Genomic DNA, 57,671 nt, shown 5'->3' with positions numbered 1-57,671 from the left:
CGCCCAATTTGAGACAATCCACCCCTTCACCGACGGCAACGGTCGAACCGGGCGAGCCCTCATCTCCGCGCTCCTGCTCGCCCGCGGCGTCACCCGCCACGTGATTCTGCCCGTCTCCTCCGGCCTGTTGCACGATACCGAAGGGTACGTTCAGGCGCTCACCGACTACCGTGCAGGCGACGCCGAACCCATCATCGAGCTCTTCATCGACGCCACGCAGAAGGCAATCACCAACGCAGAAATCCTGGCGCAAGACATTGAAATCTTGCGCGATGAGGTGCTGTCCATTGCCCAGCGCAAAACCCCTCTCCTGCGTTCCCTCGCCGACCTGTGCTGCACCGAGCCCGCCTTCACCGCGCGCATGGTGGAGGAGCACACGCAGGGGTCGAAAGCCAGCGTGTACCGCCTCCTCAACCGCATGGTGGAGCTGCAGATTCTGCGTGAAGAACGCGTCAAAATTCAGGGGCAAAAAGTGTGGACTGTCCCCGCTCTCAACCGCGCCCTCGACGACTTTGCAGCACGAGCGGGACGGCGCGGATAGATGCGCCTCCGGGTTCGATAACCCACGCGAAAATTCTGCGGCTGTAGGCGGGTTCCCATGCACGGAACTGTGACGATTTATGTCTCCGCATGAACACACATGACGAACATTAGAGTCAAAAAGGACGTATTAAGCCACGAACAGAAATCTACTAGACAGCCCTCAACCACGGGTCTAAGGTGAATCCATAACAAACCGGAAGGCCCCTTCCGGAACAACCCTTCAACCCTTAGCCGAGGAGAAAATCATGGCACTTTACCTGGTAGAACTGACCCCCGCACAGCCGTCCAAGGACGAAGCAACCGCACTCATCGAGACCGTCAACTCGTCCCTGACCAACGGCGCCGAGCTCATCGAAACCCAGGTCTCCGCAGACCACAAGATCGTCTTCGTCATCGTCGAATCCGAGAACACCGCATTCGGCCCCGACCTCGCCGCAGCAATCGGTGAGCGCGCAGCCGTCGCAGGCCCCGACGCAGTCCGCCTGGTCGGCGCAGAGCTCGAAGACATCAAGAAGCTCAAGAAGGACGCAGACTACCTGGTTGAGTGGGACATCCCCGCAGAGATCACTATGGAACAGTACCTGACCCGCAAGAAGGCAAACGCCCCCAAGTACGCTGAAGTACCCGAGGTTTCCTTCCTGCGCACCTACGTTCGCGAAGACACCGCCAAGTGCCTCTGCTTCTACGACGCACCCGACGAAGAAGCTGTTGTTCGCGCCCGTAAGGCCGTCAGCACCCCCATTGACCGACTGTTCAAGCTGCACGCATAGACGCGATGCTCCCCTCTTAGGAGAAACCCCATGTCTGAGTTCACTCTCGAACCCCTCTACGACTACCCCCAGCGCGAGCAGGTGCTCGCACTCGCCCAAACCCACGCTAACGCGGTTGACCGTGGCGAGCGTTCCCCCTTCGAAAACCTGCGCGAAATCGCTAAGGACGGCCTGATTACCCTGGGCCGCGACGGCGGCTCCCTGGTCCCCCAGGTTTCGGTAGCGTTCGACCTTGCCACTGAGGATGCCTCGACGGCGTTCTCCCTGTGGGCTCACCGCTCCACCATCGCGTTCTTTGACGCTGTGGGTCGCGAACTGCCCGAGGGCCTGTCGGATGCGACCGTCAGCGGCACCACCGCAATGGCGGCGGCCTACAAGGAAGCTTCGGGCCTGGCACCGATCAAGGTTGAGGGCACCCTCGTTGAGGGCGGCTTGAAGCTGAACGGTTCCGTGTCGTGGGCGTCGAACCTGTATCCGGGCGGCGTGATTGTTCTTCCGGTGGCTGTGCAGAACGCCCCGGAGAGCCACCCGAACCGCTACATCGTGACGGTTCGCCAGGATGTTGAGGGTCTGAGCATTGACTACCACCGCAACCTGCTGGCGCTGAACGGCACCGAGTCCGGCACCCTGAAGTTCGAGGACGTTTTCGTTCCGAGCGAGGACATTCTGAGCGACAACATTGAGGCGTTCCTGCACGATGTGACCGCGCCGTTCCTGCTGGTTCAGTCGTCGTTCTGCCTGGGTCTTGCCGCTGGCGCCCTGCAGGAGGCTGCTAAGCACCTGGACGTCTCTCAGGGCGTATTCCGTCCTGAGTTCCCGCTGATTCTGACCGAGTACCAGAGCCTGCGTGAGGAACTGATTCGTCTGGCGTCTGAGCCGGAGCGTGCTGAGCGTCGTGACCTGCTGAGCCTGCGCCTGGGTGTTTCGCACTTTGCAACCATTGCTACTCACTTTGAGCTGCAGGTTGTTGGAGGCGCCGGTTACGTGGCTGATTCCCCGACGGCTCGCCGCCTGCGTGAGGCGACGTTCCTGCCGGTTCAGTCCCCGACCGAGGGTCACCTGCGTTACGAACTGGCGCGTTACGATCACTTGGAGAACCTGCGTGACGCTCTCTAAGCCACTGAGCTAGCTGTAGCGAGTGTTTTTATTCGCTCTTTGCATCAATACCCTGTATATGCGATTTATTGCATATACAGGGTATTGATGCTTTCTGGGTTATATACGCGACATAGAGCCCACGATAAGAGAATATATGCACCACTCAACGTATCCCTGCTCATATTTACAGCCGTTTAGCTGTGACCCACGCTTGTATACGCGTAGAATGATGTGGAATTTTATACACCACCACATTCACCTCAGGAGCTCCCTTTGAGCATCTCTAAGCTTCTCGGCTTTGACTGGTCGATCCACGGCGACGGCCGCAGCATCAAGCCCGGTTCCTTCGTTGCCCCGAACGAGCGCCTCGCATGGCCGATTACCATCGGTATCGGCGCGCAGCACGTGGTCGCAATGTTCGGCGCGACCTTCCTCGTGCCGATTATTACCGGCTTCCCGCCGGCAACCACCCTGTTCTTCTCGGGTATCGGTACGGTCCTGTTCCTGCTGATTACCCGCGGACGCGTCCCCTCCTACCTGGGTTCCTCGTTCGCATTCATTGCACCCCTGGCGGCTGCTATGAACTCGCACGGCCCGGCCGGTGCCCTAGGCGGTATCGTCATGGCGGGTGCGGCGCTGTTCCTGGTCGGCCTAATCGTTCAGTTCGCTGGCACCGGCTGGCTCACCAAGCTCATGCCCCCGGTCGTGACCGGTTCGATTGTGGCGCTGATTGGCTTCAACCTGGCAAAGAGCGCTAAGGACAACTTCATGGTGGCACCGGTGACCGCGCTGGTGACCCTGTGCTCCATCATCCTGATTTCGGTGCTCTTCAAGGGCATCATTGGCCGCCTGTCCATCCTGCTGGGTGTGGGTATCGGCTACATCACCGCCGTGATTCGCGGTGAGGTAGACTTCTCCAAGATTGACAAGGCTGTGCAGACCCAGGGCATCATTGGCCTACCGCAGTTCCAGACCCCCGAGTTCCACTGGGAGCTCGCAGGCCTGTTCATCCCCGTGATTCTGGTGCTCGTGGCTGAGAACATCGGTCACGTGAAGTCGGTGGCTCAGATGAGCGGCGAAAACCTGGACGACTACTCCGGCCGCGCCCTCATGGCGGACGGCCTGGCAACCACCATCGCAGGCATGGGTGGCGGTTCGGGTACCACCACCTACGCTGAGAACATCGGTGTTATGGCTGCAACCAAGGTGTACTCCACCGCGGCGTACTGGGTGGCTGCTATCTTCGCGATTGTTCTGTCGCTCTTCCCGGGCTTCGGCGCGGCTATTGCGTCTGTTCCTGCGGGTGTTCTGGGCGGTGCCGCAACCGTGCTGTACGGCATGATCGGTATGCTCGGTGTTCGTATTTGGAGCGAGAACCGCGTGAATTTCTCGAACCAGATTAACCTGACCACCGCCGCTGTGGCGCTGATTGTGGGTATCGCGGACTACACCTGGACCTTCGATGGGATGACCTTCGCCGGTATTGCTCTGGGTACCGCTGCGACCCTGATTATCTTCCACCTGATGACCTTCATTGCGAAGTACACGAAGGCTGCTGGCGACCCGCTGGAGCCCTTCGACCCTGAGAAGAGCACTGAGGGACACTAAGTTCTTCACCGCCCGTTGGAGTAATTCTCCTGAGGCGTAGGCTGTAGAAAAGCGGCCCGGATGGATTGGTTTCCATCCGGGCCGCTTTTGCATGTTAGCCCGATATTCGGTTAGGCCAGGCGGTATGTCGTATTGCGGTTACCTCGACCACCTTCACGCACGATTACGCCCTCTTGAAGGAGCTTCGTGAGGACGTACCGGACCTGCGGCTTCTGCAGCTCAGCAAAAGGCTCAGGTAGCACAGCCATGATGTCCTCGATACCGGCGGGGTAACGCAGCGAGCGCAGGGCGAGGAGCACCGCCTCCTGACGGTTACTAGGAACCGTAGGCGACGATTGGCGCGGGTCTACTTCCGACTTCTGCTGCGGTGAACCAACATCGGCGGCACAAGCACCAGCCAGAGGCTCCCTGCTAATAATCGCAGTAAAACGAATGACCCCATCAACGAATTGGATGGGTTTCAGCCCTGCCTGACGCACCGCCTCCTGGGCAGTGTAGATGCCGCTACCTTCACCTTCGATGACGCGGTATCCGTCTTCAGGGGTTGTTACATGCGTGCAGATGTCATACAGGCGGTCATTCACGCGGGAGCGTTCGCCGTACTCTTGCAGACGCTGGAGAGTGATTCCGTATAGACCACCAGGGTTCTCTACAGAGATTCGGTCGGGGAAAATCCTGACGCGCACCTCTTCGGTATCTGCTTTGGGGTTGAGGCTGCGGTGTACGAGTGCATTCGACAGGATCTCGCGAAGGGCAATATCGGGTACTTCCTGCCCGTTGATGAGGTGCCCGTTGGACAGTTCGACAACCGGGTGTGCCAGGTTCCGCTTGACCCATGCCAGAGTCTCTTCGAGCATCGCGGGGATGGGGCCATCCGCCTCGAATTTGTCGAGGTTGCGGGCTTTACCGCTTGGGTCGATGACGACTCCGGTGACTTTGAGCGAGGGCCTGAACTCCTGAGGGTAAGAACCCAAGGCGTACAAGCCCGCAAGGGAAAGATTATTGGTTCCGAGGGCAATAATTCCCTTACGGCGGAGGACTTCTTCATCGGAGCTTCCGGCGAGGCGGCGTGATTTAGCACGGACGTCTCGCAGATAAGCAGTTTTGAGGCCTTCGTCTAGGTCAGCCAGGGAGGTGTATTCTACCGGCTCCTCATCGAATCCGGTGCGTGTCCGCTGAGCTACCATCAGGTCGGTTTCGTGGCGGCTCATTTCGTGGTCACCGTCGCCGGAACGCACGTACGCTTTACCGCCAATGTAGGCGGGGCGTTCATAGGGAGGCAGCGGAGGGATTGCGGCGACAAAGATTTTGGCGTCTTCGTAGAGGATGGTGCCGGATTCCATGGTGTTCGGCGGCTTGAGGCCCCTGCGGAGCTTGTTGCCGAGGGTTTTTTCTAGGTCTGCAGGGTCGTATACGCCTACAGGTGCAAAGTCATTATTCTCGTCGAGGCCGCAGATAATGATTCCGCCCGTGGAACTATTGGAGAAGCTACTCAGGGTTGCGTCTAGGCTTCCGGGGTAGCCTCCGTGGGCTTTTTTAACCTCGATAAACTGCGTATCGCTGCCGTGAGTGCACAGTAGTTTGATGGTTTCAGCAAGCCATTCGGGGGTCCATTCCACGTTGTTCATACAAAAAATTTTAGTCTAGACACAAATTAGATGTAAATCAGACACAAAAATTTGAGTCTAGACATAAATTTTTATGTCTAGACTCAAATTTTTTATGTCTAGACATAAAAGTTTATGTCTGAGTTATGTCTGCGGAGGCTCACCTAGCCGCTCGTGCTGGATAGCTAGTGTCGGCTGGCTAGTGCTAGGCGGCTAGGACCGTTCGGCGAGCATCGCCTCAATCGTCTGTGCCACACCGTCCTCGTGGAAGGGCGGGCAGGTACGTCCCACCTTCGCAATGAGTGCCGGCTGACCCGACGCCATGGCGAAGCCCTCCCCCGCCCAGCAAAGCATCTCAGCGTCATTCGGCATGTCACCAAACGCCATCACCTCGTGCGCCTCAATGCCGTGGCGTGCCGCGAACTTCTCCAAGATCCGCCCCTTATTCACAGTCTTAGAACCCATCTCAACGAGCGGTTCACCAACTACGCCGCGGGTCACCGACACCAGCGAACCTACCGCCTGATGCACGCGCGCCTGCAGAATATCCGGGTCCATGCCGGGCACACGGATCAGGTACTTAATGACCGGGGTTGAGCCAATTCGTTCCAGGGAATCAGCAATACTCGACTCAATAACGCGGGCGCCCTCAAGCACCTCACCGCCGTCGTGAGGCCCCTGAATATAGACGGTGTCTACGGTTTCCAGGGTGTAGGTGGCGTCGGGGAACATGGGTTCTAGGAGTTCGTGGGTGCGGGCAATCACCGCGGGATCTGCGCCGTTGATCTCTTCTACCTCGTTCGCGCCCAGGTGGTACACCACGGCACCGTTAGAGCAGATGGCGTAGGAGTCAAAGTCGGTCTGCTCGCGCAGGGGCGTGAGCCAGCGGCTCGGGCGGCCGGTAACGAAGACGATATCGATCCCGGCGGCGCGGGCAGCCTCAAGGGCGCGCAGGGTCCGCGGACGGAACCGGAAATCGTGCCCGATGAGGGTGCCGTCCAGGTCGCTGGCGATGAGTTTAATCATGCAGTGTTTGCCTTCAGTGGTGGGGTGTATCGGTGCTGGATAAAGCGCGGGGCTCGTTAGACTGTGCCAGCGAGCCGGTGTGCCGCTATGCCGCCGGTTCCGCGTAGGTGACGGTCAAGAACGCGCGACCCAGACCGTGGCCGAGCAGGTTAAAGTTCACGACGGCGGGGCTGGCGTTCTCGTCAATATCGAGCTTCTCCACATCCACGGCGGTGACGCAGAAGATGTATCGGTGCGGGCCGTGACCAGCCGGAGGGGCAGCACCCAGGAAGCCCGCCACACCGGCGTCGTTGCGGTGCGTCAGAGCGCCGGCGGGTGCATCCGCGCCAGTGTCAATGCTGGTCACGTTGGCGGGAATGTTGGAGACAGTCCAGTGCCAGAAGCCGCTGGGGACCGGCGCATCCGGGTCGAAGCAGGTCAGCACGAAGGACTTGGTGCCCTCGGGGAAGCCGCTCCAGGACAGCTGCGGGGAGCGGTCCTGACCGCCCGCCACGCCGAAAAGGGCGGAGAGCATCCATTCGGGGGCGGTGCCGCCGTCCTGAATGTCGGTGGAGGTCAGGGTGAATTCGGGCAGGTCGGGCAGGCCCGCGTAGGGTTCGCGGGGCAGGGGTGCGGTGCCGATGTTGGTCATGATGTTCCTCAATGGTGGGGTTCGGGTGGATATGGCGACGCCGGCGGACAGAGTGAGCTATCCGCCGGCGAGGCGTGAATTTTTTAGCCGTTGAGTACGGCGTCGAGTTCTTCGCGGGTGGGCGGGTTAGCGCCCGCGCGGGAGACGGTGATACCGGCTGCGGTTGCGGAGAAGCGCAGCAGGTCGGCAATGTCTTCTGCGGTCAGTGCGGCAACCTTGGCACGCGCCTCAGCACCGGCAATGCCGCGGTCGAGCAGACCTGCGATAAGTGCCGCCATGAGGGAGTCGCCAGCACCGACGGTGTCCGCAACCTCAACGCGGTGTGCGGGCTGGCTGATGCCCTCGGGGTACTTCTTGGTGAAGGCGATGGGGCCATCTTCGCCGCGGGTGATGACCATCAGCTCTGCGCCGAGGTCAAGCCATGCGCGGGCGGTGTCGTCGAGGGAGCGCTCGGGGTAGAGCCACTGCAGGTCCTCGTCGGATGCCTTCACGACGGTGGAGAGGGAGACGAACTTTTCAGCCCATGCGCGGCCCTCGTCAACGTTGTGGATGAGGGTGGGGCGGCAGTTCGGGTCGTAGCTGAGCAGGGCGCTGTCGCGGGCGGCTTCAAAGGCTGCGGCGACCACGTGCGCGCCGGGTTCAAGCATGGCGGCGATGGAGCCGGTGTGTACTGCATCGGAGGTGCGTGCCAGTTCGGTGAGCTTCTCGGCGACGGAGTCGAGGGACCAGGTGATGTCGAATTCGTACTCTGCCGCGCCGTCGGCGCCGATGGTTGCCTGGGCGACGGAGGTGCGCTCGGCACTGTGCTCGAAGGGCAGGGTCACCTGGGATGCTTCCAGGTGTGCGTCAATGCTCTTGCCGTAGGCGTCGGGGCCGTAGTGGCCGACGAAGTTGGTGGAGTGGCCGAGGCGGCGTGCGCCGACGGCTACGTTCATGGGCGATCCGCCGGGGTAGGCGCGGGTTTCTCCGTCGTGCTGGTGGACGACGTCTACGAGTGCTTCACCGATTACAGTCAACATGGTTTCAATTCTACTCATGTTTGCGCCCTCGTGGCGTGTGTTTTTGTGGGTATTTAAAGTGGTTTTGCTTTCCCTTCTGAGGGCTTGTGTTGGCTTGCCGTGTGGGTTCACAAACTGCCTTCTGTCTCTTCTGACTTTTAGCCTCAATATCGCTAATTTTGAGGGTCTGGAGGGGTTCACACGGGTTAGACTTAAACCGACGCCGGGTCTTAACGCCCGGCACGGTATTGACGCGACAGCATCGTCGCGCCTACCCTCCAACGACGAAGTTAGGAAGAAGGTCATACGTGACGACTGCAACCGCTACCTGGGTTAACCGTGAGGCTACCGCAGAGGAGCTGATCCCCCTCATCGGTAAGCTGCACCGCGAGAACGGCGTGGTGCTGAGCATTCACGGCCGCAGCCTGGTCAACAAGTCTGTCATTGAGCTGCTGAAGCTGCACGATTTCGTATCCCACATTGATGGTGCGCCCCTGAACCCCGCGCACTCCCTCGAGCTGGTTCGTGCTCTGACTGAGCTGAACCTGGGCGCTTGCTCGATTAACATTGCTGCCCTGCACAAGGCACACCACGAGGCGGGCTCCCCCGAGCTGTCCATGTGGCTGCCCGAGCAGCTGGGTTCCTCCGTGAACCACCAGGGTGACCAGCCGAAGGAGCAGGACGTTGTGCTGTACGGCTTTGGTCGTATTGGTCGCCTGCTGGCTCGTATTCTGCTGGAGCGTTCCTCCTCGCCGCTGGGTTCTGGCCTGAACCTGCGCGCTGTTGTGGTGCGTAAGAACGGCGATAAGGACCTGGTCAAGCGCGCATCCCTGCTGGAGCGCGACTCTGTTCACGGCCCGTTCAAGGGCGTTATTGAGGTAGACGAAGAGAACAGCACCATCATCGCTAACGGTGTTCCGGTTCGCTTCATTTACTCCTCTGACCCGACCACCGTCGACTACACCGAGTACGGCATCAAGGACGCTCTGCTGGTGGACAACACCGGCCGCTGGCGCGACGTTCCGGGCCTCGAGCAGCACCTGAACTGCCCCGGTATTTCTCGTGTTCTGCTGACCGCTCCCGGTAAGGGCGACATGAAGAACATCGTGTTCGGTGTGAACGACAACGTCATCACCGATGAGGACAAGATCCTCTCCGCAGCATCCTGCACCACCAACGCGATCACCCCGGCACTGAAGGTTCTGGATGACGCATACGGTGTTGAGCGCGGCCACGTTGAGACCGTTCACGCATTCACCAACGATCAGAACCTGATCGACAACTTCCACAAGGGTGACCGCCGCGGTCGCTCCGCTGTGCTGAACATGGTCATCACCGAGACCGGTGCAGCAAAGGCTGTTTCTAAGGCTCTGCCGCAGCTGGAAGGCAAACTGACCGGTAACGCTATCCGCGTTCCCACCCCGGACGTCTCCATGGCAATCCTGAACGTGAAGCTGACCAAGCCCGCAGGTTCCGCTGAGGAACTGAACGAGCTGTTCCGCCGCGAGTCCATCGACGGCGAACTGCGCCGCCAGGTGGGCTACTCGGATTCCCCCGAGGCTGTTTCCACCGACTTCGTGGGTTCCCGCACCGCAGGTGTTGTGGACTCGCTGGCTACCGTGGTGACCGATGACTCCGCAATTGTCTACGTCTGGTACGACAACGAGTTCGGTTACTCCTGCCAGGTGATTCGCGTTCTGGAGCGCATGGGCGGCTACGAAGTGCCCTCCTACCCCGCTAAGTAAGCTACCCCAGCTCATCTAGCACACATATAACAAACCCACCGGTACATATAGCCAATTGGCTATATTGCCGGTGGGTTTGTTTATGAGGTTATATGCGCAAATAAGAGGTGCCACGCAGAAGCTCAGAAGAGCTACGCGAGCGGTGAATTACGCCTTACGGCGGTACACCACACCCTGATGCGCCCGTAGCGTGAAGCTCGAGGGCACCGGGCGGTTTGCCGCATCCACCAAGCCGGACGGGACCTTCACGATCACATCCTTCGAGCCGGTGTTCAGGGCAGCCCAGCCGCGCGTAAAGGCACGAGTCTGAGCGGTCTTCTGAGCAATAATGCCGCCGACCGGATCCCCCAGGTCATAGGAAAGCTCCGGGGCGTGCGGGATCTCGTCGTAGGCGTCGTGGTGGGTTGCGCTGATGCCGGTGAAGGCGCCTCCACCGAACACCCAGAAGCCCGCCAAACCGTACAGGAAGTTCTCATCCGTACCGGTAATAGCAGCCTTGCGGTCGCTAAGCGGGGTACGCAGAATCGTCACCTTCTTCTGCGAGGCGGCGCTACGGCCACCCAGACCCGCAAAAGTAGTACCCAGGTTCACGTCGCCCGCCGAGCCGTTCGCAATCTCACGACCCTGCATCACGGCGTACGGCGAAGACAGGTAGTCGTTCGGACCCCAGCCAAGCCACACCTCCTCAAAGCCGCCACCGTAGGCGCTGTGACGCTCCCACTTGCCGTAACGCAGACGAGACTCAGCAATATTGGGCACCAGAATCTTGCCGATTTTATTCAGCTCAATACCGGCGTACGCGACCAGAAAATCCAGGTGCTCACGAATCTTCGTCATAGACTCCACACCCTGGATGGGCAGGTTCAGGTCGTAGTAGTCGTTCTCGATGTCGTTATCCGCCATGACCCCGTCGAAGGGTGAGTTGCGCATTTCGCGCACCACAGCGTCCACCCACTGCCAACGGTAGTCGGCGTTCCACACCTGCATCTGGAAGTGCTTGGGGTAGCCCTTCCACTCGATACGGTCACCGTTGAGGCGGTGGGCGAAGAAATCCTTACCGGAGTTCGCCATCGACTGCGCCAGCGGGTAAGACACACCCGAAGAATAGATCGGGCCGGGCTCATAAGAGCGGGTGGAGGACAGGCACTTGTACGCCAGCACCACCATTTGAGGTGCACGCTTCTTCAGGTAGCGTGCCGCGTCCAGTTCCCAGGGCTGCAGGATTGCGACAGAGTAGTTCTTGACCGCAAAATCGAGCTGCTGCTGGGTAATGGGCTTACCGCCGTAGCGGACCCAGGCACCAAACTTGCCGGGTCCGCCCAAGCGGGTGAGTTTATTCGCCATCGTACTCCGGGTCGAATTCGGGGGCGCGAGGGGGCAACTTGCCCAGCTCGCGGTAGATCGTGTTGTAGCGGTCCATGACCAGTCGCAGCTGGAAGAAGCTGACGATACGGTCGTAGGCGTTCACACAGTAGCGTTCGTAGATGCTGGGCTCCTCCATGAGGGTGCGCAGCGCCGCCGCAAAGCCGTGAATATCGCCGGGGATGGTCAAGATACCGCAGTTACCGATTTCGTGGCCGTCGGGGGCGACCAGCACATCGTCGATGAGCTGGGACATACCGCCCACGTCGGTGCTGACCAGCGGGATGGACGCAGCCATCGCCTCGAGCGCCACAATCGGCTGCCCCTCATTGTAGCTGGGCATGAGCAGCAGGTCGAAGCGGTCGAGCATCGCACGCACGTTCACGGTGCCGTGGAAGGTGATGTACTCACCCATGTTGAGCTCTTCGATGGTGCGCAAGCACAGCTCGTAATACTCGGGCAGGTGATCCTTGGGGCCGAGCACGTCCAGGTGGAAGTTCACCAGACCCTGATCGCGCAGCACCGCGAGGGAGCGAATCAGGTCGGTCAGGCCCTTAATAGGCACCACGCGGGCGATGAACACGAAGCGCCACACGTGGCCGCGGCCCTCAGCGAGGATGCGGGCACGCGCCGACTGGCGGGCGTAGTAGGCTTCCGCCACGGACTCGATGAGCATACCGTTAGGCAGAATGATTGCGCGGTCCTTCTCGCCCGCGTTCATCTGGTCGATGGGCGCGCCAATACCGCGTGCCTCTTCCAGTGCCTTGGGGTACAGGTAGGTTGCCATGTCGGCGCTGGGGTAGCAGAAGCGTCCCATTTCGACGAACCAGACGGACCAGGCACGCTCGTCGAGGGTGACCGGGCCCAGGCCGGGGTGCTCACGCTCCTCGTTGAGGAAGGCGTAGTCGGTGGTGACGGGCTTCGCCATGTTGCGTTCGAGCTTGGTGTTCACGGTGTCGCGAATGTACAGGTTGTGCTCGGTCAGCAGGAAGCTGGTGCCGTGGTCACGTGCGGCTGCGGCGGCGATGAGTGCCGCGTAGCCGGTGGTGTGGGCGTGGTAGACGCGGGCGTGCGGCATCCGCTCGTGCAGGATCGCGAAGAGGATGGAGACGAAGTCGCGCACCTTCCAGAAGAGCTCACCGAAGGGCACCTCGGAGAAGAAGCCCAGACCCGCAATCGCCTGCATGAACTCGCGGGTTCCGAAGAGGCCGAAGAGGTTGTAGCTGCGGGTTGCGGGGTTGATGCCCTCGTCGTAGAGCTTCCAGAGGGGGTTCACGTCGCCGGCGATGAGGGCGCTGAAGCCGTCCATGAGGCGGTTGGTGAGCGCCTGACGCTCCGCAAAGTTCATGCGCAGTGCGGAGGGGTCGCAGGCTTCCGCGAAGGCCTCGCGGTTGACTTCCAGGCTCAGGTACAGCACCTTGACCCACTTGACGTTCTCGGGCATGCCGTAGAGGTCTTCGTGGGGGGAGTTCTTATCCCAGGCGATGTGAATAATGCCGTAGGTCAGATCCGGGTTTTCGCAGACGATATCGTGCACCACCGCGGACACACCACCCTTGAGGTAGGGGTAGGTGGATTCCATGATGATGGCGACGTCAACGTCCGGGTATTCGGGGTTGCTGTAGTGGGGGCCGGGAGCCGGAAGCTGCAGCGGCGCGTAGTGGTTTCGGTACATCTGTTCAGTCATTGTCGTATGTATCTTTCGCGGACCGTGCGGTTCTTACCAGGCGAGGGCTCGACGCCAGAAGAGGGAGTACTCGGGGGCTGCCCACGCCTGACGGTAGACGCGGTAGCAGGCGAAGGCGAGCACTGCCTCGCCCGCGATGATGGGCAGGTAGCCGGTCTCGTTGGGCAGGATCATGAAGGAGATGAAGAGCAGCACCAGGTGCGCTGCGGAGAGCAGCTGCACGGTGACGTACATGGTCATGTACTCGATCTGGTAGATCAGCAGTGCCACTGCAACGAAGAGGAACGCCACGACCAGGCCGGAGAGCGCCAGCGGGTAGGACTGCGGCAGGAAGATGAACATCAGGATGCCGGTGACGATAGCGCTGGCGATGTAAATCAGCAGGGAGTTGCGGATAGCGTGGTTGGAGGTGCGCAGAGCCTTGGAGGACTCCTCCTGAACGCCCTTGTAGGGCAGGCGGTCGAAGATGGTCCACAGGTGCTGGATGCTTGCGTTGACGCGGTCTGCTTCCACCACGAAGAAGTAGTTGTAGGCGATAACGCAGGGGATCAGGCTCAGGTAGATTGCCACGACATTGATTTCACCGCCGGTGACCAGGAAGAGCATGTACTTATCGGCCCAGATGATGGAGCCGGTGAAGAAGCCACGCAGGGCGTCGAGCGCAATGTCCTTGAGCGGGATGCGCGCGAAGTGCAGCAGGTGCACCAGGTCCTTGCCGAGGCTCACCAACAGAATGAGCGAACCAACCAGCGGCGGCAGGAACCATTCCTTCGGGAAGAAGAACAGGGCAAGAGTGTAGCCAAGCCACGCGATGAACCAGATGATGCGGTTCTTCGCGAGGTTCGGGATGACCAGCAGCTGCGCGAACGCAATGTTGAGAACGCCCAGGACGAAGAACGCACCGAATGCAGTCGGGCTCCAGTGAAGGACGAGGGCGACCGGAATTGCGAAGAGCAGCACCAGCGGCATGGTCATGAAGAAGAGATAGAGCCAGTTACGGGTGAACGCGGTCAGGTCGGTAATGTCTTGGAACTGCGGCTCGGACATGCGTGCGCGTACGGCTCGTGCTTCGGCACGCTTGAGCTGGTGCTCAAGGGTTTCAGCGTGAATACGCAGGCCTTCGCGGGCGTCCGCAATCTTCTTGTGCTCCATCTGGATAGCACGGTAAAGGGGCAGGCAGGCTGCCTGGCTGAGCCAGGGAACGGTAATGGATGCTGCCAGGATCACCTGAATCAGGGGTACACCATCGAGGTTGTACCGGTTAATGGTCGGGGTGACGATGGGGAAGATGGTGGTCAGCAGTGCGACCGGAGAGACGTAAAGCAGAAAGTTAATGAGGAGGCGCCATGCGCTGTTGCTTTTTTCCTCAGTACCGTGGTTGGTAGACAATCTTGCAGACTTTCAGTCGATAATCGTAAAGATTAGGGGCAGTGTGTTTTAACAGCACCGTGTGACGTGCCAGGGGAAAGAGTCGTCGTACCGAGAAGTGCCGGGTCCCCATGGTTTGCGCTGATGCCGCCGTGAATCAATATACGGCATATATCAACTAAAACCTTTGGTTTCCTTAACCCTCTACTTGATATTTGAAGGGATTTAGGACACACCCCCATAATGTGCATCACGCCAAAACGCAAAACACCTAGTGAGAGCAGTGTTCTGCGCAATATGTGTAGGGTGCAACAACCCTGAGAAGGGTATTCCCAAGCGATACGCCCACACGCAGGGCGTCAATATGCAGGATGTCACTATGCAGAGTGTCCCCACCCAACATGCTCCTGCGCAAAAGCATCCCGGCCCCTCCGACCGGGAGGGAACCGGGATGCTCTAAGCGGCGACCCTAACGGGTCTTATTTACTTAGGATGCGCTAGCGAGGGTGCGCAGTGCTACGGACACTACAGCCAGTCGCGGGTGACCGGTTGCATCCGGAGCTGCCTCAGCAATCTCCTCGAGGATGCGGTCGATGTTACCCACGCGGGTCGGGTGCTCCTCAATCCAGGTTGCCAGCGCCTGCTGTGCACCATCCACGGTGGAGAAGTCGCCCTTCGCGCCCTCAGCCACGGACAGTGCGAGGCTTGCAGCAGTCTCGTAGAGGCTGCCGCGCATTGCCTGGCGTGCCAGGATCTCCCAGCGGTCGCTGCGGGGCAGGTCGGAGATGAGGCCGAGCAGTTCGTCCACCTTGAAGCGGTCGTAGGTTGCGAAGTAGACCGGTGCCAGCGAGGTTGCCTCGAAGTCGTGATCGGCGGCCGAACGAATCACGTCCAGCAGGGCGTAGCCCTCGAAGCCGCGAATCCAGATGACGATGAGCTCCTCGGGCAGGCCCCATGCCTCGCCTGCGTCACGCTTTGCACGGACGCGAGCACGGGAGGTGCCGGAGAGGTACTCGGGCAGGTTGTGGCGCATTTCGACGACGGATCCGAAGATCTCCAGCAGCTCGGAGATGCTGGTGCCAGCAACGACGCCGCGCTCGGTGATGAACCAGCGGACTGCACGGTCCAGAACGCGCTGGTTGTCGCGCAGAACGGTGAACCATGCATCCAGCGGGGTCTTCGGGGGCAGTTCGCGGTGCAGCTTAGCAGCGGTGCCCAGCTCGAAGAGCTCACGAGCGACGATGAAGGCGCGTGCGACGGAATCAATACCGACGTTGAACTCCTCCATCACACGGTATGCGAAAGTGATACCGCCGATGTTGACCAGCTCGTTAGCGACGCGGGTGCAGATAATTTCCTTACGCAGCGGGTGCGAGTCCAGGTGCTGGCCGAAACGCTCAACCAGTGCTGCCGGGAAGTAGCTGCGCAGAACGCCTTCCAGGTAGGGGTCGTCCGCGAAGTCGGTCTGCTCCAGTGCGTGGGTGAGGTAAATCTTCACGTACGCAGCCAGGACGGACAGCTCGGGGCGGGTCAGACGCTCGCCGGTGTTCTCCAGGCGTGCATCCAGCTCCTCGTCGGTGGGCAGGAACTCGACGGCGCGGTTCAGGCCGGCGTGCTCTTCCAGGTCGTGCATGAGGCGCTTGTACAGGTTGGTGCCCAGGAAGGAGCCGTGGAACTCACCCTGCAGCAGAACGTTCTGCTCAACGTTGGTCTCGAGGACCTTGCCGCCGACCTCGTCCTGCAGGGACTCGATGAAGGAAGCACGCTCTTCGCTGGACAGCTCGCCGTGTGCCACGAGGCGGTCCACCAGAATCTTGATGTTGACCTCGCGGTCACTGGTTTCCACACCTGCGGAGTTGTCGATTGCGTCGGTGTTGAGGATGACGCCGTTGAGCGCAGCCTCAATACGACCCAGCTGGGTGAAGCCGAGGTTACCGCCCTCGCCAACAATCTTGGCGCGCAGGTCCTTACCGTTGACGCGCAGTGCATCGTTAGCCTTGTCGCCAACCTGTGCGTTGGTCTCGGTGGATGCCTTCACGTAGGTACCGATACCGCCGTTGTAAATCAGGTCGACCGGTGCCTTGAGGATTGCGGAAATCAGCTCGGTCGGTGCCAGCTCGGTAACGGACTCATCCAGGCCCAGAACCTCGCGCACCTCGGGGGTAATCTCGATGGACTTCAGACCGCGAGAGTACACGCCACCACCGGCGGAAATCAGGTCGCGGTTGTAGTCCTGCCAGGAGGAACGGGGCAGGTTGTACAGGCGCTGACGCTCGTCGAAGGACACTGCCGCGTTCGGGTTCGGGTCCAGGAAGATGTCGCGGTGGTCGAATGCTGCGACCAGGCGGGTTGCCTTGGAGCGGAGCAGACCGTTACCGAACACGTCACCGGACATGTCGCCAATGCCGACTGCGGTGAACTCTTCGGTCTGAGCGTCGTGGCCGAGCTCAGCGAAGTGACGCTTGACGGACTCCCATGCACCACGTGCGGTGATGCCCATAGCCTTGTGGTCGTAACCGACGGAGCCGCCGGATGCGAAGGCGTCGCCCAGCCAGAAGCCGCGCTCCAGACTGATTGCGTTTGCGGTGTCGGAGAATGCTGCGGTGCCCTTATCCGCTGCAACCACCAGGTAGTAGTCGTCAGCGTCGCGTGCTACAACACCTTCGGGGCGGACAACGGTCTCGGAGCCGTCGGTGCCCACTGCGAGGTTGTCGGTGACATCCAGCAGGGAGCCGATGAAGACCTTGTAGGACTCGCGGCCCTCGGTGATCCATGCGTCACGATCCACTGCGGGGTCGGGCAGCTGCTTGGGGTAGAAGCCACCCTTCGCGCCGGTGGGGATAATGACGGCGTTCTTCACCATCTGGGCCTTGACCAGGCCGAGCACCTCGGTGCGGAAGTCGTCACGGCGATCCGACCAGCGCAGGCCACCACGTGCAACGCTACCGAAGCGCAGGTGAACACCCTCAACGCGCGGGGAGTAGACGAAAATCTCGAACTTGGGGCGGGGCAGGGGTGCGAAGTCAATCTCCTGCGGTGCCACCTTGAACGCGAGTGCGGGGCGGTCAGCAAGGTATGCGTTGGTGCGCAGGATAGCGCGGATGACCTTGCCGAGGGAACGCAGGTAGCGGTCAGCGTCCAGGGTGGGGATCTGGTTCAGTTCCTCAACCAGGGCTGCTTCGATTTCGTCACGGCGTGCGTTGCGCTGCTCATCGTTGAGACCGTTGTTCGGGTCGAAGCTGACCTCGAAGAACTCGACCAGGTGCTTGGTGATGGCCGGGTTTGCGAGCAGGGTGTTCGACATGAAGGACGGGGTGTAGCCCAGGCCCAGCTGAATCAGGTAGTGGTTCAGGGCACGGAACAGACGTACTTCCTGCCAGGTCAGGCCCTCAGCCAGGATCAGGCGGTCCAGGGTATCGGACTCGCGCTCACCGAGCAGGTAGGCGTTCAGGGCGTCCTCGTAAAGGGAAGCCACAGCGTTTGCATCCACGCCCTCGGGGAACTGAACCCCAAAGTCGTAGAGGTAGCCGTAGTCTTCGCCGTCCTCAGGCTTGAACTCGTAGGGCTTCTGATCAACAACGACCAGACCCATATTCTGCATAACCGGCAGAAGCTCGGTGAGGGTGTGAGGTGCGGACAGGTAGGTCTTCAGTCGGGTGGTGTTGGCTTCGCCGGCTTCAACCTTGATTGCGGCGGGCTTCTGGCCCGAGAGAGATTCAAGAATCACGATATCCTCGATTGCTTGTTCTACTGTGTAATCGGCTCGGTAGGCTGCACTAGTCGCATCTGCCCAGGCTGATGCGAGTCGGCGGCCTGCCGCTCCGGGTTTCCATGCCTCAATAGCAGCTGCGGTTGCTTCCACCCAGGAGCGGGCGGCTTCTTGCAGTCGCTTTTCGAGAGCTTGATGATCCGTCTTCGGCACATCATTGGGGTTGGTGAGCCGAATGCGGAAAAATAGACGCGCCAGCGATGAGGAGGACAGGTACACCTCATGGTCGATGGCACTAAAATCAAATTCTTGTTGGAACACCCGCTGAATACGGGAGCACACGTTCGTGTTGTAACGATCCCGAGGCAGGTACACCACGGCGGAAATAAACCGGTTGAACTGGTCGGCGCGCAGGAACAGGCGGGTCTTGCGGCGCTCCTCCAGGCCCATGATGCCGCCGAACGTATCGGTCAGGTCATTAGCGGAAGCGTGCAACAGCTCCAGGCGCGGGTAATCTTCCAAGGCACCCAGAAGCGCCTTGTCAGAGTAAGAACCGGGGTGGTAGCCGAGGCGGCGGCGCACCATCGCGATACGCTCACGCACCAGCGGAGTCTCAATAGCGGGCAGTGCGTACGACTGACGGGTGAACAGACCCAGAATGACGTACTCACCAATCACGCGGCCGTTCAGGTCGAAGCGGCGCACACCAATGTAGTCCAGGTAGTCGTTCCGTGCTACGGTGGAGCGGGAATTCGCCTTCGTGATGTACAGGGGGCGCGGGAACAGGGCACGCTCCAGGGTCTCGCCCGAAAGGGGGATGCGGCTCTTACCCTCCGTGGTGCGCAGAATACCGAGCGCCGAACCGGGGCGGTCCACCAGAGAAATAGCGCCGGAGGTGCCGTCCAGCACGCGCTCCTTAACGCCCATAAACACGAAGTTGCCGCGGGTCAGCCAGCGCAGGAAGTCCTGTGCCACCTCCACACGGGAGGCAGGCTCCACACCGCGCGGGTTAGCGGCGTAGGATTCCTCGCCGTGACCCAGGGTTGCGCCGCGCAGGTCGTACATGGACTGCGCCAGGTCGAAAACGCGGGCGACCATGGCATCCAGGTCGGTGTGGCAGGCGCGAACATCAGCGAGGACGCGCTCAACTTCCTTCTCGCAGCGGCGCTGCTCTTCCTCAGTGAGGTAGCGGGTCAGGCGAACCGCAATCCAGGCTTCAATAGCGACAGTGGTACCCGCCGGGGCGTTCTCGCTGAGCTTGAGGGAGGGCACGCCAAGAGTGGCGGTATCGCCACTGGCGAGGTTGCCGCGCATGCCGGTGCCGCGCAGGCTCAGGAGGGTACCGTCCGGGCCGCGTTCAGCGAGGAAGGTGGGGTGAAGAATGGTGACGAAACCACCAAAGTGCGCGGCAAGGCATGCGGTCAGGGAGCTGACGATGTGCGGCATGTCGTCGGTCGCGACGTACAGGGTGGTGTTGTACTCGTCGTTGCGTGCGGCAACGACAGGGGTCTTGGGCAGGCGGATTTGAGCCAGCGCACGGTGGGTGCGAGCCAAATCCTCTAACTCTGCCGGGGTGAACTCTTCACGCTCATCTTCGGGGCTGTTCAGGAAATACTGCTCGACCCATGCATCGGCGCCAGCGAAGTGTGCCATAGCCTTGTCAGTCATTGACAATCTATCCTCCGAATATCGGTATCACTTCACTGTGACGGTGTCTGTGTGGTCTCATGTGCGCGCCGTGGCGCGCGAGCACTTATACCAAGCTTATACCTTCGAGGTGTTTCTGTCAGACATATCGCTCTTGTGAGCGTAGAAATTATTTTTATCTTCTTCCCAAATCCAGCACGCATTTGGTACGGGTTCAAGAAAGTAGGTGCATCTTGAGGGATGGACACGTACAGTGAAACTATGAGTTTGCGTACTGAATCTTTCCTGGTGGGCCTCATTGGTGACGGCATCACCTCCTCCCTGACCCCTCCCATGCACGAGGCGGAGGCGGACGCGCACGGGGTGCGCTACCTGTACCGCCCCGTCGACCTGGACGCCCTGAACCTGGATGGCGCCTCCGCCCCGGCGCTTCTGGATGCGGCGGCACTGCTCGGCTTTAACGCTTTCAATATCACGCACCCGTGCAAGCAGTCGGTCATGGAGCACCTGCACGAGCTTTCGGATGCGGCACGCGCCCTGGGCGCGGTCAATTGCGTAGTGATTGGCGAGGACGGCAGCTTCTACGGCGATAACACGGACTACTCCGGGTTCATTGCGGGATTGAAGCGCGGCCTGCCACAGGTGGCGGAGAATCCGGCGCGCCTGGAGCACGTGGTGCAGCTGGGTGCTGGCGGTGCCGGTAGCGCCACGGCATACGCCCTGTGCCGCCTGGGGGTGCGCCACCTGAGTCTCTTTGAGCGTGACGCGGCGAAGGCGCAGGGGCTTGCGGAGCAGCTGGGTGGGCTCTTCCCGCAGACCCGGGTCGAGGTGCTGAGCGACGATGAGCGCTTGATTGAAGCTCTACTGGAAGCTCGGGGTTTGGTGAACGCAACCCCGGTGGGCATGCACGTGCATCCGGGTATGCCGTTGAGCGAGTCGGCACTGAGCGCCGGGGTGTTGCGTGAAGGCCTGTGGGTTGCGGACGTCATCTATCTGCCGCAACAGACGCAGCTGGTGCGCGCGGCGCGTGCCGCCGGATGCGAGGTGCTAACGGGCGGCTACATGGCGGTGGGTCAGGCGGTGGATGCATTCCGCCTCTTCACTGGGCTGGAACCGAACGCTGAGCGTATGGCGGCGCATTTTGAGACGCTGATTGCGGCTCAGCAGGGGGCTTAGAAGGTTAAACACGCAGGTGGGGATGGATAGCTAACTATCCAGCCCCACCTGTATTTATTCTATATACGGAATATATTGTGCGGGCTATACGTCCAGTTCCGCAAGGGACTTCTTGTACCCTTCACGAGCCGTCAGCGCACCCAACGCCACGAGCACGCACATGGCGACCGTGAACACGGCGGGCAGCACCGCGTTATGCAGGTCGGCACCGGCGAGGCTCGTCGCCACGGCGGGGGCGACGCCTCCAGAAATTGCGAAGCCAATCTGGGTACCCAGCGCCAGGCCGGTCACGCGCACGCGAGTCGGGAACATCTCCGCATAGAAGGCGGGCCACACGCCGTTCGCCATGGAGTACAGCGCACCGTGCATGAGCACGCCGTAGGCGAAGATACCCACCCAGTTACCCTCGGTAATCGCGCCGAGGTACGGGAACATCACCAGGGACGAAGCAACCGCACCGGTAATGAACACGGGCTTACGACCGATCCGGTCGGCAAGCATGGCGGCGAGCGGAATCGCAATCAGGCCGAGAGTGTTGGAGGCGACCGGCACCAGCAGCATAGTGCTGCGATCAAGACCGTAACCCTTGGTGGCGAAGGAAAGCGCGAAGGTCGTGAAGACCATGTTCACGGTGTTGACCATGGCGCATACGGCGATGGTGAGCACGGCGCGCTTGTGGTGCTTGAAGACCAGCATGAGCGGGGATTCGGTGAGCTTTTCGCGCTGCAGGTATGCGGGCGGCTCGGAGAGGGTGCGGCGAATCAGCCAGGCGGTCACCACCACGAAGGCGGAGAGCCAGAAGGGTACGCGCCAGCCCCAGCTGAGCAGGTGCTCGTCCGGCAGAGCGGCGAAGGGAATGAACACGGCGGTTGCCAGCAGCGAGCCGAACTGGGTGCCCTGCAGGGTCCAGCTGGTCGTGAAAGCGCGCTGATGCTCGTTGGCGTGCTCCAGGGAGATGGAGATGGAGCTTGCCTGCTCACCGGCGGCGGAGAGGCCCTGAATCATGCGGCAGATGACCAGCAGGGTGGGGGCGAGGATACCCGCCTCGCTGTAGGTCGGCAGGCAACCGATTGCGAAGGTGGCAAAGCCCATCAGGAAGAGCGTGAGCATCAGGACGAATCGGCGGCCGTAGCGGTCACCGAGGGGTCCAACGATCATGGCGCCGAAGGGGCGCACAACGTAGGCGACGCCCACAACCACCATGGACTTGAGGATGCCGATGGCGGCGGTGTCTTCGGGGAAGAAGATGCGGTTGAGCACGATTGCGGCGGCGGTGCCGTAGACGGCGAAGTCGTAGTATTCGAGGGCGGAGCCTATCCAGCTGGCGAGGGCGGCTCGTCGTGGTGATCGGGCGGGCGCGTCGGTGCGTCGGCTCATGGGTGGCTCCTTCGGTGGTGTACCCGTTGGGAGGGGCGGGGCCGCGGTGTGGGCGGCCCGTGCGGTTTGTCAATGTGCCCTTCCAGTGTAGGGAGCGCACCGCCTGTTTTCCATAGGGTTACCTAAGTTCCCAGGGTTTGAAGTAGTAATAGCGGGTGGACACCTCCAGCCCCAGTCAGTTCATGAGCAATAAAAAATGAGGGGTTGGGCATAACTATTCGTTTGCTCAACCCCTCATCATTTATTTATTAAATATTCTCCAGCTCAGCGTTGCCGCTATTCGACACAGAACGCGCCTGCCACACCATCGCACCCAAATGTACTAGCAGGCCAAGCGTCGGCCCCGCATACAGGGCAAGAAGAGTGCGAGTCAGAAGAGGCAACGGCGACACCGCCACCACACAAGCAACCGCAGCCGCCAGCACCCAACCGGCCACATACGAACGGTGCATATTCAATGCAATCACCAGCGACCCTGACAGCACCAGAAGCGCCAGGAAAGCAGAAGCAAACACCAGAAGTGCAAGCACCGGAGAAGTCACCACCTGAGCGTATGCTTCAACCTCTGAAGGCTTCGGCGGATAAAGCAGACCAAACAGCCACGGCCCCAGCACGTAAGCCGCCGCAGCGCCCACAAGACCCACACCCAACAGTGCACCAGCAGGCTTCGCAAAAGCACGCAACGGATGATTCTGTTGCTTCAAGAAAGCAGACACCGCCACGCCCTGAAAAGCCTGCAAAGGAATCATAATCGGCGAGCGCGTAATCGAAATCGCCAGAATCAGAACCGCCAAAATAACCTGTTGTAGCGGGTCGTTTGAATCGATGCTAACGTTCAGCAGAAGCGGCAAGCCCATCATAAGAACCGCATTAGCAGTCGACGACCCCATCGACAGCGTGTAGTTATACAGCAGACGGCCCGAGGAAACATCCGCACGAGAGCTAAAAACTCGCCGAGCTTCTGGAAGCAGAAGCACCATCAGCAGCCACAGAAGTACCGGAGAAACCGCTGCGGCTTCAAGACCGATGAGATGTGCAGAGACCAGACCGACCGCACAGATAGCTACGATACGCCAAATAGCGTCGAACCCCGACACACTCGCGAAGAGGTACCAGCTTTCCTGGCCAGCAGACGCACCATAGAGAGTCATGTGCATGGCGTAGAGGGCCACACCGGCACTCAGGAGCAGCACACCGCTAAACCCACTCAAAGGAATCTGGGCAGGAGCCCACAGAGGGCTCGTCGCTAAGGTCAACCCGCCCACAACAAGACCCACTAGAGCACCCACGGGTGCAATACGTGCACCAGTTTTACCGTCGCGGCGTGCAGTACCCACAGCGCGGGTAGCTTCCTGCTGGATACCTACCACCACACCGTAGAGGGCAAAAAGAAGCGACCAGAAGAGAAGGAACTCCGTCAGGCTTTCGCCCTCCAGAAACCGTTTCACCACAACGGTAATTCCTAGAGAAGATAGTGCAGCTAAACCGGACGATCCCAAAATTGCCATCGAATGACCACGAGTCATTTTCTTCGGCTGGGACTCTGCCGATGATTCCACGCTATCTCCGTTCTCTACTGGTCGCACCTATAGAATTGAAGTCTTTACTTTACGACGTGCTCGGCAAGGTTCTTAACACCCTGCCACTTCTTCGCCAGAGCCGCCTTCGGTAGCAGAGTCAGCGCGTGAGCACGCGAAGAGAAGCGAATACGAGCCACGCGGGCAGCCTTCGTCCAACCCAGGGCAGTCATCTCTTCAACCATGGTGTTGTAGTAGCGGCGCTCCTCCTCAAAGCGGGTACCCTCAAGGGCCCGCCAAGACGAGTCAGAACCACCGTGACGGCGGTACATGAACGCAATCTGCGGGTCGTAGTACAGGGAGCCGCCGCGCATCGTAATGTCGAGAATCAGCGCCATGTCCTGGATAACGTTCAGGCCCTCACGGAAGCCGGTGCCCACGATAGCGTCCTTACGCCAACCCAGGGACGGGAAGTAGAACCACGCGCCGCGTAGCAGGGAGGTAGCCAGCTCCTCACCCTGCAGAACAGCCTCACCCTTGGGACGGTAGAACGCCTTAGTCTGCTCCACCAGAGTGTTCGACAGGCCGTTGTTGTCATCAATCACGACCACGCCGGGCTGGAAAATGGACGCCTCGGGGTGCTTAGCCGCTGCATCCACGAGCCACTGCACGTAGTTGGGGAGCATGACGTCGTCAGCACCCATGACGGTGACCAGTTCGTTCTCCACGAAGGTCAGGCACTTGCGGTAGTTCGCGTTCGCACCCAGGTTGGTTTCATTACGCATGTAGGTGATGCGCTCGTCCTTCAGCGACTCGAACCAGCCAGGAATCGAGTCGTCCGGGTAGCCATCATCGACAACAATCAGGCGCCAGTCCGGGTTGGTCTGACCGACCACAGACAGTACAGCCTGCTTCATCATGGCGACGTCGCCGTAGTAGGGGAACAGAATATCAACGGTCATAAGGTATTACTCCAGGTCAAAGGGGTAAAAAATACTAAAAGAAAATTATGGTTCCTACTGCTCGCCCCGTGCAGAGGATTTACGGCCTAAGCCAGATGCACCCTCCGGCTGCTCCTGAAGCGCCTTCAAAATGGCGACTTCCTCAGCCAGGATACGGGTCTTCTCCGACAGGCGCGACAGCTCCAGGGTCAGGTGAATACTGACGCCCATGAGCAAAAGAATCGACAGCAGGAACAACAGGTTCACCGGCAGGGCAACACCCACAAAGTCCGCCACACCGTTTAGCAGACTCGGGAAAGCGCCCAGCACGATAATGACCGCGCCGATAATCAGCCACAGGGCGGCGTACCGCTCCTTCATGCGCTGGTGACGCACCTGCACAATCACAAAGGCACACACCAGTACGGACAGAATGAGGAAAAAAACACTCGCGCTCATGATTACTTCTCCTCGGGGCGGCGGCTCACCGAAATGCCGTAGGCAAACAGTGAACGAACCAGATAGACAGCAGACTTCAGCGGACCGGAGGAGGGGGTACCTCCCTGACGTTCACGCATATTCACCGGCACCTGACGCACCTTCAAGCCATTGTTAATAGCCATGGCGGTGATGTCGATTGTGTCGCCCAAATATTCGGCGGGCAGGTTGCGGCAGTAGAAGTCGATGCCGCGGCGGTTAGCAATCTTAAAGCCGCTGGTCACGTCCGTGAACGGGGTGCCCGCCGAGCGGGTGAACAGGAACGATAGCAGGCCCATCGCCCACTTGCGTGGACCTGACACCTCATAGTCGGCAGCCCCCTCCGCAAAGCGGGAACCAATTACAATATCGTAGTCCTTGATTGCCTCAATCAGCGTGGGGATACTTTCGGGGTGGTGCTGACCATCCGAATCCACCTGCATGGCGTAGTCGTAACCCATGCGCTGCGCGTACTTGTAGCCGGTGCGCATGGCGGCACCCACGCCCATGTTGTAGGGCAGGTCAATCACAAAAGCACCCGCCTCACGAGCCACAGCGGAGGTGTTGTCGGTGGAGCCGTCATTGACCACCACCAGGTCCACGAAGGGCACCGTCTCCTGCAGCTCAGTAATAGTGCCGGGCAGTGCTTCTTCCTCGTTCCAGGCGGGCATAATCACCAGCGTACGAGGATACGTGTGGGGGGTAAGAGGCGATGTGGGAGAACCCATAGGGCAGCTACCCCTCCTAACGAATGTGTCTTACCGTGCGTGTGAAAGCCGGCATGCCCTAGTAGACATACCGACTTTCATCATATCAGTGGTTCCGCAGTATCTCAGATTTAGCGCCAGAATGCAGACCACTGCACGAATTTCTGCAGATGCGTGCACCCCCGTAGGAGCGCTGAGGCACCGTTTAGTTATCGCATTAGTTATCGCACGCGCTAATACGGTACAGAGTCATCGGACCCGAGGAGTACACCGGAGTCAGAACATCCGTATCGATAGCAGCCACGAGGTCGTCGTAGTTTTTCTGGGCGTCCGGGCCGAAGTTCAGCTGGTTCTCCAGGTGAACGTACCAGTGGGCCTTGTACTCGTTCACTTCGCGGCACACCTCCGGGTTTGTACGAGCGTCCTTGAGGTTGTGCATAATCGCCGAGTACTTGGGTGAGGTCTCAAACTCGAAGTGGTATCCCGTCAGGTGACGATCCGCCAGCGCGTAAATATAGGCGCTACCGTCCCAGGGGTTATTCACGATCACATCGTCCTTCGGTACGATCTTCGGGATTTCATTAATGACGTTCATCTCGTCCTGATTCAACACCACAGAGGTCGGGGTCAGGCGGTATTCACGAGAGACCGCCTGGGTCGTCTCCTGCACCGAAGGAACACGCGAAGAAAGACCAGCAACTACCAGTACCAGGATCATCGCGACACCCATGCCGATGGTCGCAACCTTCAAGCGTGCCGGGCGTGGTGCTCGGCGCGCAACCCAGGTAAGCAGACCTTCTACGAAGCCACCCAAGCCGATACCAGCTAGGATCACTGAGGGGAATACCACCAGAGCCGCCAGGCGGAAGTGGTCGGTGTACCAGGGGCCCACCATCAGCAGGCGGAACTCACCGCGCGGCACCGAGGCGGATACAATCCACAGGTAACCAATCAGCCCCCAGCTGGCAATCAGCCACAGGTTACGGCGCTTGTACAGCAGGTACCCCACACCCCACAGAACCAGGAAACCCGCCAAGTAGGAGGGATTAAACTTATCACCCAGCTGATTACCATTCTCCAGGCCCAGGAAGAGGAACTGATAGAGGGCCTCACCCTCGGTCAGAATCGGCGACCAAGTATTACTTGCAAACTCAGCGGGACGTAATACACGCCAGGCCCCTACACAACCAGCCAGGAAAGCCAGTAGCAGGATGGAACCCACCCATTTCTGTCGAGCAATCAACTCATGCGAACGCAGGACCTGCGCCACACCAGCCAGTAGCAGGGGTACAGCAAAGGCTGCGGCAGAAACCACCGCATTCGGATGCACCAGCGCCAGACCCGCAAGACCCACCAGGGAGGCTAAACCCAGCGATAGGGATGCCGAATACTCGCGGCGTACCATCACCTGTACCAGGTACACCATGAGTGCCACAAATGAAGGTAGCAGGGCATAGCCCAGCAGGTTCGGGAAAAGCACACCCCAGCGCAGTAGCAGGCCCGGGAAAGCCGCAAAACCGCAAATCATCGCCGGAATAGCTAGGGCCTGCAGGCGGCGCAGCTTCGGGATGCTCAGGCTCAGCGCCACCAGCGAGCAGGGCCACAAAATGCCGGAAGCCAGTAGCACGGTCACAATGGTGGCGGTCGCAATACTCGTACCCGTGGTGCTATAAATCAGGGACACAAAATCGTGCCAACCCGCCGGGTAAAACGTCGGCTCCTGGTTCGCAGCAGCGACTGCTCCAAGGGTCAGGCTGGAGGCATCGCCGTGCTCCTGAATCCAGCGAATCGCATTCATATGGAAGGAATTATCCAGGCTCTGCGAGAACGCCTCCGGACCATACACCATGTCCTCGGTCATATGCGTCACCAGGAACCCGCCCAGCACCGCACCCATCACGGGCCAGGTCACCGGAACATCGTTACCCGGCCAAGCCGCAGAGGTCAGGGCAGGCCAGCGGCGGCCCACCAGCCACATGAGACCAGCAGCCACAGCCACCATCACGGCAGCGACCGGCACAAAAGAAATCAGGCTCCACGGAATGCCGGTCTTACCCAGCACAATCGCAGAGACAGCCACCAGGGCAAAAGTCAGCAGCGGCGCATAAAAAACACGCAGACGCACAGGAACACGCAACGCCCAGCCCATCGCATAGCCGGGACCAAAAGCCAACACGACCGCAAAAAGTAGCAGCGGAATAGTTGCCAACCAGCTCATTAACCCTCTTCTCCCCACAGTTCACGCACCGAAAAACCCCTCAAATACGGGGCGCGGTGCGCTTTCGCGTACCAAGCAAGGATACCCTAGAGCCCTCTTCACCCCCGCAAAACCCCCAGAAGAGAGAGGGATAGCACCTCAATCATGTGTTGCAGGGCGCTGGTTGGGCTGTCTGTGTGAAGCTCCCATATGACGAAGAATATGACGTAATATTTCACGCCCTACGTCATGAAAGGTGCACCTAAGAAACATAGGGCAATAAATAAGGTGTTCAGCACCCATTAGCTTTACTCTGAAACATATCTCCCCTTAACAAAGGGTCGCCCAACGCATACACATCTGGACGACCCCTCAAACGCAGCCGCAGAAGAAAGGGTCGATCATGACCGAAACCATTGCAGCACAGGCACCCATCGCCGACACCTCCGAGCAGTTCAAGCTCGCCTTCGGCCACCAGCCCGCCGGCGTTGCCATCATCACCGCCACCGACGAAAACGGCGAACCCGCAGGCTTCACCGCCTCCTCGCTGACCTCCGTCGCCGCAGAACCGCCCATCATCGCCTTCTCCCTCAAGGCAAACAGCGGCTCCGCAGCAAAGATCGCGGCTGCTTCCTCCTTCCTCGTGCACATGCTCGACGCTGAGAATGTCACCCTCGCGAAGAACTTCGCAACCCACGACTACCCCCGCTTTGAGGACCCCAGCACCTGGGAATTCGTCCACACCGGTGAGCCCCTCGTCCACGGCGTGCGCCGCGTACTGCGCGCAACCCCGCTCAGCCGCGTTGAGGCAGGCCCCGCACTCGTCTTCACCGCGCAGGTTGAAGAGTTCATCCGCAACGACTGCGAAGGCACCCCGCTGGTCTACCACTCGCGCAACTTCCACGCGCTGGGCGACCACTCCAACGTGAACAACTACAGCATCTAACCCCGCGCAGGGGTCACGGGGCGGTATTCGACGACCATGAGGCGACGAATGCCGCCCCGCGGCGTACCCTGAACATAACAGCGCACGCGGCACATGACAGCGCACAGCATTACATTGCAGAAGGAATAGTTATGACGGCTCAGACCACCCAGCCCGCTTCCCTCCCCTGGCTCGAAAAGCTCATCGCGATTCCCACCATCTCCGGCAGCTCCAACCTGGAACTCATTGAGCTCATCGAAGCCGAGTTCGCCCGCTACGGTTACAGCGGCGTGCGCACCTACAACGAGGACGGCACCCGCGCCAACCTGCTGGTCACCGTCCCCGCAGCGGACGGCACCACCCGCGGCGGTGTTATTCTCTCCGGCCACACGGACGTCGTGCCCGTCGCCGGTCAGGACTGGGACGCCGACCCGTTCACCCTGCGCGTGGAGGGTACCCGCGCCTACGGCCGCGGTGTCTGCGATATGAAGGGCTTCCTCGCAGTCGCCCTCTGGCTGCTGCCGCGCGTTGCCGAGGCGAAGCTGCGCACTCCCCTGCACTTCGCGTTCTCCTACGACGAGGAAATCGGCTGCGTCGGTGCACCCTCCCTCATCGAGGAGTTCGTGGCGCGCGACCTCGCCCCCGACTACGCGATTGTGGGTGAGCCCTCCAGCATGCGCATCATCGACGCGCACAAGGGCGCGCACCGCGGCCGCGTCACCTTCACCGGCGTGCCCAAGCACGGTTCCCTCGCCACCCACGGCGTGAACGCGGTTGCTGCCGCTGGCGAGTTCATCACCTTCTTCACCGATATGGCGGACCAGTGGGAAGAAGAAGGTCCCTACGACGAGTCGTTCATCATCCCCCACTCCACCGGTAGCGTGAACCTGGCAAACGGCGGCCTGCAGTACAACATCGTCGCCGAGCAGGCGGTCGTGGAGTACGATGTGCGCACCCTGCCGCAGGTGACTACCGAGTCCTTCGTGGAGCGCATTGACCGCGAGATTTCCGAGGTGATTCTGCCCGATCTGCAGGCACGCGCCGCACGCGCGGAGAAGCTGACCGGCGCGGAGCCCGGTAGCCTCACCTCCCGCGTGGGTGTGAAGCACGAACTGCTCGCAGCCGTGCCGGGCCTGGGTACCGAGGACGACGCACCCATCGTGCACCTCGCCCACGAGTGGCTGGGCACCAATGACGCACCGCAGAAGGTCACTTACGGCACCGAAGCGGGCCAGTTCCAGCGCGCCGGCGTGCAGAGCATCATTTGCGGCCCCGGCGATATTGCCCAGGCGCACTCCCCGAACGAGTGGATTGAGCTGGAGCAGCTGAGCGAATGCGAGCGCTTCTTCGAGGCGATTCTCGACTGGGCGAGCGCCAAGTAGTAGCCGTGTAGCGGCGTAACAGCCAGTCCACCGCGGTTCGCAAGAGCCGCAGTTAGAGCCGCATAAAAATTACAGAAACTGCCCGGGTACCCCGTGAGGTGCCCGGGCATTTTTATGCTGATGGCAAGTGGTGTGGGCGGGTGCTGATGGCGGGGGTGAGTGTTGGTTTGATCGCGGGTTTATTCGTGAGTTTCTCCATGGGTTCAACCGCGAGTTTATGGAATGAGTCCAAGGTGTGGACTATGACCGATTTTCCCCTCATTCGCCACATTTATTTTTAAACGAAAAACCCGAAAAACCGCTTATGTCTAAGGGTGAAATAACACAAAAGTATTGCCCTTCTAGGGCATTCAGGGTTCCATAGATGCCAAAGGTTTAAACACGCCACTCGGGCGGCATAACCCCACACAAAACCACACCTCCCTCACGCTCGGCACTGCGCACCCGACCGAATCCCGGTTTACCACCCGCAGTTCACTACCTGAAGGACACCCCGTGTACACCATCAGCCCCTACCTCGCCGAATTCCTCGGCACGCTCATCATGTGCACCATCGGCTGCGGCGTCATCGCCAACGTCGAACTTCGCCGATCCAAAGGCCACGGCGACAACTTCTTCACCATCGCCTTCGGCTGGGGTTTCGCCGTCACCTTCGGCGTCTATGCCTCCCACGCCTACTCCGGCGGCCACCTCAACCCCGCCGTGTCCATCGGCCTGGCAGCCTTCGGTGAATTCTCCTGGGACAAGGTCCCCGGCTACATCATCGCCCAGGTCCTCGGCGCAATGGTCGGCGCCGGACTGGTCTACCTCAACTACCTGCCGCACTGGAAAGCAACCGCCGACAAGAAGATTAAGCTCGGCGTTTTCGGCACCGTCCCCGCTATTCACAACTACTTCACCAACGCCCTCTCCGAAATGATTGGCACGTTCATGCTGGTCTTCTCGGCACTGTACACCGGCGTGAACTTCAAGCCGTCCATCAGCGGCGGTGTGGAACTCTCTCTCAACCTCAACGACGTGCTCAAGCCCCTCGCCTTCGGCTTCATGGTCACCGTGCTCGTCATCGGTCTGGGCGGTCAGACCGGCTACGCACTGAACCCCGCCCGTGACTTCGGTCCGCGCCTCATGCACGCCCTGTTGCCCATCCACGATAAGGGCACCTCACGCTGGTTCTACGCATGGGTTCCGATCTGCGGCCCGATTGCCGGCGGTTTCATGGGTGGCGCATTCTTCAAGCTCTACTACGAGGGTCAGGTCAGCCCGTGGCTGTTCGTCTCCAGCGCTCTGGCGATTGCGGTCCTGCTCTTCGCGTGGTGGGCCAACAGCCACCTGTACCGCGCACCCAGCGCCGAGGTCATCCCCGAGTTTGAGGACACCCACGCTACCGCGGCGGCACGCGCGGCAACCTACACTCCGACCGGTTCCATGCCGATTCTGCTCCCCGAAGAGGTGAAGGGCAACCGTAGCACCCGCGTCGTGAACCGGCTGACCGAGGACGAGTAGTCTTCCCGCCCGAGAACTTCCCTGTCTAGGGTTTCATCGAGCCGGGTTTATCTGAATAGATTTATCCGGCGAGGTTTCATCTAAAAACAGCGAACCCCTCATTTTCATAACCTGCACAACATGAGTCAGGTTATGAAAATGAGGGGTTCACTGCGTCTACCTCACGGCAGGGACATGGGGACTTTCAGAAGCTCCTATGCAGCGGCGGTAGCCATTGCCAGCGCCCGGTCATGCTTAGCCGCGCGGCGCTTCTGAATCGCGCGTACCACCCAGATGCAGACCGCACCCAGGACCGCGCCAGCAGTATTATTCACAATGTCATCCACATCAAAGGTGCGGTAGGTGAAGCCCGCCAGACCCCAGTTGCCGGTCAGCTGGCTCAACTCAATGAAGCTCGACAGCGCGAAGCCACTCAGCGCCGTGGCGCGCAGACCCCAGCGCAGGCAGCCCGCAGTAAAGAAGCCCAAGGGGATGAACATGGCGACATTGAAGAAAAGCTGCGCATACACGGTCGTTGCGAAGCGGCGCAGACCCATACCGGCAGTCAAATCCCATGCCTGCTGCCAGCTCCAGCCCACGTAGAAACGCGGGTAGTACAGCTCGGGGTTCGTGACGCTATTGGAAGAGCCAATCGGGGTCAGCGTCAGAGAAAGAATAGAAGCAAGGAACAGTGCAAAGGACGCGGTTAACAAGTACTGGTGGATGCTGTGCGCTCGACCGGTCTTCTTGGCGCGCAGGCGCATACCAATAAATCCGATGATGGAGAGCGCGACAGTAAGCGCCGCAATCTCGATGGCGAAGGTGCCAATCATGTGTTTACTGAGCAGTTCCTGCATGCCGTGTGTTCCTTAGGTCGTGAGAGTGAGTTATATGAACCCCACCTGTATATATGCCTGTTCTAACATATATTCTTGGTGGTATATAGCGGATTACCGTTCATACCCGCCGCATATCGTTCACCACCAGTGTAAAAGACCGCTCTATGGCTCACCCTAGGCGAAACTGTGAAAAAGCTGTACACGTACCCAAACATGGCATGAGAACCACCACAGCCGGCGCCGTCAGTACAGAACATCCGGCGGGAACACCGGCGCAATATACCGACCAAACAGCAACACAAACAAGAGCGCACCCGCCAGAGCTGCCACCATCGCGCCCACAACCTGCACCAGCCACAGCATCAGGAACTTCACCATCTTGCCCTCAGAGCGGGCGGTCAGCGCCTCCACCATGGCGGTCGAAAACGTCGTAAACCCACCCAGCAGACCGGTCGTAATCACCGTGCACCAGAACGCCACCTGATCCGTGGCGTTATAGTGAACGCCCAGCGCGCGAGGATTAGACACCGGCATAATCAGCAGGCCGTACAGGAACGAGCCCACCAGGTTAATCACGAACACCGGGCTAATAATCGACGACTCCGTACGCAGGCGAGGCGACATCGCCTTATCCAAGAAGAAGCGATTCATCGCACCCAAACCGCCGCACAGGAAAACCATCAGAGCAAAAAACATTAGCGGCCCTCCTCAACATCACGAGCGGGCACCAGGCGGGACGCCACAAAACGACCCGTCAGCATGCCAGCCGCGGCGGCAACCAAACCACCCACCAACAGCACTGCCACAGCCAGCATCATGTACGTGTAGTTGATGGTGTACGGCAGAAAAATCGTCTGTGCCAAAACCGCCGCAATCGACGAATACGTCGTATAGCCGCCCATCATGCCAGCACCAAAAAGCAGACGGAACGAATGAATCCGCTCCTCACCGTCACGGCGCGCGTAGGCGTTCCACACCATCGTCAGCAGGCCCAGCGTGAACGAACCCAGCAGGTTCGCCACCAGCACGCCGCCGGGAGTGTACACGCGGCACAGCGCCCCCGTACCGCCTCCCAAAAAGACAAGAAAAGGGGCAGGCACACGGCTCAGAACGCCTCCTATCCACTGTCGGATACTCGCGCGGTTCCTCATCGCCGTGCACCTGCCCTTTCATCTCGTATTAGTCTTCAGAGTGCGCCGTGGCGCACAAACGCACACTAATACTTTACTCTGACCCGAGCTTGCCACCCGAGTCGGCGGCAGCAGACTCACGCTCGTGCTGAATATTCTCGCTCATCTTCTCGCTCAGAGCGGCGCCCTCAACATCCATATTCGGAGTGAGGCGATCCAGCCACTTAGGCATCCACCACGCCTTATCGCCCAGCAGAGCCATAATCGCCGGGGTCAGCGTCATGCGCACAATGAACGCATCCACGAGCACACCGAACGCCAAACCAAAGCCCATCGGGCGGATCATCGTCGAATCAGCAAAGATGAAGCCGCCAAACACCGAAATCATGATGATCGCGGCAGCCACCACCACACGCACCGCATGGTTGTAGCCGCTCACAATGGCGGTCGCCGCATCCTTGCCGTGCACGTACGCTTCACGCATGCCGGTCACCAAGAACATCTGGTAATCCATCGCAAGACCGAAAAGAATACCGATGAGCAGGGTCGGCAAGAAGGACAACACCGGACCCGGATGGTCCACGCCAAAGAGGGAACTCATGAAGCCCAACTGGTAAATCGACACCACGGCACCGAAGCTCGCCAGCACCGAGAAGAGGAAGCCCACTGAGGCAACCAGCGGAACCATAATCGAACGAAACACCAGGATCAGCACCAGGAAGGACAGGCCCATCACCACGCCCAGGTACAGGGGCAGCTTCTGCGCGAGCACCTCGGAGACGTCAATATTGCCGCTGGTCTGACCCGCAATACCGAGAGACACCTCAGAGCCCTGAACCGGAACGGTCACGGCGCGCAGCTCGTGGACGAGCTCTTCAGTCTCCACGGAGCTTGCACTGTGGGCAGGAATCACCTGGAAAATCATCAGGGTACGGTCATCAGTCATACCGCCGGGAACCACAGCCTGCACGTTCGCGCCGCCGCGTTCCTTGACCGCAGAGGCGATATCAATCTGCGCCTGCTGAGCCTGCTCCTCGCTCATATTCGCGGGGGTGTGCGCGACCGCAACCAGCGGGGCACTCATACCCTCACCGAACTTGTCCTTGACCAGCGCATACGACTTGTACGCGGCGCTATCGGAGGGGTAGTTCGAGGCGTCCGGCAGACCCAGGCGCATCTGAGACATGGGGGCGGCAACCGCCAGCAGCGCCAGCGTACCCACCACCAGGGTCAGTAGCGGACGCGCCAGCACGAGGCGCAACCAACCGTTCGGCTTCTCGGTGCGTTCGGCATCCTGCACGCGGCGTTCCGCAATCTTCTGCGGGGTATCGATGGAAGCCCACAGCTTCTTAGACATAATCTTGGTACCCGCCAGGGACAGCACCGCCGGGGTGAGAGTCACCGCAATCAGGGCGGCAACAACCACGCAGAAAGCGGCGGCATTACCCATCACGCCCAGGAAGGGAATACCGGTCACGTTCAGCGCCACGAGCGCAATAATCACGGTGCTCGCCGCAAAAATCACGGCGTTACCGCTCGTGCCGTTCGCCAGGGCAATCGCCTGGACCTTCGGCATGCCGTCCAGCAGGTTCGTTCGGTAGCGGTTCAGAATGAACAGCGAATAGTCGATACCGACTGCCAGGCCGAGCATCAGGCCCAGGGTGTAGGCGGTGGAGCTCATCTCCACGACGGACGAGAGGGAGAGCGTGCCGAGCACACCCACCACCACGCCCACCAAAGACATGAGAATCGGCAGGCCGGCAGCCACGAGGGTGCCGAGCATAACCATCAGCACGATGAAGGCGATGGCCATACCCGCAACCTCACCGGTGTGCGAGCCACCACCAATCGCGGATTCACTCAGGTTCGCGTCGAACTGTACGGTCGCCCCGTGCAAGTTCGCCGACTCAATGTCGGACATGACCTTCTGCAATTCGGCGGACGGCACCTCGTAAATCTTCTTCTTAAACGAGACAGTCGCAATCGCCGTGGACTGATCCTCAGAGACCATACGGTAGCCGGAGGTGAAGTCGTAGAGCTTCTGCTGACGCTCCAGCTGCTCACGCTGTGCCGGCAGGTCGTTTTCGGTCTTCTGCAGCTGGTTGCGCTGCTCGTCCAGCTTCTTCTTGCCCTCAGCCAGCTCGTCCTTCTTGGAGGCGATTTCTGCGCGACCCGCGTCAACCTGCTTCTGACTCTCGGCGAGAGTGTCGCGCTGCTGATTGAGCGCGTTCTGCTGCTCGGTCAGCTGCGCCTGCTGGGTGTTGAGCTGCTCCATCATGGCGGCGGGTGAGCCTGCCGCCTCCGCCTGGGCGTAGCCGTCCTTCAGCTGTGCCTGCGCATCGTCCAACTGCTTCTGCGCGTCGTCCAGCTGCTTTCGACCTGCGGTAATCTGCTCCTGCGAGTCGTCGAGCTTCTTCTCGTTGTCGGCAATCTGCTTCATGCCGCCCTCAAGCTGCGAGGTGGCGGCATTCAGCTGCTTTTTGCCGTCCTCGATCTGGGAGGGGGCGGCGTCAATCTTGGCGTGCGCCTCGTCGAGCTGGGTTTTCGCTTCTGCAAGCTTGGAGGTGGTGGTGAACGGGTCGGTGACCGCATCCACGGAGGGCACCTCGCTGGGCAGTGCGCTCAGTGCGGCGGAGAATGCCTGCTTCTGCTCTTCGGTGAGGGCGGTGCCGTCACCGGTCGTGAGAATAATCTGGCCGGAGCCGCGGTTGGCACTGGGGAAGCGTTGGGCGAGCTCGTCGGAGAGCTGCTGGGTCTGCGTTCCGGGCATGGTGAAGGTGTTGCTGAGCTTGCCGTGGAACGCGGTGTAGGCACCCGCTACACCGGCGACGATGAGTACCCAGGTGAGGATGACAGCCCATGCGCGGCGGGCGGCAGCTTCACCGATGCGGTAGAGCCATGTAGCCATGATTCAGTCCTTTGAAGTTAAGTGAGTGAAGAGTTTGGGTGTTGGGTGCGCGTGGTGTTTGCCCTGCCGTTTTACCCAATAGTTTTGCCCTACACTACGAACGCTACTGCCTGTTTTTGGGCAAAAAACACCCCGCCCCGGGCACCTGCAGATGAGGTGCCCGAAGCGAGAGTGTTTGAGCGTTAACGCTATGGGGCTTAGCTTGCGAATTCGCCCTGGACCAGACGACCCAGGTAGTCGAGTGCTTCGAGTACGCACTGGCGCATTGCTTCAATGGCGAGTGCTTCGGGGTGGGTGCCTTCAGGGGCTTCCGCTGCGACCTTGGCGGTCATTTCTTCAGCGCGGGTGAGGTAGTAGTAGACGCCTTCACCGATGGTTTCGGAGAGGTTGGAGGCGAAGACTGCCACGCGCAGGTAGGGCAGGTCGGGGTACGCCTCGAGGTACTGCTCAAGGAAGATGTCGTAGGTGCGCTCGAGGATGACGTGCGAATATTCTTCGAACTTCGCGGGGCTGTCCATTTCGAGGGCGTAGAGCAGGTGTGCGAAGGGTGCGATGTACTCTTCGAGGGTGTTGCTCATGAAGACCTTGCGGGCGATGGAAAGCATTTCGGCTTCCATGCTTGCGTTTTCACCGGAGATGGTGAAGTCACATTCTTCGAAGATGCGGTTGAAGTACTGGTTCATGCGGGTGACCAGTACGTCGTCTACGGAGGCGAAGTGGTTGAAGATGGTGCGGCGGGAGACGCCTGCGCGTTCTGCGAGTGCTTCTGCGTTGAGGGCGCCGTAGCCGCCCTCGAGGATGAGGGATTCTGCTGCCTCAACGATTGCGATGCGGTTCTCTGCCTTGCGGGCGGAACGCTTGTCCGTGATGTTTGCGGGGGATTCAACAAGATTAGCCATGCTTTTTACAATACGCGCAATGTTTCACCGGGAGTAACTATTTGGGGGGTTAGATTCACCACATATTTGCACTCAGGGTAATAAACTTGAAGTGCAGATTTAATGTTTACTCAACAAGCAATTTAGCGTTTTAGCACGTCAGGGCGCTATAACACCCCCAAAACGCACACCAAAGGGACGGGGAGTGCACAACACACCCCACTCCCTCGAGCACTCACCCGACTACCCGCTCAGCGAGCCGCTCAGCAAGCCACCGAGCAGGCGCATTAGGCGCGCGCCGCCTCCAAAGGCAGACGCACCGTAAAGACCGTATGCCCCGGCTGGCTCTGCACCTGAATCGAACCTCCGTGCGCCTGCACAATCGCCTGCACAATCGCCAGTCCCAGGCCGGTGGTTCCATCCGAACCGGAACGTGCCTTATCCGCGCGGGTGAAGCGGTCAAAAATCTTCGGCAAGAACTCGGGTGCAATACCCGGACCGTTATCGGTCACGGTCACCACGGCTTCACGGCGTGCAGCATCCACGGCCAGACCCGCAGTCACGCGCGTACCTTCATCGGTGTGCTTGCGGGCATTCGAGAGCAGGTTCAAGATGACACGCTGAATCTGGGAGCGGTCGGCAACAACCTCAACCGGCTCGTCGGGCAGGTTCAGGTGCCATTCGTGGGTGCGCGCGGCAGCCTGCATGTCGGAGGTACATTCAAGCACCAGTTCGGTCAGATCGACGAGCTCAAATTTGGGTTCACGGCCTTCATCCAGGCGAGCGAGGGTCAGCAGATCCTCCACGAGGCGGGACATACGTTCGGTCTGCGAATCGATACGCGCCAGGGAGGACTGGCCGGATTCACTGAGCGGCTCGGTCCAGCGGAGCATGTCGGAGTACCCCTTAATGGCGGCAAGGGGCGTGCGTAGCTCGTGGGAGGCGTCCGCAATAAAGGCGCGAATCTGATGTTCGGTGCGTTCGCGCACCTCGAGGGCTGAGTTCACGTTATCGAGCAGCTGATTGAGGGCGTATCCTACGGCACCCACTTCGGTGCGCGGGTCGGAATCTCGCGGCTCCACTCGCACCGCCGAGGAGATGGTGTGCTCTTCCAGATCCAGGTGCGCCACATCGGTTGCCACCGCGGAGACTCGCTCCAGGGGCTTCATGGTGCCGCGAATAATGTAGGAGCCCGCCACGCCGGCACCAACCATCACGGCGATGGAACCGAGGGCTACCACAATCACGAAGATGGTGAGGGTCTGCTGTACGTTGGCGAGCGGAATACCAACCACCTGGGCATCGGCGCTGCTATTAGCCTTCGGGGTGATTTTGATGAGGTACAGGCCGGATTCCAGCTTGACCTCTTGGACTTCTTCCCTAGTGGCATTCAGTGCCATGGTTCCGAGGGTTACCTGGTCGTTGGCGGAAAGGGTTTGTACGGTGCCCTCCTTGGTGAGCTTGCTGGCGATTTCTACGGCACCTTCGGATTCCACGCAGGTGATGATAGTTCCGGACGCCTGACCGGGCGCAAAGAGGGAGCTGCTCTTCTGCAGGTCGCTGCAGTCCACTTCTTCTCGCTTGCCGTCTCGGGAGGTCGGCTGCACTACGCGGTGGCTGGTTTCTTTGAGGTCGCTTTGTGCCTGCTGGTAGAGGGAGTTCTGCAGGGTCACGTAGGTGGACAGGCCAATGATGAGGCATGCAATGCCGAGGGCTGTCACGAGGATGGCGATAAGGCGCGAACGCAGGTGGGGTACGTACCCGAGTTCTTCGGGGGATGCCTCGGGATTCCTCATGCTCTTCCAGGCGGCGCGTAGGCGCACGAAGAAGTTCCCCGGCGAGCGCGTGGCGCCGTCTCGTGCGGGGGTACCCGCGCGCAGGGGGCGGGTCGCCTCATTATCCGGGGAGGCGGTTTCACCGGGTGAGTAGGAGCCCACGAACATCCTTTCTTTCTATATTCGAAATACAGAATATAACTGATATGGCGCGGTATAACCGGGTGTTATACCGCGCCATATGAAGAGCAGAGAATAAACTTAGACGGCGGGACGCAGCACGTAACCGGCACCGCGCACGGTGTGAATCATCGGTTCGCGACCCACATCAATCTTCTTACGCAGGTACGAGATGTACAGCTCCACAATATTTGCCTGACCACCAAAATCGTAGTTCCAGACGTTATCAAGAATCTGGCTCTTGGAGACCACGCGCTTCGCGTTCTCCATGAGGTAGCGCAACAGGTCGAACTGGGTTGCAGTGAGGTTAATCTGCTCGCCACCGCGGGTCACCTCGCGGGTGTCCTGGTTCAGCACCAGATCGCCGACGACCAGCTCAGCATCATCAATGGAGGCAACACCGGAGCGCTGCACCAGGCGGTGCAAACGGATCATGACCTCTTCCATGGAGAAGGGCTTAGTCACGTAGTCGTCCGCACCGGCGGCAAGGCCCTCGATCCGGTTATCAACCGAATCCTTAGCGGTCAGGAAGAGGCAGGGAACTTCGGGGTAGAACTTACGGATACGGGAGAGCAGCTCCAGGCCGTCAAAGCCAGGCATCATAATATCCAGCACGAGCACGTCGGGGCGCCAATCGCGGGCAATCGCGAGCGCGGAGGGGCCGTCGCCGGCGGACTGCACATCCCAGCCGATCATTTTCAGACCCATGCTGACGAGTTCTTTGAGCATTTCCTCATCGTCAACGACGAGGGCGCGGATGGGGCTACCGTCCGGGTGCTCTAGCGCGGGAAGGTTCTTTGCGATTTCGGTTGCTTTGCTGCTCATGTGGTTAAGAGTATCGCGATTTAGGGTTCGCGGTGAGGCGGGAGCCGGTTTTCAGCCGCAAACTTATGGAATGCTTGCCCGCGTCACAGCTGGGGCACAGTTTCGCGCCGCCCATTATCCCAACCACGCGCGTTACCCCTTCTATACGGGTTCAATCTTTCGGTAAAATTTGTAGTAGCTTAGGTGATGCTCAATCGCCTTTTATCGTTTCAGTGTGCCACCCCGACACAGGCGCCCCGACACCCGCAGAGGAGGACACATGCGCATTAGCCGTATTTATAACAATAATGTTGTCCTCACGGTGGATCATTACGGCAAGGAGTCCGTGATGATTGGTCGCGGCATTGCTTTTGGTAAGCGTAAGGGTCAGCTGATTGACCCGTCTGCGGTGGAGCAGACGTTTGTGCCGGAGCAGGGCATGTCGGGTGAGCGCTTGAGCATGACTCTGTCTGAGATTCCGGCGGAGATTCTGTCGATTGCCACACTTTTGGAGTCGAAGGTGCGCGCCGAGGGTGCATTGGAGCTGTCGAACTCGTTTATTCTTCCGCTGGCTGATCACCTGCACTATGCGGTGGTTCGTGCGCGTGACGGGGTGCGGGTGCAGTATCCGCTCGCCCCGGAGGTGACCGTTCTCTACCCGCGCGAGGTGGAGTACGGCCGCACGGTTTTGGAAATGGTTCGCGAGCGCCTGCAGGTTGAACTGGACCCGAACGAGGCTATCCCCCTGGCGTTGCACCTGGTCAACGCGCAATTTGCGACGGCGGATATGTCTCAGGCATTCCGCATGACCGAGGTTTTCGCGCAGGTTTTTGAAATTATTGAGGCAAGCTACGAGCGGAAGATCGACCCGGATTCGATGAGTGCGGCACGTTTTGTGACGCACCTGCGGTACCTGTTTGTGCGGGCGAGCCGCGCCTCCGCGAATCGCACGGAGGATGCTGATGAGGTGTCGCAGCCGAGTTTGTTGGCGGCTCTTCGTGCGGATGTACCGCGCGCCTACGCGTGTGCGCAGAAGGTTTTGTTGGTACTGCAGATGCAGCTGAAGCAGAGCCTGACTCGTGATGAGTTGACGTATCTGACGATTCATATTGCGCGTCTGGCGCGGGATATGTGGGGCATTAACGCGTAGCGCATGTTCGATAGAAAGCGACCGGGAGGGTTCCCGGTCGCTTTTTCTATGCCCGAAATCCCGGTGAGGAAATTCCGGTAAGGGTTTCGAGTGAAGAGTCTAAAGCAAGGAGTCTAGGGAAGCACTGCCGGGCGGAACGTGGCCGTTAAAGGTGAGCCGCTATTTATAGATACAACCTGTCACTAAAATGTCGTTTTCCCGGGTTTTCTTTCGCGCGTTAGCGCGTCGATTTAAATTTTGAAAATGACGGTTCTTAGCGGCGTCTTCCAGAAATACCATTCTGTGGACAGACCTCAGACAAATGTGGGTTTTTTATTAATCCCACATGTTTTGATTCGCACACTCATTTTTTGTTCGGTATTTTCTTTGTAAATCTTTTTCTCACACTCGTGCGATCCGCATATTCCAACGTCAAGCACCTCGTCAGTCCACCAGTAAGACGCCAACACTCCCGAATTTTCGCGAGAATAACGCCCCACCCTTTGAATGGACAAGCATTTTTCGGTGTTCTGTTTAAATTTTTTACACCCTGGCAATAAATACGTGTTTTGACATCAAAAACCCATATTCCAACACTGATAAAAATGTCACAAGAACCTAAAGTGTGCATGCTTAGAAAAAACCCACAAAACACAAAAACAACGTGTTACTATCTGAGAATTATGAGGCCCCTCACGGGGCCGCTACACACCATGTCACGAAAACGAGAGGACCACTATGGTCACTATCATTGTGGCGGCACACGGCGAGTCGGCTCCGGCTCTGCTGAAGACCGCCGGCATGATCCTCGGTAACTTCGAAAACGTCCACCCGGTCACGTTCCTGCCGGGTCAGGGCCCCGAAGATCTCGTCGAAGAGTACACCCGCATCGTTGAGGCGTCCGAAGCAGAAGAAACCCTGCTGCTGGTCGACCTCTTCGGCGGTAGCCCCTACAACGCCGGTGCGCAGTTCGCAGCCACCCGCGAGGGCGTCGACGTTGTCTCCGGTGTCAACGTACCGATGCTTATTGAGGTCATCTCCGGCGCAGGCCGTAAGAACGCAACCCTCAAGTCCCTAGTCGCTAAGGCGCACAAGGCTGGCACCAAGGGCATTCGCTCTTTCCAGGAGGCGAACCAGCCCGCAGCCGCTAAGCCTGCCGAAGCGAAGCCTGCAGAGACCAAGGCGGTCGAAGTTCCGGCTGCTCAGCAGGTTCCCGGCGGCACCATGGACGCTATCTTCACCCGCATCGACTCCCGCCTGATTCACGGTCAGGTGGCGGGCACCTGGGTTCCGCATATCGCACCGCAGACCTTCATCGCGGCGTCCGATAATGCGGCACACGATCAGCTGCGCAAGTCCCTGCTGCTGCAGGTAGCGCCGACCAGTGTGAAGACCAACGTCCTGGACATCGCCAAGGCGGGCCGCGTGTACAACAACCCCAAGTACACCGGTATGAAGACCATGTTCGTCGTGGAATCCCCCGTTGACGTGGTGCGACTGCTCGACGAAGGCGTCAAGATCAACGAAGTGAACGTTGGTGGCGTCACCTTCAAGACCGGCATGGTTCAGCTCTCGGACGCAGTGTACGCCTCCGAGGAGCACCTGGAAGCCTACCGCGAACTCATTAAGCGCGGTGTGAAGCTGACGGTGCAGCAGCTGCCCAACCACTCCCCGGTTGATTTGGAAAAGATCCTCAAGCAGAAAGGCCTGGACGCATGAGCGCCCTGACGTTTATTCTCGTTGTTCTCGTGGCGTTCATTGCGGGCGTCGCATCCGTGGTGGACGAGCGTCAGTTCCACCGCCCCCTGGTCGCTTGTACCCTGATGGGTTTTGCGCTGGGTGACCCGACTACCGGCATTATGCTCGGTGGCGCACTGGAGCTCATCGCATTGGGCTGGATGAACGTCGGTGCGGCGATGGCTCCCGACTCGGCTCTGGCATCCACTATCTCCGCCCTTGTCGTGATTCAGGGCCACCAGAACATCGACACCGGTATCGCCATCGCCGTGCCGCTGGCGGCAGCCGGTCAGGTTCTGACCATTTTCGTTCGTACCATTACGGTGTTCTTCCAGCACCAGGCCGATAATTTCGCGAAGACCGCGAACTTCCGAGGTATTGAGCTGATGCACATCAGCGGTATGGTTCTGCAGGGTCTGCGTGTTGCTATCCCGACCGCTATTGTGGCGCTGATTAGCTCCGAAGAGCTGACCCGCCTGCTGAACATGATTCCCGCCGAGGTGACCACCGGTCTGCGTATCGCAGGTGGCATGATTACCGTGGTCGGTTTCGCAATGGTTATCAACATGATGCGTTCGAAGGCCCTCATGCCCTTCTTCTTCCTCGGCTTCATCGCCGCCGCCGCAATCCCGGCAACCCAGTCGATTGTGCCTCTTGCCGGCGGAAAGCCCGAGGATGTTCTGGTGGCACTGTCCACCCCGGCACAGTTCAACCTGGTTGCTATCGGTATTGTGGGCGCCTGCCTGGGTCTGCTGTACACGCAGCTGAACCCGCTCTTCCATAAGAGCGAGGCACCCGCCGTAGCACCGGCAGCCGCCGCCAATGACCTCGACAACGAGCTCGAATAAGGAGCATCACCATGACTGAAAACAAGAACGTCGAGCTCGTTGAAGTTCCCGAGCTCACCCAGCGCGATAAGGTCGACACCTACATCCGCTCCACCTTCCTGCTTGGTTCGTTCAACTTTGAGCGTATGCAGTCCATCGGTTTCGCGGTTTCTATGATTCCGGCGATTAAGCGCTTCTACACCAAGAAAGAAGACCAGGCGGAGGCGCTGACCCGCCACCTGGAGTTCTTCAACACCCAGCCGTGGGTTGCATCCTCGATTATGGGCGTGACCGCTGCGATGGAGCGTGAGAAGGCAGCCGGTAAGGACATTGACGAAGCCGCCATCACCAACGTTAAGGTGGGCCTGATGGGCCCACTGGCCGGCGTGGGCGACCCGATTTTCTGGGGTACCGCACGTATCGTGCTGGCGGCTCTGGGCGCATCCCTGGCGGTGACCGGCAATATTCTGGGCCCGCTGCTGTTCTTCTTCGGCATGACCGCAATTCGTTGGGCAACCCGCTGGTACGGCTTCAAGTACGGTTACGAGAAGGGTACCCAGATTGTGACTGAGGCGGGCGGTAACACCCTGCAGAAGATCACTCAGGGTGCGTCCGTGATGGGTCTGTTCGTGATGGGTGCGCTGGTGTACCGCTGGACGAGCGTGAACATTCCGTTGCCGCTAACCAGCTACAAGAACCAGGCTGGCGCGATGGTGGATGTGACCGTTCAGTCGGTGCTGAACGATCTGCTACCGGGCCTTGCGTCGCTGGGTCTGTGCTTCCTGTGCATGTGGCTGCTGAAGAAGAAGGTCAACGCTATCTGGTTGATTTTCGCTCTGTTTGCCGTGGGTATCCTCGGTTCGTACCTGGGCTTCCTGGCTCTCTAAAAATCTGAGGGATGAGCCCTTTCACCCTTCAGTGAAGGCGTGAGATTCAGGGGCTTGTCTCAAGTGGTGGGGGTGTGGTCGGTACACTTAAAAGTACCGGCGGCACCCCCGTTTTTCATGGGCGTTTTCTATCGGTTGCGGCGCACAATTCGCGGCAATGCAGCCCTCCCGCGAAGGAGTTTCTATGACCAAATTGATGGCTTTCGATCTTGACGGCACGATCCTGTTTAACCGTGCCGTGGAGCCTGCCACTGAGCAGGCGATTGCCCGCTGGCAGGCGGAGGGTAACCTGGCGGTCTCGTGCACGGGCAAGAGCATTTTTGCCACGCAACTGGCGTTGAACCCGACCGCCATCCGTTTTGATTACCACGTGCTGTACACGGGTGCGGTGATTACTGACCGGCAGTACCGGGTGATTTACCATCAGCCTCTTCCGGTGAGTGTTGTGCAAGCGTGCTACGAGCATTTCAGCACCGTGGACGGCGTGGCTCTGTTCGCGACGACTCTGGATAACGATTACAGCCTCTGCGACCGGGTGGGCTCCTCGACGAATATCCTGCCGGAGTTCACTCCCCTGCCGGCTGACGACCTGCAGAACCACGAGTACGTGGGTGTGCCCCTGTGGATTCCGGATGCTCAGGTTCGCGAGGCGGCGTACACCTGGATTCTGGAGCGTTTTGGTGATTCGGTGGACTGCCACAAGAACCAGGATTTCCTGGATATTGTGCCGCCCGCCTGCACAAAGGGCACCGGTCTGCAGCATCTGGTGGAGTACCTGCAGTCGGAGCATCCGGGTAGCTCCTATGAGGTGCATACGATTGGAGATTCGTGGAACGATATCGACATGCACCGCTACGCTGACCGTTCGGCGTCGTTCTGCTACTCCCCCGATGAGGTTAAGGCTGTCACCACCGATTGTGTGGATAAGGCGTACGAGTTTATTGAGGCGTCCCTGTAGAAGCTGCCGAGGTGGCGTTTAGGTGCGGCGAGCGCTAATCCTGCCACCCGCTTCCGCGTGCTCGCCACGTCTCTCGCGCGTGCTCGCCGCCTACTCCCCCGTTTCACGTGAAACGTCCGCTTTCCCGTTACTCCCCGTGTATCCCCGTGAGGTTTCTATGTGCCCCGCTCAACCCCCAAAGAACCAGCCCGGCAAGGATCAGTCTCAGAAGAGCCAGCAGGCCGATTCTGCCCAGTCTTACGACCCGTCCAGCTTCTCTGATACCTTCCGCGCTATGGCGCGTGAATCACTCGTGAAGAACCAGAAGAACCGCCCGGACTCCCCCATCGTCTCGATTTCCCCGGTGCTGATTGTTTTGGGCGCCATTGCGGCGGCGCTGTACGGGCTGTGGCAGAGCTGGGCGTGCCTCATTCCGCTGGTGCTGATTCTGGTGCTCATGTGGGTGCGGTACACGATGCAGCGTCAGGCTCTCAACGATTTCGCCGAGCTGGAGGCGGCACGCACCGCATGGAAGAAGACCCGCGACCGCCAGTACCTGAAGCTGATGGCGGCGCAGTCGGCGCGTATCCTGGATGAGAATAAGGCGCTGACCAAGCAGGCTCGCGCGCATGTGCAGGAGTACGCGGATTTCGCGGCGCAGAAGCTGGGTGCTCAGCGCTAAAGCCCCCGCTGCGCTGCGCTCGCCCCTCCCAAAAAGTATTCGACGAGCGTTAGTCGAGGTGAGTGTTCAGGCACCCAAAAGACCGTAACCACTCCCCTGTACGGGGGGCGGTTACGGTCTTTTATTTACGTCAGATACCCTCTGCGGGGGTCTTTTACGTCTTAGGGGTTACACCCTAGTTGGTCTTCTGTGCGGGTGCTTCAGCAGGCTCTTCTGCGGCTTCCTCGACGGACTCCGCAGATCCTTCGTCTGCGCTGTCAGTAGCCGGAGCCTCGTCCAATCGCTGCACCACAGCGGGGCGGTCATCAAAACCGCGGCGGGTACCTCGGGCAGCCTTCGCCTCCATGGTGTACAGCTGCTCACGGTTCGTCAGCACCACCAGGGTCATGGCGTTCAAGCAGACACCCACAATGCACAGAATCCAGCCGATCAGCATGAACCGACCACCGGAAAGCACCGCGCCGGAAAGCATCAGGGCAACAGAAACCAGGTACGCCGGGGAGAGCAAAAACTTCGTATTCACTACCGACCTACCTAGCGTGCGTTGGAGCGGGGCTTGGGGGTACGACCCGAACGGGGGCGCGAGGGCAGAACGCTCATACGGCCGGGGGCACGATCAACAATCGGCTGAGATTCGGTGGGCTCTTCCTCGCGGACCTCTGCAGTTTCAGCGGGCGCGGTCGCCTCAACGGTCTCAGCTGCCTCAGCGGGAGCTACTTCCTGGTTAGCCTGCGCCGCAGCATCGTGCTCAACTGCCTCATGCTCAGCGGCTTCTCGCTCTTCACGGCGGTGCTCTGCGCGCTCGCGGATGCGGTTCTCCACGGAGGATTCGAAACCGTCCAGGTTGGTCACCAGTGCGGGGGTCGGGTCACCCTTCGCCTTACCCACGGACAGCACAAAGGCGAGGACATTCAGACCCAGCGCGAGGATGAGAAGGATCCAGCCCAGCCAGATGAGCCAGGGACTAGAGGATCCGACCATGAGCGCGCCGCAAAAAATTACGCCGAGGGAGGTCAGGTACGCAGGCGAGAGAGTCTTGAAATCCATGTCTACTTTCAATGTGTTCGTGAGTTTGAGAGAGCTAACGTACGTTCACTACGTTTCCTGTCTCATTTTAGGTGATACTTGAGGCTTAATCTGCTTCTGCCCCTGTCTATCGCCTGTGAGCTAAAGACCAGATGGCTTATCTCGGTGGCGTAGGCAGGGGCAGAAACGTAGTGTTCATGCACGCGGTGCAGAGGTACCGGCTAGGACGTGGGGGTTACCTCGTTGGTGACCAGGGGTGAGGCGGGCGCGTTCTCCACCACGGGGATTGCGCGGGTGCTCAGGGTGCCCTGGTGCTTCTTCCAGAGGTTGTAGCGTTCCATGGCGACCGCGCCGGCGGTCATGGCGGGCAGAATGAACATGCCGGAGGAGCGGATGCTTTCAGCCTGCGCCAGGATGTCCAGCTTACGCACCACGCGGGTCACGTCGTGGGAGTCGTAGCGGTCCTGCGCCGCAATGACCTCATTCTGCGCGGCGACGAGGGCGGCGTCGCGCAGGCGTACAAAGTCGTTCCTCTTGTCCTTAAGTTTCTCCATGTACTGCTTGTATTCTTCGGGTAGCGCCTCGCTAATTTCATCGCGGCGGGTAATAGCGGAGCACATTTCCTTCACGCGGGCATAGGTCTCAGGGTCGGTGGTTGCCTTCGCTTCAGCCTGCAGCGCCTCGAGGGCTGCGACCTGCGCAATCTTGAGCAGTTCAGGTACGGCAGTTTCTTCTTCATGGTTAGCCCGCACGCCAAGGACCTTCACGAGCATGGGCAGGGTCAGGCCGGGCAGCACGAGGGTGAAGAAGAGTACGGAGAGCATCATGACGATGGCGTCCTGGCGTACCTGTTCGGTGCCGTTGACCACGGGGATGGACAGGGCAAGAATCAGGGTCACGAGGCCTCGCATGCCGGACCAGGTCATAACGATAACTTCAGCAAAGCTTTCGGGTGCACCCTCGTGGATGGGGTTCTTGCGTCCTGCCAGCCAGACGATGGTGAACCAGATGAGGCGCACCAGGATGGCGACCAGTGCGACCAGGGCACCGTCAGCGAAGAGGCTTGCGATACGGGAGGGGTCGGCGGTGGCGATGATACTACTTGCCTGCAGGCCGATGAGGCCGAAAGCGACACCGGTCATGAGCAGCTCAATAATCTGCCAGAAGGAGGTGGAGGAGAGGCGTTCTTCCGCTTCGAGTGCCGCCATGTATTTGGTGCTGGTGAACTGGATAGCGCCGATGACCACGGCAATAACGCCGGAGGCGTGCACGCTTTCAGCAGCGAGGTAGGCGCCGAAGGGGATCACGAGGGTCACGGCGTTGCTGGTGACCACGTCGTGGGCGCGCTGGCGAACGTAGCCGCCGAGCCATCCGAAGATGTAACCAATAATGACCGCGAGGATCGAGCCGAGCACGAAGTCCTTGGCGACCGAGAGCGGCTCGATGTGGTGGCCGCTGGTCATGGAGTGGATTGCGGCGTGGAAGAGAATGATTGCGATAGCGTCGTTGAAGCTACCTTCGGTCTGCAGGGTGCCGATGAGGCGGCGGGGAATGCCGACGGGCTCAGCGACTGCTTCCACGGCGACGGGGTCGGGCGGGGAGACGGCGGCACCGACGGCAAGGGCGACGGCGATGGTCATGCCGGGGACCCACCACATGGCTGCGCTGGCAATTGCCAGGGCGGAGACGGTGGTGAGAAGGACCGAGTAGAGCAGTACGGATCTCCAGCGGCGGCGCAGGGTGCCCCAGGAGAATTTAACGCCGATGGCCCACAGTAGCGGCGGAAGGAAGATTGGCAGGATGATGTCACTGTCGATGGTGATGTCCGGTCGGTTGGGGATGAAGAGCGCGGCGGTGCCGAGCAGGGTCATCATGACCGGCCAGGGGAGGTTGAGTCGGTCACCGACGCTGACCATGAACACGGTCGCAATCAGGATGATGACAATAACGGAGAGGTAAAACATTGGTCCGGTGTTGTTCCTTTCGCGCGGCTAGGGTTAGTCGGCTACGTCTTTCTACTCTACCGGAGGGGCTCATTCCGCTTTTCGGATATGGGGGTTCTGCAGCGTTTATTGTGGCGTTGTTTACCTCTAAGCCTAATGCTTTATGTGGAATATAGAGTTTTCCCCTGAATATCCTCACTTTTCAGTAGGTTATTCAGGGGAAAATTCTATATTTGGAATATATTGCTTGGGGTAGTTACCTCTAGCGGATTACTTAGAGCCGCATCCACCAGCACCGCAGCCGCAACCGCCAGCGGGAGCTTCCTCCTCCACGACCGGTTCGGGCTCGTCGTGGCCGCCGCAGCAGCCTCCCTTTTCTTCCGTCGGTTCGTCATGGCCACCACAGCAGCCACCCTTTTCTTCCGTCGGTTCGTCGTGGCCGCCACAGCAACCGCCACCACCGTGGGAGTGGCCGTGAGCCTCGGCCGGAGCTTCAGCGGAGGAACCGCATCCGCCCGAACCGCAACCGCAACCACCCGCGGAAGGTGCCGGCTCCTCGTGGCTACCACAGCCACCCGAGCCACATCCGCAGCCGCCACCGTCAACCGAGCCGCAGGCGGAGCCGCGTGCATCGCGGTGACCCATGAGGTCCACGCCCAGGTCGGAGAGGTAACGCAGGTAGCCTGCGAGGGCGTCGCGTCCACCGGTGCCGGAGATGACGATGCCGCCGTGACGCAGTGCCTTGAGCACCTCGTTGACCATGGGCCACTGCTCAATGTCGTCGGTAATAGTGATGGCGCTGACCACGTGCATTGCGAGGGAGGTCAGCGAGCGCAGGGACTGTTCGTAGCCTTCGGGCAGGTGAATGACCTTGCCGGGTGCTGCCAGGCGCAGGATGGACAGTACGCGCATCAGCATCATGGGTACTGCGTTTTCGGGCAGTAGTACGGTCACGCCGATGGCAGAGGATTCAGCAATACGTTCGATGGTTGCCGCGAGTTCTTCGGAGTCGATGTCGCGGGAGATATCCAGTACTTCGTAGGAGTCCACGGCGATGGAGCGGGTACCGAGGGCGTCGGCGAGTGCTTCATCTTCGGTGTGGATCGCAATCATGTTGCGGAATTCGTTGCGGCGCACGACGGAGGCTGCCTCGATGAGGGCGAAGTCCTGGCCCTCACCATCCACGAGGAGGGTGTGGATTTCTTCGCGGTTGAGGCCTTCGCCTGCGGTGGCGCGCTCGATTAGTTCAGAAAATGCATTGCTCATACCGAATATTAAACACCTGATTTTGGGGTGTGCGCCCGCGAGGTTTACCTGTCTTGGCGGTTTTGGGCGGTTTAAGACGTGATTTTATGCCGAGAGCGTGGGCGGCTACCTGTTCTGTGTGTGCTGGAGTGGTTTTGGTGGCAAAAGTGCTCGTGAAACGCGAACCGTTCGCTCCGGGTGAGTGAGAATCAACATTGCTTTTTGGGTTTGTACCGCGTATTTGTGGGGTTTTTGTTTGCCACGGGGTGCATCTTGCTCCCGCAACAGATTTGAACACCCTAAAATGAAAGGGTGGTACTTTCCCGTGAAAAGATTCTAGATACCGCCTACGAGGTCTTGGCGACCTACGGTTTGGCGGACCTTTCCATGCGCCGACTTGCTCAGGAGCTTCACGTGGCTCCCGGCGCTCTGTACTACCACGTGAAGAATAAGCAGCAGCTTCTGATTCTGTTGGCGGATTACATTCTGGCTCGTGCCCCGAAGTCGATGTCTGAGGAGGCTGAGCCGAATCCGGAGGCTATTCGTGCTTCGATGATTCGCCGCGGCGATACGTTGTTCTCCCTGCTGTACCCGATTCGTGAGTGCCCTGAGGTGGTGCGTTTGAGTTTGACTCTGCACCCGCGTGAGTTGAAGCCTGTGGTGGCTATGGCTCATGAGTTCCAAGCTCTTGGTTTGGGTCATGCGGAGGCGCTGCGTCGTGCTCGTTTGTTGACCCATATTGCGTTGAGCCTGGTGGAGGAGTATCAGACTCTGCCGCTGATTTCTCCGCAGGAGGCTGTGGCGAGCGGCGATGTTCCTCTAATTGAGAATGCGTTTAACCGTTACCGCCAGGATCTGCTTTCTGCCATTGACACGATGATGGTGGTGCAGGAGCCCTATACGCAGGATGCGTAATCGCTTAGCCCTTCTTTTGGTTTATTAGTTATGTATGTTGCCCCGTGCCCCCTTGTAGGGTGCGGGGCTTTTGCGTGCGTTGGCTTTTGGCTGCCCTGCCGCACGCTGATACCGGTGCGGTTTGGCGGCTGAGTCGATGTTCGCTGGTTTTCTGCTTTAGTCTAGAGGTGACACGTGCTTGCGCTGATGCCCGTTGGGTGTCGGGTGCAGGTGGGGTGTCGTTTACGTCCTAGCGCCCCTTTCGGGGCTTGATCAGAGGTGTTCCATGTCGATGACCGCTACCGCCCAGTGGGCGGCTCTTCCGGACCATAGCGCGGAGATTGCGCGTGTGCGTGAGGAGTTTATTACTGCGTATGGTTACGAGCCGGATGGTGTGTGGTCTGCGCCTGGGCGTCTGAATCTTTTGGGCGAGTACATTGATTTTTTGGGTGGCTCGTGCCTGCCGATGCCGTTGCCGTACCGCACCTATGTGGCGGGTGCGTTGCGTCGTGATGGTGTGTTGCGCGCGGCTTCTTTGCAGATGCCCGGCGACGAGCGCACGGTCGTGATTCGCGATATCCAGCCGGGTCATTTAAAGGGCTGGTTCACCTATGTGGCGGGTGTTGCGTGGGCGATGAATCAGGAGGGCGGCAGGGATATTATGCTGCCCGATGAGTTTGGTGCTGACCTGCTGATTAATTCTCGTGTTCCGGTGGGTGGCGGTTTGTCGTCTTCGGCGGCTTTGGAGTGTTCGACGGCGTTGGCGTTGTTGGAGCTCTCGTGTCCGGTGCGTGAGGAGTGCCCGCAGGCGGATGCTACCCCGGCTGATAGTGATGCTTTGCGTGCGCGTCTGGCTCAGGTGTGTATTACGGCTGAGAATAAGGTGGCTGGCGCGCATACGGGTGGCCTGGATCAGACGGCGTCGTTGCGTTCGTATCCGGAGCAGGCTCTGGTGATTGATTTCCGTGATTTTTCGATTGAGCCGGTTGCGGTGGATATTGCCCAGCATGGCCTGAGTTTTTTGGTGATCGATACGAACACTCCGCATGAGCTGACGGATGGCGGTTTTGCGGCTCGTCGTGCGGCGTCTGAGACGTGCGCTGACGCTTTGGGTCTGCGTTTTTTGCGTGATGCCCTACCGGAGGATTTGTCGTGTGCGGGTATGGATGCGCGTGCGGCAAAGGCGTGGCGTGCTGACTTGGTGGATTCTTCGGTGAATCGTGCCTTGGATGCTCTGGAGGACGCGGGTCGCCCGTGTTCGTTCCCGCGTGGTTGGGTGCGTCATGCGTTCCACGATATGACTCTGGTGGGTCGTGCGAGCTATTTGCTGCAGCATGCTGATGAGCTGGGCTTTGCGGCGTTTGAGGAGGCGGGCCGTATTTTCACGGAGTCTTTTGTGTCGATGCGAGATGAGTTGCGTGTTTCTCGCCCTGAGATTGATGATGCGGTGCAGGTGTGCCTGGATCGGGGCGCGTTGGGTGCCCGTATTGTGGGTGGCGGTTTTGGTGGCGCGGTGATGGCGCTGATTCCGACCTCTCAGCTGGAGGCTGCCGCGGATGCGGTGGCGACTGCGTATGCTGTGCGCGGCTATGCGGCGCCTCGTTTTTTGCCGATGGTTGCTGGTTTTGCGGCGTCTCATGATTGGGCTGCGGGCGCTGATCCTACGGATATTCCGGTGTTGTAGGGTTGGGCGCTGAGGTCTGTCATAAATCGGCGGGGTGTCATACGGGCGTTTTTTGGGGTTTTGAACGATATTCATAGCTGGAAGTTTCCTGCGAGTTTCTGCAAATTTCCTCCGGCTATCCCCCGTAATAACGCGCTGATAAGCCATAATTTTTTAGTCGTTGGTCAAAAGTGGCGCCACGTTTTCTGAGGGTGGTTTTTCTTGCCTTCGCGGGTATGTACACTTATCGACGGACGCAATCCGTGAGCTGTAAAGTTTCGATGCGCATAGTCCGGCATATGGATAGCATCTACACTGGGTTCGACCGTCACATACAAGCCCAGCTTGCAGGTTTCGTCCACCAAAGCATCACACTCCAGTTTTCTGCCCGCCCCGGGCAGGTACCTCACCAAGAGTGAGGCTTTAGAGCGCGAAAGCGCAGAAAGGAGGCCCCCGTGGGCTTCGACATCAAGGGTACCGTTGAGCAGGGCCTCGACAAGGCTCAGGAAGTCATCAACGAGAAGGCTGGCAAGGAGGTCGTCACCGACGAGCACGTTGCCAAGGTTGAAGAGGTCGTGACCGAGAACGTCTCCAAGCTGACCGAGAAGTTCGGCAAGTAAGGCGACAGCCTCCTTTGGATTGGCGCCTTACCTCGCTTCCTCGTGGGGTAGGGCGCCATTTCCCTGGGTTTGCATTACAGGCTTTCACTCAACGGCTTTCACTCAACATCTCTCTCAAATAATGGGGCGTTCTGCCCCGCCTGGGTTCTTTCATTCACCGACTCACTCGGCATATTGCTCAGCTTCGGTTACCGCCTGGTAGCCTGTTTTCACTCTTCTTTTACTCTTACTCAGCACAAGTGCTCGCGCTTTCTCGCGAACTGTATACGCCCCGCATCATTGGTCCGGCAACCTTGGTGTGGGGCGTATGCCGTTAATGCGCGGGGGAAGGCTTCTGGGGCGCAGGGTGAAGGCTTCTGCGGGAGTGCTGTGCGGGTTGCCGGGGTGCGGCGCGGGCGTTCGCCCGATGAGGGCCTCTCCCCCGCACCTACGTACTCAGGCTATGCTTGATACATCAACTTATTGAGCTGCGCCCTCAGGCAGGTTTTAGCGCCTCCTGGAGACCGCGGAGCACCCTGTTTATGGAGGAACTATGTTTGAACGTCAGCAGTCCGATCAGCAGAAGGCACGCGAGGTCATGAAGGATGGCGGCGTCGTCATTTATTGGCGCCCCGGCTGCCCCTACTGCGAGGCTCTGGATTCTAAGCTGGGCGAGCTGGGCGACCACGCTACCTGGGTGAACATTTGGGAGGATCCGCAGGCTGAGGCGCACGTGAAGTCCCTCAACGACGGCAACGCGGTTGTTCCCACCGTGGATACCGGCGACACCCACTTTGTGGTCGCTGACCTGGTGAGCCGCAACAAGGTGAAGAAGCTGATCCAGAACACTCTCGACGCTGGCGGCGAGGCTTAAGATGGCTCGCCCGGCACTGAACCGCGATACGACGGTCTGCATTTCTCTGTCTGGTCGCCCGTCAAATCACGGTATTAAGTTCCACAATTACCTGTATGAGAAGCACGGTCTGGATTACCTGTACAAGGCGATGACCACCACCGATATTGAGGGTGCTATCGCCGGCGTGCGTGCTCTAGGTATTCGTGGCTGCTCGGTGTCTATGCCGTTTAAGCAGGCTGTTATCCCGCTGATGGACGATATGGACCACTCGGCTGCGGTTATTGGTGCGGTGAACACGATTGTGAACACTGACGGCTTCTTGAAGGCGTACAACACGGATGTGATTGCGGTGGCTTCCCTGCTGCGTTCGCATAATGTGGATCCGTCTCTGCCGTTCCTGCTGCGCGGTTCGGGCGGTATGGCTGCTGCTGTGGCTGGCGCGTTCTTTGATGCGGGCTTCTCGCAGGGCATGATTATTGCCCGTAACGAGGAGACCGGTCGCGCGCTGGCTGAGCGTTACGAGTACGCCTGGGCGCCGGAGGTGGGCAACCTGCGAGCGCCGATTCTGGTGAACGTGACCCCGATTGGCATGGCTGGCGGTGAGGAGAGCGAGGAGCTGTCCTACCCGCAGGAGGCTATTGCTGAGGCGCAGGTGGTCTTTGACGTGGTGGCGATGCCCGTTGAGACTCCGCTGGTTCGTGCGGCTCGTGCGGCGGGTAAGGAAGTTATTCACGGTGGCGAGGTGATTGCTCTGCAGGCTGCTGAGCAGTTCCGCCTGTACACCGGTGTGGAGCTCACCCCCGAGGAGGTTGAGGAGGCGGAGGCTCAGGCGAACTAGGTTCGCGCCCGCTGCTTCTTCGCCCCGTGAGGGGCTCGATACGTGAAAGTGCCCGGAAGGTTGATCCTTCCGGGCACTTTTTGTTCTATCCGGCGCTTCGCGCCGAAATTTTTTGTAATTACACACATCCTGGTACTTAAGGTTTTCCACATCTGTGGAGAAATCTGGGGAAAACTCTTACACCCGTGTAATTCACTCTGTGTAATTCGGTCATTCTAGCCTGTATCCACAGGTTTTTAACATGTACTCACACTCGTGGAATTACACGAATGTAGTTATACACAATGTGGAAAACTGCTGTGGATAACCCGACTCCGAGGCGGATTTCCGCGGGTTTCAGGCTCAATAGCGGCCCTTGAACCGCCGCTGCAGGCCCTGTTGCGGCGGCTCCGAAGATTCAGATGACTCGGGCTTCTTCACGAACGGAATAATCAGCAGGGTCGCGAGCGCGCCACTGACAAGACCGCCAAAGTGTCCCGCGTGGGAAATATTCGGGTGGAAGAGGCTCTGCACAACATCAATACCCATGAGCAGAATAAAGAGGCGTGCGGTGTCCTTCTGCTTCCGAAGAAGCAGAAGGACGAAGAACGCGCCGTAGAGACCGTACACACCGCCTGACGCACCCACGGCACCCCGGTAGTAGGAGAAGAGGTACACGCTGCAGCCGGCACCCACGGTAGCCGCCATATATACGAAGAGGAACTTCCACCGCCCCATCATGCGCTCGAGGGACACACCGAAGATGAAGAGGTAAATCATGTTCCACACCAGGTGCATCGGATCAGTTTGCGAGTGCACAAACCCGTGCGTGATGAGGCGGTAGTACTCGCCGTGGTGAACACGGGGACCAGACATCATGCCGAGGTTGTGCACCCAACGGAATGGAATAATCTGTTGCAGACCGTACACCACGACGTTAATCAGAATGAGCGTGTACGTAATATGCCAGTGACGGGCGATGAAGGAACGCTTCGGGCTCGAGGCGCCTCCATTGAGGTCACGGTAGCAGTCGGGGCAGACCATGCCCACATCCAGCGCCACCTGGCATTCGCCGCAGACGGTGCGGTTGCAGCGCCCACACTGGGCGTAGCTAACGCGGTCGGGGTGGTTGACGCAGACCGTGGGGCTCTGCCCGTAGCCTGCGTAGTTGGGAAAGTTCTCCACTGACCCTCCAAGGGTTGTGTGCCGGATTTTCCGAAGATTTTTCACGTATTTTCAGGCTTAGTACCTGCCGTTTTGCCATTGCTGCGGGCTCTGCTGCTGAGGAGGCTCGGGCTTATCCACAAGCGGGACAAACAGCAGTGTCAGCAGCACACCACCGACAAAACCACCCGCATGGCATGCGTGGGAAATATTCGACGGGGTCAGAATGCTATAGATGATGTTCGGGGCAGTAATCATGACGAACACTCGTGCGGTGTCCTTCTGCTTCCTGACGATTAGCAGGGTCAAGAAAGAGCCCATGAGACCAAAAAGACCACCGGAGGCACCCACCACGCTGGTGTCAGACGCCAGCACATACACGCCGAAGGCGCCAAAGACGATAGACCCCAGGTACACGAGGAGGAACTTCCAGCGCCCCATCATGCGCTCGAGGGAAACACCGTAGATGAAGAGGTTAATCATGTTCCACACCAGGTGCATCGGGTCGTTCTGCATGTGCAGAAAACCGTAGCTGATGATGCGGTAGTACTCGCCGTGCTGGACGTAGGGCCACCAGATGTTGCCATGCCTAACCACCCATTCGTTGGGAATGATCTGTTGCAGACCGTAAACCGCGACGTTAATCAGAATGAGCGTGTACGTAATGTGCCAGTGGCGCGCCAGGAACGAGCCTTTTGCCTTCGAACCCTGTGCTTTCGAGCTGCCATCAGTGAGGTCGCGGTAGCAGTCGGGGCAGACCATGCCCACATC

The 57,671-nt window shown here is 59.5% G+C and carries 47 protein-coding genes (1 of these 47 cut by a window edge); 20 read left to right on the top strand and 27 right to left on the bottom strand.

What is annotated here, in order from left to right; all coding sequences use genetic code 11:
- The 4 genes from HMPREF2749_RS04540 to HMPREF2749_RS04525 all read left to right on the top strand — a co-directional run.
- A protein-coding gene (locus tag HMPREF2749_RS04540; RefSeq protein ID WP_070593543.1) for a Fic family protein crosses the window boundary here: on the top strand, positions 1–541 show its end. The gene continues 650 nt to the left of window position 1, outside the view; only the last 541 of its 1,191 coding nucleotides appear in the window; its start codon lies off the left edge, out of view; it ends in the stop codon at positions 539–541.
- A 247-nt stretch (positions 542–788) separates the two neighbouring features.
- Complete coding sequence (locus HMPREF2749_RS04535) at positions 789–1,313, top strand: DUF4242 domain-containing protein (protein WP_005507939.1); 525 nt, start codon at positions 789–791, stop codon at positions 1,311–1,313.
- Positions 1,314–1,343: 30 nt separating this feature from the next.
- The gene (locus HMPREF2749_RS04530) at positions 1,344–2,429 is read left to right on the top strand and encodes an acyl-CoA dehydrogenase family protein (RefSeq protein WP_070593542.1); all 1,086 of its coding nucleotides are present in this window, start codon (positions 1,344–1,346) and stop codon (positions 2,427–2,429) included.
- A gap of 255 nt (positions 2,430–2,684) precedes the next feature.
- On the top strand, positions 2,685–4,019 hold the full coding sequence (locus tag HMPREF2749_RS04525) for a uracil-xanthine permease family protein (RefSeq protein ID WP_070593541.1): 1,335 nt from the start codon (positions 2,685–2,687) through the stop codon (positions 4,017–4,019).
- Positions 4,020–4,129: 110 nt separating this feature from the next.
- Here HMPREF2749_RS04525 and HMPREF2749_RS04520 read toward each other — a convergent pair whose 3' ends face one another.
- From HMPREF2749_RS04520 to HMPREF2749_RS04505, 4 genes are all read right to left on the bottom strand, one after another.
- Positions 4,130–5,647, bottom strand: coding sequence for an ATP-binding protein (locus HMPREF2749_RS04520; protein ID WP_070593540.1), 1,518 nt, complete (start codon positions 5,645–5,647; stop codon positions 4,130–4,132).
- 192 nt (positions 5,648–5,839) lie between these two features.
- Entirely contained in the window at positions 5,840–6,652 is an 813-nt protein-coding gene (locus tag HMPREF2749_RS04515; protein ID WP_049352894.1) for an HAD-IIB family hydrolase, read from the bottom strand.
- Between the two features lie 85 nt (positions 6,653–6,737).
- Positions 6,738–7,283 (bottom strand): YbhB/YbcL family Raf kinase inhibitor-like protein, encoded by a 546-nt coding sequence (locus HMPREF2749_RS04510; RefSeq protein ID WP_005504213.1) that lies wholly within the window; start codon positions 7,281–7,283, stop codon positions 6,738–6,740.
- A gap of 83 nt (positions 7,284–7,366) precedes the next feature.
- Positions 7,367–8,302 carry a carbohydrate kinase family protein gene (locus HMPREF2749_RS04505; RefSeq protein ID WP_070593539.1) on the bottom strand — a complete coding sequence of 312 codons (936 nt, stop codon included), beginning with the start codon at positions 8,300–8,302 and terminating at the stop codon, positions 7,367–7,369.
- A 287-nt stretch (positions 8,303–8,589) separates the two neighbouring features.
- Here HMPREF2749_RS04505 and HMPREF2749_RS04500 point away from each other — a divergent pair, with 287 nt between their 5' ends.
- Positions 8,590–10,026 carry a glyceraldehyde-3-phosphate dehydrogenase gene (locus HMPREF2749_RS04500; RefSeq protein WP_070593538.1) on the top strand — a complete coding sequence of 479 codons (1,437 nt, stop codon included), beginning with the start codon at positions 8,590–8,592 and terminating at the stop codon, positions 10,024–10,026.
- A gap of 147 nt (positions 10,027–10,173) precedes the next feature.
- On the opposite strand, the gene HMPREF2749_RS04495 is transcribed toward HMPREF2749_RS04500, so the two are convergent.
- The 4 genes from HMPREF2749_RS04495 to HMPREF2749_RS04480 form a co-directional block, all read right to left on the bottom strand.
- On the bottom strand, positions 10,174–11,370 hold the full coding sequence (locus tag HMPREF2749_RS04495) for a putative glycoside hydrolase family 15 protein (protein WP_070593537.1): 1,197 nt from the start codon (positions 11,368–11,370) through the stop codon (positions 10,174–10,176).
- The gene (gene pelF, locus HMPREF2749_RS04490; protein ID WP_070593536.1) at positions 11,360–13,075 is read right to left on the bottom strand and encodes a GT4 family glycosyltransferase PelF; all 1,716 of its coding nucleotides are present in this window, start codon (positions 13,073–13,075) and stop codon (positions 11,360–11,362) included. Before pelF ends, HMPREF2749_RS04495 begins: the two co-directional genes overlap by 11 nt.
- A 33-nt stretch (positions 13,076–13,108) precedes the next feature.
- Positions 13,109–14,464 (bottom strand): hypothetical protein, encoded by a 1,356-nt coding sequence (locus HMPREF2749_RS04485; RefSeq protein WP_070593535.1) that lies wholly within the window; start codon positions 14,462–14,464, stop codon positions 13,109–13,111.
- 466 nt (positions 14,465–14,930) lie between these two features.
- Positions 14,931–19,820: an NAD-glutamate dehydrogenase gene (locus HMPREF2749_RS04480; RefSeq protein WP_070593534.1), complete on the bottom strand. Its 4,890-nt coding sequence runs from the start codon at positions 19,818–19,820 to the stop codon at positions 14,931–14,933.
- A gap of 240 nt (positions 19,821–20,060) precedes the next feature.
- Here HMPREF2749_RS04480 and HMPREF2749_RS04475 point away from each other — a divergent pair, with 240 nt between their 5' ends.
- Positions 20,061–20,975: a shikimate dehydrogenase gene (locus HMPREF2749_RS04475; RefSeq protein ID WP_070593550.1), complete on the top strand. Its 915-nt coding sequence runs from the start codon at positions 20,061–20,063 to the stop codon at positions 20,973–20,975.
- Between the two features lie 84 nt (positions 20,976–21,059).
- Here HMPREF2749_RS04475 and HMPREF2749_RS04470 read toward each other — a convergent pair whose 3' ends face one another.
- The 6 genes from HMPREF2749_RS04470 to HMPREF2749_RS04445 all read right to left on the bottom strand — a co-directional run bounded on the left by HMPREF2749_RS04470 (position 21,060) and on the right by HMPREF2749_RS04445 (position 28,212).
- Positions 21,060–22,352 (bottom strand): MFS transporter, encoded by a 1,293-nt coding sequence (locus HMPREF2749_RS04470; protein WP_070593533.1) that lies wholly within the window; start codon positions 22,350–22,352, stop codon positions 21,060–21,062.
- Positions 22,353–22,600: 248 nt separating this feature from the next.
- Positions 22,601–23,803, bottom strand: a complete 1,203-nt coding sequence (locus HMPREF2749_RS04465; protein WP_246823501.1) for a hypothetical protein — start codon at positions 23,801–23,803, stop codon at positions 22,601–22,603.
- 152 nt (positions 23,804–23,955) lie between these two features.
- Positions 23,956–24,831: a glycosyltransferase family 2 protein gene (locus HMPREF2749_RS04460; RefSeq protein WP_070593531.1), complete on the bottom strand. Its 876-nt coding sequence runs from the start codon at positions 24,829–24,831 to the stop codon at positions 23,956–23,958.
- A 54-nt stretch (positions 24,832–24,885) separates the two neighbouring features.
- The gene (locus tag HMPREF2749_RS04455) at positions 24,886–25,269 is read right to left on the bottom strand and encodes a DUF2304 domain-containing protein (RefSeq protein WP_049345954.1); all 384 of its coding nucleotides are present in this window, start codon (positions 25,267–25,269) and stop codon (positions 24,886–24,888) included.
- A gap of 2 nt (positions 25,270–25,271) precedes the next feature.
- The gene (locus tag HMPREF2749_RS04450; RefSeq protein ID WP_049345957.1) at positions 25,272–26,015 is read right to left on the bottom strand and encodes a glycosyltransferase family 2 protein; all 744 of its coding nucleotides are present in this window, start codon (positions 26,013–26,015) and stop codon (positions 25,272–25,274) included.
- Positions 26,016–26,211: 196 nt separating this feature from the next.
- Positions 26,212–28,212, bottom strand: coding sequence for a DUF6541 family protein (locus tag HMPREF2749_RS04445; protein ID WP_070593530.1), 2,001 nt, complete (start codon positions 28,210–28,212; stop codon positions 26,212–26,214).
- A 382-nt stretch (positions 28,213–28,594) separates the two neighbouring features.
- On the opposite strand from HMPREF2749_RS04445, the gene HMPREF2749_RS04440 reads away from it, so the two are divergent.
- The 3 genes from HMPREF2749_RS04440 to HMPREF2749_RS04430 all read left to right on the top strand — a co-directional run bounded on the left by HMPREF2749_RS04440 (position 28,595) and on the right by HMPREF2749_RS04430 (position 32,001).
- A complete protein-coding gene (locus HMPREF2749_RS04440; RefSeq protein WP_049340082.1) occupies positions 28,595–29,137 on the top strand; it encodes a flavin reductase family protein in 543 nt (180 codons plus the stop codon).
- Positions 29,138–29,268: 131 nt separating this feature from the next.
- Positions 29,269–30,498, top strand: coding sequence for an acetylornithine deacetylase (gene argE / locus HMPREF2749_RS04435; protein ID WP_070593529.1), 1,230 nt, complete (start codon positions 29,269–29,271; stop codon positions 30,496–30,498).
- A gap of 495 nt (positions 30,499–30,993) precedes the next feature.
- Positions 30,994–32,001, top strand: a complete 1,008-nt coding sequence (locus tag HMPREF2749_RS04430; protein ID WP_070593528.1) for an MIP/aquaporin family protein — start codon at positions 30,994–30,996, stop codon at positions 31,999–32,001.
- Between the two features lie 194 nt (positions 32,002–32,195).
- Here HMPREF2749_RS04430 and HMPREF2749_RS04425 read toward each other — a convergent pair whose 3' ends face one another.
- The 7 genes from HMPREF2749_RS04425 to HMPREF2749_RS04395 all read right to left on the bottom strand — a co-directional run bounded on the left by HMPREF2749_RS04425 (position 32,196) and on the right by HMPREF2749_RS04395 (position 40,515).
- Positions 32,196–32,837, bottom strand: coding sequence for a VanZ family protein (locus HMPREF2749_RS04425; RefSeq protein ID WP_070593527.1), 642 nt, complete (start codon positions 32,835–32,837; stop codon positions 32,196–32,198).
- A 225-nt stretch (positions 32,838–33,062) separates the two neighbouring features.
- Complete coding sequence (locus HMPREF2749_RS04420; protein WP_070593526.1) at positions 33,063–33,515, bottom strand: fluoride efflux transporter FluC; 453 nt, start codon at positions 33,513–33,515, stop codon at positions 33,063–33,065.
- The gene (locus HMPREF2749_RS04415; protein WP_231840273.1) at positions 33,515–33,919 is read right to left on the bottom strand and encodes a fluoride efflux transporter FluC; all 405 of its coding nucleotides are present in this window, start codon (positions 33,917–33,919) and stop codon (positions 33,515–33,517) included. The genes HMPREF2749_RS04420 and HMPREF2749_RS04415 overlap by 1 nt, the downstream gene beginning before the upstream one ends.
- Positions 33,920–34,043: 124 nt before the next feature.
- The gene (locus HMPREF2749_RS04410; RefSeq protein WP_070593525.1) at positions 34,044–36,857 is read right to left on the bottom strand and encodes an MMPL family transporter; all 2,814 of its coding nucleotides are present in this window, start codon (positions 36,855–36,857) and stop codon (positions 34,044–34,046) included.
- A gap of 197 nt (positions 36,858–37,054) precedes the next feature.
- A complete protein-coding gene (locus tag HMPREF2749_RS04405; RefSeq protein ID WP_070593524.1) occupies positions 37,055–37,756 on the bottom strand; it encodes a TetR/AcrR family transcriptional regulator in 702 nt (233 codons plus the stop codon).
- A 266-nt stretch (positions 37,757–38,022) separates the two neighbouring features.
- Positions 38,023–39,678, bottom strand: a complete 1,656-nt coding sequence (locus HMPREF2749_RS04400; RefSeq protein ID WP_246823500.1) for a sensor histidine kinase — start codon at positions 39,676–39,678, stop codon at positions 38,023–38,025.
- Between the two features lie 93 nt (positions 39,679–39,771).
- The gene (locus HMPREF2749_RS04395; RefSeq protein ID WP_070593523.1) at positions 39,772–40,515 is read right to left on the bottom strand and encodes a response regulator transcription factor; all 744 of its coding nucleotides are present in this window, start codon (positions 40,513–40,515) and stop codon (positions 39,772–39,774) included.
- Between the two features lie 259 nt (positions 40,516–40,774).
- Here HMPREF2749_RS04395 and HMPREF2749_RS04390 point away from each other — a divergent pair, with 259 nt between their 5' ends.
- From HMPREF2749_RS04390 to HMPREF2749_RS04365, 6 genes are all read left to right on the top strand, one after another.
- A complete protein-coding gene (locus HMPREF2749_RS04390; protein ID WP_012902659.1) occupies positions 40,775–41,644 on the top strand; it encodes a PRD domain-containing protein in 870 nt (289 codons plus the stop codon).
- A gap of 717 nt (positions 41,645–42,361) precedes the next feature.
- Positions 42,362–43,342: a mannose/fructose/sorbose PTS transporter subunit IIA gene (locus tag HMPREF2749_RS04385; RefSeq protein ID WP_049326832.1), complete on the top strand. Its 981-nt coding sequence runs from the start codon at positions 42,362–42,364 to the stop codon at positions 43,340–43,342.
- Positions 43,339–44,208 carry a PTS mannose/fructose/sorbose transporter subunit IIC gene (locus HMPREF2749_RS04380; protein WP_049345985.1) on the top strand — a complete coding sequence of 290 codons (870 nt, stop codon included), beginning with the start codon at positions 43,339–43,341 and terminating at the stop codon, positions 44,206–44,208. Before HMPREF2749_RS04385 ends, HMPREF2749_RS04380 begins: the two co-directional genes overlap by 4 nt.
- 11 nt (positions 44,209–44,219) lie before the next feature.
- Positions 44,220–45,074, top strand: a complete 855-nt coding sequence (locus HMPREF2749_RS04375; RefSeq protein ID WP_049344527.1) for a PTS system mannose/fructose/sorbose family transporter subunit IID — start codon at positions 44,220–44,222, stop codon at positions 45,072–45,074.
- A 184-nt stretch (positions 45,075–45,258) separates the two neighbouring features.
- Positions 45,259–46,032, top strand: coding sequence for an HAD-IIB family hydrolase (locus HMPREF2749_RS04370; protein WP_049352261.1), 774 nt, complete (start codon positions 45,259–45,261; stop codon positions 46,030–46,032).
- Between the two features lie 157 nt (positions 46,033–46,189).
- The gene (locus HMPREF2749_RS04365; protein WP_210395326.1) at positions 46,190–46,693 is read left to right on the top strand and encodes a hypothetical protein; all 504 of its coding nucleotides are present in this window, start codon (positions 46,190–46,192) and stop codon (positions 46,691–46,693) included.
- Positions 46,694–46,868: 175 nt separating this feature from the next.
- Here HMPREF2749_RS04365 and HMPREF2749_RS04360 read toward each other — a convergent pair whose 3' ends face one another.
- The 4 genes from HMPREF2749_RS04360 to HMPREF2749_RS04345 form a co-directional block, all read right to left on the bottom strand.
- Entirely contained in the window at positions 46,869–47,216 is a 348-nt protein-coding gene (locus HMPREF2749_RS04360; RefSeq protein ID WP_049338642.1) for a hypothetical protein, read from the bottom strand.
- Positions 47,217–47,227: 11 nt separating this feature from the next.
- Positions 47,228–47,740: a hypothetical protein gene (locus HMPREF2749_RS04355; protein WP_070593522.1), complete on the bottom strand. Its 513-nt coding sequence runs from the start codon at positions 47,738–47,740 to the stop codon at positions 47,228–47,230.
- Positions 47,741–47,940: 200 nt separating this feature from the next.
- A complete protein-coding gene (locus HMPREF2749_RS04350; RefSeq protein ID WP_070593521.1) occupies positions 47,941–49,683 on the bottom strand; it encodes a cation:proton antiporter in 1,743 nt (580 codons plus the stop codon).
- Between the two features lie 249 nt (positions 49,684–49,932).
- Positions 49,933–50,928 (bottom strand): biotin synthase, encoded by a 996-nt coding sequence (locus HMPREF2749_RS04345; RefSeq protein ID WP_070593520.1) that lies wholly within the window; start codon positions 50,926–50,928, stop codon positions 49,933–49,935.
- A gap of 291 nt (positions 50,929–51,219) precedes the next feature.
- Between HMPREF2749_RS04345 and HMPREF2749_RS04340 the strand changes: the two genes are divergently transcribed.
- From HMPREF2749_RS04340 to HMPREF2749_RS04320, 5 genes are all read left to right on the top strand, one after another.
- Entirely contained in the window at positions 51,220–51,822 is a 603-nt protein-coding gene (locus HMPREF2749_RS04340) for a TetR/AcrR family transcriptional regulator (RefSeq protein WP_049345992.1), read from the top strand.
- Positions 51,823–52,087: 265 nt separating this feature from the next.
- Positions 52,088–53,485 carry a galactokinase gene (locus HMPREF2749_RS04335; RefSeq protein ID WP_049340054.1) on the top strand — a complete coding sequence of 466 codons (1,398 nt, stop codon included), beginning with the start codon at positions 52,088–52,090 and terminating at the stop codon, positions 53,483–53,485.
- 434 nt (positions 53,486–53,919) lie between these two features.
- Positions 53,920–54,084, top strand: coding sequence for a hypothetical protein (locus tag HMPREF2749_RS04330; RefSeq protein ID WP_005504128.1), 165 nt, complete (start codon positions 53,920–53,922; stop codon positions 54,082–54,084).
- Between the two features lie 532 nt (positions 54,085–54,616).
- Complete coding sequence (locus HMPREF2749_RS04325) at positions 54,617–54,937, top strand: glutaredoxin domain-containing protein (RefSeq protein ID WP_005504125.1); 321 nt, start codon at positions 54,617–54,619, stop codon at positions 54,935–54,937.
- 1 nt (position 54,938) lies between these two features.
- Positions 54,939–55,757 (top strand): shikimate 5-dehydrogenase, encoded by an 819-nt coding sequence (locus HMPREF2749_RS04320; protein ID WP_005504124.1) that lies wholly within the window; start codon positions 54,939–54,941, stop codon positions 55,755–55,757.
- Positions 55,758–56,099: 342 nt separating this feature from the next.
- Here HMPREF2749_RS04320 and HMPREF2749_RS04315 read toward each other — a convergent pair whose 3' ends face one another.
- Together HMPREF2749_RS04315 and HMPREF2749_RS04310 are read right to left on the bottom strand one after the other, a co-directional pair.
- Positions 56,100–56,921 (bottom strand): rhomboid family intramembrane serine protease, encoded by an 822-nt coding sequence (locus HMPREF2749_RS04315; RefSeq protein WP_049338658.1) that lies wholly within the window; start codon positions 56,919–56,921, stop codon positions 56,100–56,102.
- 57 nt (positions 56,922–56,978) lie between these two features.
- A partial coding sequence (locus HMPREF2749_RS04310) for a rhomboid family intramembrane serine protease (RefSeq protein WP_070593519.1) occupies positions 56,979–57,671 on the bottom strand: 693 nt, incomplete at its 5' end.

The organism is Rothia sp. HMSC075F09 (assembly GCF_001810515.1).
Taxonomy (GTDB): Bacteria; Actinomycetota; Actinomycetes; order Actinomycetales; family Micrococcaceae; genus Rothia.
Note: the sequence above shows the minus strand (reverse complement) of the source record. Positions and strands in the feature narration are given on the sequence as shown.

Bases quoted from the DNA above. Each gene is read 5' to 3' on its own strand.
- HMPREF2749_RS04535 (WP_005507939.1), top strand. From the start codon at position 789: ATGGCACTTTACCTGGTAGAACTGACCCCCGCACAGCCGTCCAAGGAC.
- HMPREF2749_RS04530 (WP_070593542.1), top strand. From the start codon at position 1,344: ATGTCTGAGTTCACTCTCGAACCCCTCTACGACTACCCCCAGCGCGAG.
- HMPREF2749_RS04520 (WP_070593540.1), bottom strand. From the start codon at position 5,647: ATGAACAACGTGGAATGGACCCCCGAATGGCTTGCTGAAACCATCAAA.
- HMPREF2749_RS04515 (WP_049352894.1), bottom strand. From the start codon at position 6,652: ATGATTAAACTCATCGCCAGCGACCTGGACGGCACCCTCATCGGGCAC.
- HMPREF2749_RS04510 (WP_005504213.1), bottom strand. From the start codon at position 7,283: ATGACCAACATCGGCACCGCACCCCTGCCCCGCGAACCCTACGCGGGC.
- HMPREF2749_RS04505 (WP_070593539.1), bottom strand. From the start codon at position 8,302: ATGTTGACTGTAATCGGTGAAGCACTCGTAGACGTCGTCCACCAGCAC.
- HMPREF2749_RS04495 (WP_070593537.1), bottom strand. From the start codon at position 11,370: ATGGCGAATAAACTCACCCGCTTGGGCGGACCCGGCAAGTTTGGTGCC.
- pelF (WP_070593536.1), bottom strand. From the start codon at position 13,075: ATGACTGAACAGATGTACCGAAACCACTACGCGCCGCTGCAGCTTCCG.
- HMPREF2749_RS04480 (WP_070593534.1), bottom strand. From the start codon at position 19,820: ATGACTGACAAGGCTATGGCACACTTCGCTGGCGCCGATGCATGGGTC.
- HMPREF2749_RS04475 (WP_070593550.1), top strand. From the start codon at position 20,061: ATGAGTTTGCGTACTGAATCTTTCCTGGTGGGCCTCATTGGTGACGGC.
- HMPREF2749_RS04470 (WP_070593533.1), bottom strand. From the start codon at position 22,352: ATGAGCCGACGCACCGACGCGCCCGCCCGATCACCACGACGAGCCGCC.
- HMPREF2749_RS04460 (WP_070593531.1), bottom strand. From the start codon at position 24,831: ATGACCGTTGATATTCTGTTCCCCTACTACGGCGACGTCGCCATGATG.
- HMPREF2749_RS04455 (WP_049345954.1), bottom strand. From the start codon at position 25,269: ATGAGCGCGAGTGTTTTTTTCCTCATTCTGTCCGTACTGGTGTGTGCC.
- HMPREF2749_RS04450 (WP_049345957.1), bottom strand. From the start codon at position 26,015: ATGGGTTCTCCCACATCGCCTCTTACCCCCCACACGTATCCTCGTACG.
- HMPREF2749_RS04445 (WP_070593530.1), bottom strand. From the start codon at position 28,212: ATGAGCTGGTTGGCAACTATTCCGCTGCTACTTTTTGCGGTCGTGTTG.
- HMPREF2749_RS04440 (WP_049340082.1), top strand. From the start codon at position 28,595: ATGACCGAAACCATTGCAGCACAGGCACCCATCGCCGACACCTCCGAG.
- argE (WP_070593529.1), top strand. From the start codon at position 29,269: ATGACGGCTCAGACCACCCAGCCCGCTTCCCTCCCCTGGCTCGAAAAG.
- HMPREF2749_RS04425 (WP_070593527.1), bottom strand. From the start codon at position 32,837: ATGCAGGAACTGCTCAGTAAACACATGATTGGCACCTTCGCCATCGAG.
- HMPREF2749_RS04420 (WP_070593526.1), bottom strand. From the start codon at position 33,515: ATGTTTTTTGCTCTGATGGTTTTCCTGTGCGGCGGTTTGGGTGCGATG.
- HMPREF2749_RS04410 (WP_070593525.1), bottom strand. From the start codon at position 36,857: ATGGCTACATGGCTCTACCGCATCGGTGAAGCTGCCGCCCGCCGCGCA.
- HMPREF2749_RS04405 (WP_070593524.1), bottom strand. From the start codon at position 37,756: ATGGCTAATCTTGTTGAATCCCCCGCAAACATCACGGACAAGCGTTCC.
- HMPREF2749_RS04400 (WP_246823500.1), bottom strand. From the start codon at position 39,678: ATGTTCGTGGGCTCCTACTCACCCGGTGAAACCGCCTCCCCGGATAAT.
- HMPREF2749_RS04395 (WP_070593523.1), bottom strand. From the start codon at position 40,515: ATGAGCAGCAAAGCAACCGAAATCGCAAAGAACCTTCCCGCGCTAGAG.
- HMPREF2749_RS04390 (WP_012902659.1), top strand. From the start codon at position 40,775: ATGCGCATTAGCCGTATTTATAACAATAATGTTGTCCTCACGGTGGAT.
- HMPREF2749_RS04385 (WP_049326832.1), top strand. From the start codon at position 42,362: ATGGTCACTATCATTGTGGCGGCACACGGCGAGTCGGCTCCGGCTCTG.
- HMPREF2749_RS04380 (WP_049345985.1), top strand. From the start codon at position 43,339: ATGAGCGCCCTGACGTTTATTCTCGTTGTTCTCGTGGCGTTCATTGCG.
- HMPREF2749_RS04375 (WP_049344527.1), top strand. From the start codon at position 44,220: ATGACTGAAAACAAGAACGTCGAGCTCGTTGAAGTTCCCGAGCTCACC.
- HMPREF2749_RS04370 (WP_049352261.1), top strand. From the start codon at position 45,259: ATGACCAAATTGATGGCTTTCGATCTTGACGGCACGATCCTGTTTAAC.
- HMPREF2749_RS04365 (WP_210395326.1), top strand. From the start codon at position 46,190: ATGTGCCCCGCTCAACCCCCAAAGAACCAGCCCGGCAAGGATCAGTCT.
- HMPREF2749_RS04355 (WP_070593522.1), bottom strand. From the start codon at position 47,740: ATGGATTTCAAGACTCTCTCGCCTGCGTACCTGACCTCCCTCGGCGTA.
- HMPREF2749_RS04350 (WP_070593521.1), bottom strand. From the start codon at position 49,683: ATGTTTTACCTCTCCGTTATTGTCATCATCCTGATTGCGACCGTGTTC.
- HMPREF2749_RS04345 (WP_070593520.1), bottom strand. From the start codon at position 50,928: ATGAGCAATGCATTTTCTGAACTAATCGAGCGCGCCACCGCAGGCGAA.
- HMPREF2749_RS04335 (WP_049340054.1), top strand. From the start codon at position 52,088: ATGTCGATGACCGCTACCGCCCAGTGGGCGGCTCTTCCGGACCATAGC.
- HMPREF2749_RS04325 (WP_005504125.1), top strand. From the start codon at position 54,617: ATGTTTGAACGTCAGCAGTCCGATCAGCAGAAGGCACGCGAGGTCATG.
- HMPREF2749_RS04320 (WP_005504124.1), top strand. From the start codon at position 54,939: ATGGCTCGCCCGGCACTGAACCGCGATACGACGGTCTGCATTTCTCTG.